Raw genomic sequence first — 56,065 nt, 5'->3', positions numbered from 1 at the left:
TGTCAACAGCTCGTTCATCCCCAAGCACCGCCCTCTCACCGTAAACGACAGCACCCCGCTCACCAGAGGCGAGCGGGGTGCCGTGCGAGCGACGTCAGATGCGTCGGTCTCGGGACATCACTTCACATCGAACCGATCGTTGTTCGCGACCTTGACCCACGCCGCGACGAAGTCGTCGACGAACTTCTTGTCCGCATCCGCCTGCGCGTAGACCTCGGACAGCGCGCGCAACTGCGAGTGCGAGCCGAACACCAGATCGGCTGCGGTGGCGGTCCACTTGGTGTCACCGGTCGTGCGATCGGTGCCGACGTAGACGTTCTCCTCGGACTCCGAGGTCTTCCACTCGGTGTCGAAGCTGAGGAGGTTGACGAAGAAATCGTTCGTCAGCGTCCCCGGCCGGTCGGTGAAGACACCATGCTTGGTGCCACCATAATTGGCGCCCAGTGCGCGCAGTCCGCCGATGAGGACGGTGGCCTCGGGAGCCGTCAGGTCGAGCAGGTACGAACGCTCGAGCAGGAGCTTCTCCAAAGGCAACTTCTCACCCGCACGGGCGTAGTTGCGGAACCCGTCGGCACGCGGCTCGAGCACCTCGAAGGACTCGACGTCGGTGCTCTCCTGAGAGGCATCGGTCCGGCCCGGGGTGACGGGCACGGTGACGTCGTGGCCGGCATCCTTGGCTGCCTTCTCGACCGCCGCGGCGCCGGCGATCACGATGAGGTCTGCCAACGAGACCTTCTTGCTGCCGCCGTTGAAGTCCTGCTGGATCCGCTCGAGGACGGGCAGCACTTTGGCCAGCTCAGCGGGCTCGTTGATGTCCCAATTCTTCTGGGGCTCAAGCCGAATGCGCGCGCCGTTCGCTCCGCCGCGCTTGTCGGTGCTGCGGAAGCTACCCGCAGACGACCACGCGACGCCCACGAGCTGGGCGACCGAGAGATCGGACTCGAGTACCTTGCTCTTGAGTGCGGCGATGTCGCCTTCGTCTATCGCCTCACCCTCGGCCGCCGGAACCGGGTCCTGCCACAGCTGCGGCTCGGGGATCCACGGTCCGAGGTAGCGGGTGATCGGACCGAGATCGCGATGCAGGAGCTTGTACCAGGCCTTGGCAAAAGCCTCCGCGAGCTCGTCCGGGTGGTCGAGCCAGCGACTGGTGATCTCGCGGTAGACCGGATCCTCGCGCAGCGCCACGTCGGTGACGAGCATCGTCGGCGCACGTCCGGGCCCACCGAACGGATCGGGGATGGTTCCTGCCCCGGCACCGTCTTTGGCGGTGAACTGCCATGCTCCGGCCGGACTCTTCTGCAGTTCCCACTCGTAGCCGTACAGGTTCTGGAGGAATCCGTTACCCCACTGCGTCGGGGTGGAGGTCCACACCACCTCGAGGCCGCTGGTGACGGTGTCCTCGGAATTGCCCTTGCCGTAACCGCTCTTCCAGCCCAGACCCTGCTGTTCGATCGGAGCGCCCTCGGGCTCGGGTCCGATGGTGTCGGCAGTGCCGGCCCCGTGGGTCTTGCCGAAGCTGTGGCCACCGATGATCAGGGCGGCGGTCTCCTCGTCGTTCATCGCCATGCGGCTGAACGTCTCGCGGATATCGTGCGCAGCGGCGACCGGATCCGGCTTGCCCTCAGGGCCTTCCGGGTTCACGTAGATCAGACCCATCGTGGTGGCACCGAGCGGCTTGGCCAGCTCACGCTCGCCCGAGTACCGCTTGTCGGTGCCCTTCCACGCATCTTCTTCACCGAAGAAGATCTCCTCGGGCTCCCAGATGTCCGCGCGACCGAAGCCGAAGCCGAAAGTCTTGAAGCCCATCGACTCCAGGGCGGTGTTGCCTGCGAACACCAGCAGGTCGGCCCAGGAGATCTTGTTGCCGTGCTTCTGCTTGACCGGCCAGAGCAACCGGCGGGCCTTGTCGAGGTTCGCGTTGTCGGGCCAGCTGTTGAGCGGCGCGAACCGCTGCGCGCCCTGACCGCCGCCACCGCGGCCGTCAAAGATCCGGTAGGTGCCTGCCGCGTGCCAGCTCAGTCGAATGAACAGACCGCCGTAGTGGCCGTAGTCGGCGGGCCACCAGTCCTGCGACGTGGTCAGCACATTGATGACGTCGGCCTTGAGCTCGTCGACATCCAGTTTGGCGAATTCGGTCGGGTAATCGAACTCCCCACCGAACGGGTCGGACTTCGATGTGTGCGCGTGCAGCACCGACAGGTCGATCTGCTCCGGCCACCAGTCTTTGTTGGTCCGCGGTGCGGTGCCCTTCGGCTCCGGCGACTTGATCGCGGGATTCTCGCTCTCGCTGCCACTGCGGGTCTCAGTGTCAGGGTTGGGCGGGCGGCTATCAGAAGTCACAGCGTTCCTTTCGGGTTGATTCAATTGGGCTGTGATCACGGGCTGTGATCAAACTTGTGGGCTACTCACGCAATCGGGACACAAACCCCAGTAGATGACCTCGGCCTCGTCGAGCAGGAAGCCGTGAGAGTCGGACGCAGTCAGACAGGGAGCATCTCCGACGGCACAGTCGGCATCGGCGACGACGCCACAGGTGCGGCAGACGACATGGTGATGGTTGTCGCCAACCCTCGACTCGTACAGGGCGACATGCCCGGCGGGCTGAATGCGGCGTACCAAGCGCGCCGACGTCAAGGCGTCGAGAACGTCGTAGACCGCTTGCCGCGAAACGTGCGGGAGCACTGCGCGCACAACACCGAAGATGGTGTCGGTGTCGGCGTGCGGGTGGTCATGGACAGCATCCATCACGGCGACGCGGGGGCGTGTCACGCGGAGCGAGGCAGAGCGAAGGCGTTCCGCGTTCTCCGGGGCTGTGGCCATGCCCAACGATAACCACAGCATGCTGCCCGTGTCTGCCGTTTTCTTGACTCAGTCAAAAAACGCAGGTGAGAGGGCCGCGAGCTCCAAGCGCGGCAAATGATTCACTCTGGGTTTTACCCTTGTTCACGAATCTTTCTGGTGCACAACATGTTCGGAACTGCCGGGACGGCCCCGGTCGAACTCACCACACCACAGGCCCGCGAGGGGAGGATCCTCAGTCCCTGGGTAAGGATTACAAACGGCGTTAGCGTTGAATGCATGGAACTCGGATTGCACATCGCAGACTTCACCTTCCCCGGCGGGCCGCCCGCACTGGCGGACGATCTGGTGACCATCGCCCAGACCGCCGAGGCGAAGGGTTTCGCGAAGATCAGCGTGATGGACCACCTCTGGCAGATCGGACCGGTGGGCCCCGTCGACACCGACATGCTCGAGGCCTACACCGCGCTCGGCTACCTCGCCGCGGTCACCGAAAAGGTCGACCTGCTGGCGTGGGTCACGGCCACCGTCTACCGCGAACCCGGTCTGTTGGCCAAGGCGGTCACCACCCTCGATGTGCTGTCGAAGGGCCGCGCCTACCTCGGGATCGGCGCCGCCTGGAACGAAGAGGAGTGTGTCGGCCTCGGCCTGCCCTTCCCCAGCACTGCCGAACGGTTCGAGCGACTCGAGGAGACCCTGCAGATCTGCCTGCAGATGTGGACTGACGATCGGGGGCCCTACGACGGCACCCACTACAAGCTCGGCAGCACCCTCAACGTGCCCCAGGCCCTGCGCCGTCCTCACCCACCGATCCTCATCGGCGGGAGTGGAGAGAAGAAGACCCTGCGCATGGTCGCGCAATACGCCCAGGCCTGCAACCTCTTCGGCGGACCGGACGTGGAGCAAAAATTGAATGTTCTTCGCGGACACTGCGAGACGCTGGGCACCGACTACGACGCCATCGAGAAAACCGTGATGTTCCCGCTCGATCCCGGTGCGGACGGCGCCGGCGTCGACGACATGCTCGGGCAGCTCAAATCCCTCGCCGACCTCGGGATCAGCCATGTCCACGGGTGGGTCCCCAACGTCGCGGCGATCACCCCTCTGGAGATCCTGGGAGACCGCGTCATCCCGGTCATCGCCGACTGGTGACTGAGTGATGGATCCATACCGGCTTTCCGTGCTCGGCGCTGACTGACCGCGCTTGATACCGTTGCCATCATGAACAGGGAAGGTCGCAGGAGGCCGCGCTTCCCGACACTCAAGGTGTCGCTGTGGCGACGTCATCCGCGGGTCCGGGAGGAGCCGCGGCCCGTCTCATCGGTCGAGGTGCTGGACAGCAAGCTCAGCGACCCGACGGCCCCGGTCGAAGACGTTCTCACCACGTTCGTCCTGGCTGCGATCGATGATTTCGCGGCGGCCGAGGCTCGTTTGATCGACTTCGAGATCGACTGACCGACTGACCGCTCACGCCCGAAACAAGTGGGCTGGTTTGGGTTTCTGGTCTACCCACCAGGGGTAACCACTGGCATGAGCGAAGTCCAGGCCAGAAAGACGGAAGCAAACACACCAGACCCCGACGACCCACGAAAGCCCGATTCACCGACGGATCTGACCAAGCCGTCTTTTTTCTACGTGGTGCGCAAGGTCGTTCGCGAATTCTCGCGCGATCAGTGCACCGACCTGGCCGCCGCGCTGACGTACTATGCCGTTCTCTCACTTTTTCCTGCGCTACTCGCCCTGGTCTCCTTGTTGGGCATCTTCGGTCAAGGCGAGAAGACGGTGGACTCGGTCCTGCAGATGGTCGATGACCTCGGCCCATCGTCGGCGGTGGACACTCTGCGAGGGCCGGTCGAGCAACTGGTGGACGCGCCGTCGGCCGGCCTGACGCTGATCATCGGTCTCGTCGGCGCGATCTGGTCGGCATCGGGTTACGTCGGCGCCTTCGGCCGCGCCATGAACCGGATGTACGAGGTCGACGAAGGTCGCCCGATCTGGAAGCTGCGACCGGTGGTGCTGCTGGTGACTGTCATCGCGCTCGTGATGGCGGCCGCGGTGGCACTGATGCTCGCCATCAGCGGACCCGTCGCACGGTCCATCGGCGACGTCATCGGCCTCGGAGACACCGCGCTGCTGGTCTGGAACATTGCCCGCTGGCCGATCGTGCTCATCTTCGTGGTCCTGACGGTGGCGATTCTGTATTACGCCACCCCCAACGTGCAGCAGCCGAAGTTCAGGTGGATCAGCGTCGGTGCGGCGGTGGCAATCGTCACCTGGATCGTCGCCTCGGTCCTGTTCGCCCTGTACGTCTCCAACTTCAGTAGCTACAACAAGACCTACGGCGCCCTGGCCGGCGTCATCGTCTTCCTACTGTGGCTGTGGATCACCAACTTGGCCCTACTGTTCGGCGCCGAAGTCGACGCCGAACTGGAGCGTGGCCGGCAATTGCAAGCGGGTATACCCGCCGAGAAATCGTTGCAGCTGCCTCCCCGCGACACCAAGGTGTCCGACAAGAACGCCGAGAAGGACGCCGACTTCGTCGAGCGCGGCAGGCAGTTGCGGCGGACCCACGGTGACGATGACAATGCTCTCGACGACAACGGAAGTCTCTCTTCCACTGCGGGTCCCGTCCCGGAGACCTCGAACGCAAATGATTCGGCGCCGACGCCGCCAGAGACATCGTCGGTAACACCACCGCAGCGGTACGAGTCAACGGCCACCGGAGACCATGCCGCGGCTGACGATCTCACGGTCGTTCAACTCGTCGATCGCCTCCAGGCGCAGCTACGCACCCTGGTTCGCACGGAGATCACGAACGCCCTCGCAGAAGTGAAGTCCAAAGGCTCGCGACTGGGCCTGGGTCTCGGTATCTCGGCGGCAGGCCTCGGTGTCCTGGTCTTCTGCGGTGGTGCCCTCGTCGCCTTCGGCGTGCTGGCTCTGGCCACCGTGGTCGAGGCCTGGCTCGCCGCGCTGATCATCGGAGTCGCGCTGCTGGCGGTGGGTGGGGTCGTTGCCTATCTCGGCGCGAGAAGAGCCGCTGCCGCCGTCCCGCCACTGCCCGAACGTACTGCACAGAGTGTTCAGCGCGACGTGGCCGCGATCCGCACGACCTGAAAGTCAGGCCTGCACTGACAGGGCGCCCGTTTCCGCGGGATCAGGTGCCGGCGGGGTGGTCCCGCCTCACGAGTCTGGCCGCGATGTCGACGAGACGTTCATTGGAGTCCTGAGAAAGCCTGCGCAACAGATCGAACGCCTGCACAGCGCCGATGTCGAAACGCTCCATCAACATGCCCTTCGCCTGGCCGATGACGTCCCGGCTGGCGAGCGCGCTACGGAATTGGTCGCCGCGCGCAGCGGTGCCCCAGACTACGGCGGCGTGGGACGCGTAGACGTACCCGAGGTCGCGCGCCTCTTCGTCGAACGCGTGGGGCTTGTCGGCGTACAGGTTCAGAGTGCCCAGACCGCCGCGTGCGATGTACAGCTGGAAGATCGCCATCGACCGCACCGGCGTTCGGTCGCACACGTCGGCGGTGAACTCGGGCCAACGCCCTTCTGACTCCAGATCAGCGATGTGGACGAACCCGGACTCGGATGCGGCCTCCAGGAACGGGCCCTGGCCGTGCTTGACCTGGAGGGAGTCGATGGTCCGGGCGTGCTCGTGCGTCGTCACCGGGGTTGCGGCTTCCTCACGGCCCACCATCGTGGTGATACTCGCGTGAGCACATCCTGGAATGTGTGCGACCGCGCTCTCGAGAAGTTCCTGCAGCACGTCGGTCGGATCGTCCGGCACCTTGGCGCTCATGTCCCGCACCAGTTCGGCCATCTTCACGTACACGTCGTCGTCGCCGCGGGTACCCACGTCGCTTCCCTTCGCTTTAGTACCAGGTCAGGCGACTATTCTACTAGATTTTTCGAGTTTCTCCAGCCGCTCGAGTCCCCATCCACCGAGCCCCGAGGTCACTGCTGGGACCGTGAGCGTCGGCGGGCATGAAACAATGGCATCCATCGGTGAAGACGACGCCGTCGCACTCGCAGAGGTGACTCTGACCGAGTGTCGATGAGACAGCTTGCCGAAAGGAAATCCCGCCGTGCACTCCGAAGATGCCGATGCGTTTGTTACCGATGGTCAGACCTCTGTCGCAGGAACCGCAGCGTTGACGATCTTGACGGTTCAGCACAACGAGCTGGCGATCCTCACCGTGCAGGGCAGCATCGACGTCCTGACGGCGCCACAGCTGTCCGACGCCGTCAGCAGTGCGCTGAGCGGCGAGCCCCGCGGACTGATCATCGACCTCACGAGCACCGAGTTCCTGGCCTCCGCCGGCATGAGCGCACTGGTCACGGCGTACGAGGCGATCGCACCCGGCGGCTTGTTCGGCGTCGTCGCCGACGGCCCGTCGACGTCCCGGCCGATTCAACTGGTCGGACTCGATCAGACGCTCACTCTCTACCCGACCCTGGACCAGGCCATCGCCGCGATGGCGTGAGTGCTCTCAGTCACGACGCATCCTCGTCCGGAAGCCGGCCCTGGAAGTGCACGATGTCGTGTGCCATCGATGAGATGGACCGAGACTCCGCGTACGCCCGGGCACGCAGCCGCAAGCCCGCGTCGGCAACGGACGTCCCCCAGCGAATGGACAGCATGCCGACTGCAGCGTGCACGTCAGCACGCGCGAATCGATGACTTCCCTCCCACCGCGGATAGTGCGCCTCGTCGAGCGACCATCGGTAATTCTCGAGTTCACCCAACACCACCGCACCAAGACGGACCGTGAGTACGTGCGCTGCAGTGTTCTGCGACGACGTGAGCGCGGAGTTCTGTCGCCGGTAGAGCTCCAGCACACCAAGCTGCGCGCCGCCGGCGAAAATCGGGTAGGCGAAGATCCCCCGGACACCGACCTCGTCGAGCACTTCTGAGCTGAACGCCGGCCACTTCGCCGCAGCGGTCTCCTCACCGAGGTCAGCCGTCATGATCGACTCACCGCCAACGAATGCATCCATACACGGACCTTCGCCGAGGGTGAACTGCAACTCATCGATGCGCGCTGCCACGGAGTCGGTCGCGCACAACAGGTCACGAGACCGAGCGGCATCGGTCATTATCGCCACGGCCGCTCCGTCGACACCGACGTCATCGACACTCATCGCCGCTAGTCTGTTTGTGTTGGGCATACACGCACTTCCCACCTGCGCGTCCTCCCGCCCCGAATCCTCCGACACGATCACTACCCTTCGCTTCTCGAACACGAGGGGTACTACCCGGATTCGGCGAATCTCATGCGTACGTTTTCCGCAGCGACCTGCGGGGTAGTTATGGGTGACCTGAGCCGTTCGCGCGTTGTGACGAGATGAGCGCCGGCCGCCAGCCATTCGAGGAGAAGTCGGACAATTGCGTCCGCGCGATCTTCCGCCCGTAACCGCCAGCAGGAAGATCACACCATGCGTGCTTTTGTCACCGGCTCGACCGGTTATATCGGATCTCGACTGATCCCGGCCCTGCTCGAGTCGGGCCACGAGGTTGTTGCGGGAATGCGCGATCCAGACCGCGCCTCCGAGTTCGGGTGGGCTGACGCGGTGCAGGTCCGCCATTTCGATCTACAAGAGCCCGACAGCATTTCCGCTGCGATCGCCGACACAGACGTGGCGTACTTCCTGGTCCATTCCATGGATGACAAAGGGTTCGAGGAGAGAGACGCCGCCGGTGCGCATGCCTTCGCCGACGCCTGCGGCCTGGCGGACGTACGTCAGATCGTCTACCTGTCCGGACTCATCCCAGAGGGTGTCGAACTCTCTGACCACCTCGCCTCGCGTCAAGAGGTCGAGCGAATCTTCCTCGACGCCGAGACCCCTGCGAACGTGCAACGGGCGGCGCTGATCATCGGTGCCGGATCGACCTCGTTCGAACTCGTCCGGCGGCTCATCGAGCGTCTCCCCGTCTTGCCGATTCCGAAGTGGATGAACACCCGGGTGCAGCCGATCGCGACCGAAGATGTCATCACGGCCCTCGTCGACGCCGGCACCGGGGAGCCGACCAACGGCCATCACGATCTGGGCGGCCCCGACCGACTCAGCTATCCCGAACTCATCGGGCTCATCGCGGATGAACTCGACGTCCGCCGGCCCCGCCCCTCGATTCCCGGGATCCCGACCGGCCTCGTAGGCCGGGTCGCAGCGGCAATCACCGGGATACCGAGGAACACGGTCGTCGAACTGGTCGACAGCCTGCGCCACGACATGATCTGCGGCCCCGACCCCCGCAGCGAGCAACGGCTCTCGACCCGAGAAGCGGTCAGGCGGTCGTTGAACCCCGCCCGATCCGGAACCGACATCGGCGGCGATCACCAGACCGCCGACCAGGCCGACCCCGCCTGAGGCGTGACGCCACACGCGGTGGCGCGGGGGCCCGCACAGGCCCCCGCGCCACCGACCAGGTGTCACTCAAGCACTGTTCAGCGAACCGGGCCGAGCACTGCCACCGAATTGTGCCCTCCCATACCGAGCGACGACTTGACGGTGATCCCCGGCTCCATGCGGACAAGGCCGTCGACCAGGCGAGCATCACCTTCGGCGACCGACGGCGCACCCGGGACCACACCATCGGTGTAACTCATTGCCGCAGCCGCGATCTCGACGGCCGCAGCCGCTGCCTGGCAATGCCCGGCCAGCGGTTTGACCGAGTAGATACCGATATCACTCGGCAACAGCGCGGTCGCCGCAGCCGCTTCTGCGGCATCACACTGCGCGGTTCCCGGACCGTGGGCGTTGAGGTACGACACCTGGTCGGCCTCGACATCTGCATCGGTCAGAGCGCCTGTGAAGCAACCCTTGACGTGCTCGAGCGACGGATCGACCGATGTGACATGGTAGCCGTCGTGATTCATGGCTCCACCCAGCAGGTCGAGATATCCGTCGGTGTCCTGCTTGGACAGCACGAAACCGACAGCAGCCTCTCCGAATACAAAACCTCGACTACCGGTTTGAAACGGTCGGCAGGCGTCAAGCGGCTCGGCATCGGTGATGGCCACCCCGAGTCGCACGAACTGCGAGACCACCTCGGGGGTCGCAGACAGGTCCGTCGACAACACGATCACGTCGTCGACGGTGTCGGTGTCGAGCCACATCTTCGCTGTCAGCAAGGCGACGGTGCCGGACGTGCACATCGCGGAGACATTGACCGCCGGCCCATGGAATCCGTAGTCGCGCATGAGGAGCGACGCCGGGGTCGAGGGCGCCATACCCAGGTACTGGCGAACCGACAACCCCTCACCCTGGCCGGGCTGGAACGCGCGGCTCAACTCGAGGTCGCCCAGGACCGTGGCATGGACGAGACCGACCCGCTGGCCGGGAGTCCATCCGTGCGCCAGGGCATCCTCGATGGCCTCCCGTGCGGCCCACCGCATGGCCCGGGCGAATCGCGTCGATCCGTCTTCGACGTTGCCGCCGGAGGGGATCCGCGACACCCAACCGGACTCGCTCGGACTGCCGCCGAAGCCCGCTGTGAGCTCGGCTGCGGGCTTTCCGGATGCCAGACCTGTCCACAACGCCTGCCTTCCCCAGCCGTACCCCGTGACAGCGCCCAGTCCCGCGATCCGGGCGTTAGCAATAGAATTCATTCTGGCCTCTTTCCGTGAAATGGTATGTGCACAAATGCGTGCCCCTATACCGTCCCTGACCTGCATGATTTGTGCGAACGACTATGGTTAATTTCATTCGCAAATCATCTCGAAGTGATGTTGCCGCCAGAACCGATCGGGGATCAGGACCGGCTGTGAACAGGGAGGGAAGTGCACGTGAGCGAAAGTGACAACGCGTCGCCGGCCCTCTCCGACGGTGAAGACAAACTCGTCGTACCCGTCGAGCCGGATTCCGCCGAGTCGCTCGCCAAGCGATACCGCCTGCTCGTCGAACTCAGCCCGGACGCGATCTGCGTCCACGAGGGCGGCGTCGTCGTCTACGTGAACCCTGCCGGGCTCCGGCTGGCGCGGGCGCAGTCCATCGACCAGATGGTCGGGCATTGGATCACCGAGTTCGTCCACCCCGATTCGATTCCGGGCATGCTCGAGAGGCTGGCGAGCCTCGGTGAGGAAGACACCGCAACCGAGCCCGCCGAAGCCCTCATGCTGTTGACCGACGGCACCACAAAACTCGCAGAGATCGTCTCGGTGCGAACCGAGTGGCAGGGCCGCCCCGCGTTCCAGGTCATCATGCGCGACATCTCGACCAAGAAGGCCGCGGAAGACGCCCTGAAATACCAGGCCGCTCTGGTCGATCACGTGAGCGATGCCGTGATCGCCATTTCCGCGGAGGGAGTAGTCCAGGCGTGGAATCCGGCCGCCGAGAAGGTATACGGCACGTCCGCGTCGAAGGCACTCGGCCGCGACCTGACCGACGTGATCGGCGCCGCCTTCGTCCCCCGCGAAGCCCTCGCGCTCGGTGGCACGATCGAGAGCGTCCATCGTCATCGAGACGGCGCCATCCGGAACGTCCGGGTATCGGTGACCGCGATGGGTGCAGGCTATGTGCTGCTGTGCGCTGACCTGACCGCCGCTCGCCGCGCGATCGAGTTGTTCGGCACCGTGGTCTCGGAACTGACCGAGGCCGTCCTCGTCCTGAACCCGGACGGCTTCATCGAGATGGCCAACCCCGCCTCGGCCACCCTCCTCGGGCTCGATCCATCGACGGTCCCCGGCGCCCACCTCGGAAGTCTGCCCGTCATGTTCCCCAATGACGACATCCGGGCACTCGTCGACCACATGCGCCAGACCGGCGACGGATTCACCGGCAAGCTGGCCACTCGAACCGACGGCGAACATCGGTGGTTCTCGGTGACCTGCAAGGCATTCGACGTCGATCTCGACGAGCCGAGGGCGATCGCCTCGTACACCGACATCACCCAGCAGGTTCTCGACGCCGAACAACAGCGCCATCGCGCGAGCCACGACAGCCTCACGGGGTTGCTCAACCACGACGGTCTACTGAAACAACTCGACACGCAGCTGGCACCGGACGCCGAACGGCCCAGTCCGATCAATGTGCACTTCCTCGACCTCGACCGCTTCAAGATCATCAACGATTCGCTGGGCCATGGCCACGGGGACCAGGTGCTCCGGGTGGTGGCGGGGCGCCTCGCTGCGGCCGCAGGGCCCGGCTCGTCCGTAGGCCGGATCGGGGGCGACGAGTTCAGCATCGTCAGCCCCGGTGACGCCACCGGTTCAGCCTCGGCTCGAAAGCAGGCCGAACACCTGCTGACGGCGATCACCGAGTCCCCGATCGATACCGGCATCTCCAGTGTCCGGATGACCGCGAGCATCGGTTCGGTGTCCACGACCGAGGGTGAGAACCGCTCAGGCGGTGACCTTTTGCGCGACGCCGACATCGCGCTCTACTACGCGAAGCAGTCCGGCCGCGCGCGCTCCGCAGTCTTCGATGTGCGGCTGCGGCGCGAGTTCCAGTTCCGGCAGCAGCTCGAACAGGATCTGCGCGCGGCAATCGCTTCTCCGGCCGGCGGCCAGCTCGGCAACCGTTACGAGCTGATCCACGACACCGCGACCGGCCGGGTGGTGGGCATGGAGGCCACGCTCTGCTGGCACCACCCGATTCACCACGAGATCGAACCGAACACATTCAATACTTTGGCCGATCACATCGGACTCGGCGACGCGCTCGGGCGGCTCAACCTCTCGAAGGCGCTGCACGACCTGAACAACGTCTTCGGCTACCGCGCGGGCGAACTCACGCTCGCCATCACGGTGTCGCCCCGTCAGTTCTGCGACGACCGGCTCCCGCAGAGTGTGGCCACGGCACTCGAGGAATGCGGTGTCCACCCCGGCGACCTACGACTCGACGTCACCGAAACCGCCTTCGCCGCAGACGAATTCTCCGAGGGCATCCGGCCGCTCGATCAGCTGCGGCGATTGCGCGAACTCGGGGTCGAGGTCGCCATCGACAACTTCGGCGCGGGCTATTCCTCACTGGTCCAACTGCAGCAGGTCGACGTCATCAAGATCGCCCCGACGTTCATCCGAGATCTGACGACCTCGCACTTCGCGGACACGGTCATCCAGAGCATCGTCGCGATTGCCAGGGCCGCGGACATGACCGTGATCGCCACCGGTGTCGAGACGGCAGCACAACTCGAGGCGGTCGCTGCGGCCGGTTGTCAGCAGGCGCAGGGGCCGTTCTTGCACTCCCCGGAATCAGCAGCCGCCGCGGCGGCACGACTTCACTAGCAAAGACGGATTGCCTTCTGTCCCGTAAAACCATGCGTTGCAGGCAAACCCAGGTGTTGCAACACCTGGGTTTGCCCGGAACGACTGGGTTTGTGGCGGGATGCTCAGTCGCGGGGCGGGGGCTCCACATTGACGCCACCGGACTCGTGCTCGGGACCGGCATCAGGATGGCTCGCCGGAACCCGCGACCGGAAGCGAGCGGCCTCGCTCACCCGTTCCGGGTCGGCCGCGCTGTGCGGAGGCCGATGGAAGGGGTCGGGCTTGGGGCGCGGCTTTCCACCCGGCAGTGCCAGCCGGAAGATGGCGCGGTGCACCTGACCCCACTGCTGACCGAAGGGGCCGGAGTTGTACGGCAACTCATAACGCTCGCAGATGTCCTTCACCTTCGGGGCGACCTGTGAGTAGCGAGTGCTGGGCATATCCGGGTAGAGGTGGTGCTCGACCTGGTAACCGAGGTTGCCGGAGATGACGTGGAACAGCGGGCTGCCCTCGATGTTCGCCGAGCCGAGCAGCTGCCGCAGGTACCAGCCACCGCGGGTCTCGTTCTCGGTTTCCGCTTTGCTGAAGGTGTAGGTCTGGTCGGGAAAGTGGCCGCAGAAGATGATCGCGTGCGCCCACACGTTCCGGATGATGTTGGCGGTGAAGTCCGCAGCGAAAGTTGCCAGGAACGTCTGCTCCACACCCGGTAGTGCACGGTCCATGACGGCGGCAACAGACTTCGATCGCTTGCCCGCCCCGGGAGCGCGGCGGAGCCGGCTCGCCAGCCTGGACGTCTTGGGCTGCTTGATGTTGCCGCCTGACGCGAGCTGGGTCAGCGCGAAAGCGCCGGCGCTGATCGCGGGCCAGCCGATGTAATCCTTGATCACCTGCCGCCGCATCTTGACTCCGATCCCCTTGAGGTCGTGCCACAGCTCGGACGTCGACTTCTCGCCCTTACGGATGGCGTCGAGGTCGAGATCGTGTAGGGCGACGCCCCATTCGAAGAACGCGGTGAGCAGGAAGTTGTAGAACGGCTGCGCGAGGTAGACGGGGTTCCACGGCTGATGCGGATCGATCCGCATGATCTCGTAGCCGAGGTCCTTGTCCTTGCCGCGGATGTTGGTGAACGTGTGGTGGATGTAGTTGTGCGAGTGCTTCCACGCCTCCGCGGTGGACGCGGTGTCCCAGTCCCACACCGACGAGTGGATATCTGGATCGTTCATCCAGTCCCACTGTCCGTGCATGACGTTGTGGCCGATCTCCATGTTCTCGAGAATCTTGGCCATACCCAGGCAGGACGTGCCGGCCACCCATGCCACCTTGGATCGTGATCCGAGCAGCAGGACCCGACCCGCGACGGCGAGGTTGCGCTGGGTGGCGATCACCGTCTTGATGTATCGACGGTCGGCGTCTCCGAGGTCGCCGTAGACCTCGTCGTGGATGGCGTCGAACTCCTTGCCCAACTGCTCGATCGTCTCGTCGGACAGATGGGCCAGCGGACTCCGCGGGTCCGGCTTGCTGGACGTTCTTGTTTCCCGCTTCGCTTCGTGGATCGTCATATTTCTCCTTCGATCTACAGGTCGATCTCGACATCGCCTTCGGCGCTGTTCACACAGATCCGCACCGAGGCTCCGGCCGGCTCGCTGACTTCACCGGTACGCAGGTCTCTGAGTTGCCCAGATTTCAGGGTTCCGACACACGTGTGGCAGATCCCGATCCGGCAGCCGTACTTGAGTTCGAGTCCGGCATCTTCGCCTGCGGCGAGGATGGTCTGTCCGGGTTCACATTTGGCATCGGTCTTGCTCTTCACGAATCGCACCCCACCGCCCTCGCCATCGCCCGCGTTCCCGCCGATGACCGGCTGAAATCGTTCGAAGTGGATGCGGTCGGAGAGGTCGTTGTTCTCCCAGTGCTCGACGAGGGAGTCCAACAGTTCTTCAGGGCCCGAGCACAGCGCTTCCCGCTCGCGCCAGTCCGGGCACAGGTCGTCGAGATCCTCGGGCTTGATACGCCCGTCGTCACCGGTCAGTCGAATGATCAGCTGCATCCCGTCCTGCCGACTGTCCATCTCCTGCAGGTCCCTGTGGAACATGACCTGGTCCTCGGTGCGTGCGGAGTGGATCACCACCACGTCGTTCATGGCGTCGTTGTGGTCCAGACTTCGCAGCATGCTCATGATCGGCGTGATACCGCTGCCGGCGCTGATGAACAGCAGCTTTTCCGGACGCGGATCGGGCAACGTGAAGACGCCCTCGATCTCGCCGAGCCGGATGATCTCGCCTGGCCGGATCTTCCGGACCAGGTAGGGCGACACCACACCGTTCTCGACGAGTTTCGGCGTGACGGCGATCAGGCCGTCGCGCGGCTCAGGGTCTGACGTCAATGAATATGCCCGCCAATGGAAGACACCGTCGATCACCAGGCCAAGCCGGACGTACTGTCCCGGCATGTGCCCCGGCCACTGGTATCCGGGTCTGATCCAGACCGTAGCGGCATCCGCGCCCTCGGGCCGAACCTCCTCGATTCGCCCGCGCAGTTCTTTAGTGGTCCACAGCGGGTTGATCATCTCGAGGTAATCGTCGGGCTCCAGCGGGCTGAACAGATGACTGATCGCCTTGAGAGCCTGACGTCGCAACGTCGGGACGTTGGGTTTCGCGCCGCGTTCAGCCATGACGGCACCAGACTGCGTTGTCACACCAGACGGGGCGGGACAGGGTCGTGCTCGGTGGAACGTTCACGTGGACAACTCCCGGGCCAAGTTCGCGCATCCTGGGGATACGCGCATGTCGGTCACCTGCATCGGGGCTTGACAGGTGTGGCTGCAACTAACAGTGTGCCCGCTTGTGGCAGGCTACGTGTGACCTTACGTCGCACTAACAGCAGCGTCAGTCGATTCGGGAAACGCAGGCGACATCGTCTGCACTGGGTTCGCGGGCCGTCAACTCTGACTGCCATGAGCCTCGGCGTCAGCGCACCGACGCACACGCCGGACACAGCGTGCGGTGGTCGTTGATGTCCCAACCATTTGCTGCGGCAACCACTTCCGCGTCGGCGCGGTGCCCGACAGCCACCACTCTGAATCGGTGTTCGCATCGATCACACCGCACCGTCCAGGCTTCGTTGCCGGTGTCGCTGTGCCTACTCGTCATTCCGGCGACAGTCATCGGCGACCGGCCCCGGGGCTCGCGGACGTGCGTGACAGCATAGGTGCCACTCGGCACATATCCGGAGCACCCCGAGCGGTACGGACCATTCGGTAAGCAGTCATCTTCACGCCTCTCCAGGGACTCCAATACAAAAGTGCCGGCCCGCTTGTCTGGGGGGGTCAACAGCAGTGCGTGGCCCCGAGCATTCACCCCCACCACGCGTCGAACCGCCAGGCGGTCGACTGCTGGTCCAGTGTTCCCAGCCGCGGGTGATGTCAAACACGCTCTGGCGTCCATCCGTCGGTGGGCGGTTTCAGATCGGCATCCCGGGGCATCCTGGCACGGTGATGGACAGGCCGGCTGCGGCATCGACGCCCACCGACACCCGCGTCCGGGTCACGGCCGAACTGGGCACCACCGTCCGTGATGCCTCGGGCCGACTCTCCCGGGGAGACCTTGCCGGCACGGCCGCCACCCTGACGTACTACTCCGCGATCGCCATCGTGCCGTGGTTGCTGTTCGCCGTCTGGAGCATCAGCTGGTTCGACGACACGGATGAGGTCCAACAGCGATTGCTTTCTTTGCGTGTGCTGATTCCGCCGGACATGGGTGCGCGATCGGCCTACGACGCTCTCGTCGATGCGGGTGTGCACGCCGGCCTGCTGAGCGCGTTGGTGCTGATGTTCCCCGCGTCGTTCTATGGCGAGGGGCTTCGCCGGTCGGCGCTGTTGTTGTCGCCCGAGTCGAAGCCGACCATTGCAGGAGACGAAGCGGAGCGGAGTTCAACCCTGGGTGCCTGGAGGGCGCGCGGCACAGTCCTTGCCCTGTTCGTCGTGGTGCCGCCGCTGGCGTGGATCTATTCGACGATCGGTAAGCAGCTGGTCGGCCTCACCCCAGAAGGTGGTGGCAGCGGTTTCGGCGACCTCGTCCTGCGTTACTACCTGGGTTTCCTGACGACCTGGCTCATGCTGGCGGTATTGCTGACCTGGGTTTTCCGCTTCGTCATGCCAGGGGCCCCGCGATGGCGCGTCGCGGTGGTCGGGGCACTCGTCACTGCGTCGATGCTGGCCGGCTTCCTCCAGGGTTTCGCGCTGTTCCTCTCCATCCCCATCGATGTCGGCCTCCCGTTCGCAGGGCTGACGGTGGTCGGCGGGGTCGTCGCGGTGGGCTTGTGGTTGTGGATACTGCATATGGTGCTGATCGCGGGATGGTCGCTCACGCGCTCGATCGACGCCACGGTGGACAGTCGGGTCGGTACGCCGACCAGGAAAGGGAGATCTTGAGCCAGATCGTCGTGATCGGCGCCGGCGTCGGAGGATTGGCGGCGGCAGCCCGGCTGGCAGCACAGGGTCACTCCGTCACACTGATCGAGCAGGCACCCGTGGTGGGCGGGAAGCTCGGCGTCGAGCAGGTCGACGGATTCGTCTTCGACACCGGCCCCTCACTGCTGACCCTCCCTCACGTGCTCGATGACCTCTTCGCAGCCATCGGCGGGCCCCCCACCGCCGACGAACTACCGCTTCGGCGGCTCGAGATCGCCTGCCGATACACCTTCCCCGACGGCGTCGTACTGGACCTGCCCGGTGAAGCGGCCGAGATCCCGCGCGCACTCGACGCCGCGCTAGGGCCCGGACGTGGCGCGCAGTGGAGCGCCTTCTCCGAACGGGCCGAACGTATCTGGGACGCCACCCTGACACCGTTCCTGGAATCGCCGATCGACGTCCGGACGATGCTCCGACTCTCCCGCCGACTTCGCGACCTGACGACCATCGCACCGTGGAAGTCTCTGCGCGGACTCGGCACGTCCTACCTGTCGGACCCTCGGCTACGCATGCTGCTCGACCGCTATGCCACCTACACGGGGTCCGATCCGAGGCAGGCACCCGCCGCTTTGGCCAGCGTTCCGTACGCGGAACAAGCCTACGGCTCCTGGTATGTCGACGGCGGGCTCGGCCGCATCGCCGCCGTGTTGCTGAACCGGGCGCAAGTACTGGGTGTGGAGGTTCGCCTCGGTACCCAGGTCACCGAGATCCTCACCGATGCAACCGGGGTCCGCGGAGTGCAGCTGTCCGACGGCTCCGTGACCGACGCCGAGTTCGTGGTGGCCAACGCAGACGCCCAGCAGGTCTTCAACGACTTGCTCTCCCCCGATCATCCGGGCGCGCGCCGCGCGGCTCGACGACTTCGCCGCACCACACGTTCACTGTCGGGGTTCGTGCTGTTGCTGGCACTCGATGATCCTCCGAGCGATCAACCGCACCATCACGTGCTGTTCGCCGAGGACTACGACGAGGAGTTCGACGCGGTGTTCGGGCGCAAGGGCAGACCGCGCCCGGTTCCCCGCCCCACCATTTACGTGAGCGCGCCGGCGGACCATACGTTGACGCCCGACGCCCGGTCCGGGGCCTGGTTCGTCCTGGTCAACGCGCCACCGCATGACCCTGCAGAGGGCACCGACTGGGACGCGCCCGGGCTACGGGAGGAATATGCCGACCAGATCCTCGACCTGATGGCCGCGCGCGGCCTGGATGTGTCCGACCGGATCCGGCACCGAGTGATCATCAGTCCCGCTGACCTCCAGCGGCGGACACTGACCCCCGGCGGGTCGATCTACGGCACCTCGTCGAACGGTGCGCTGGCTGCGTTCTTGCGGCCCTCGAATCGGAGTCCGGTGCCCGGGCTGTATCTCGTCGGCGGATCGTCGCATCCCGGTGGCGGTCTTCCCCTGGTGATGATGTCCGCCGCGATCGTTGCGAACATGATCGGCGTGGCCGACTGACGGCTGCTATCGGCGGAACTGCAGGTGAACGGCAACCAGCAGGTGCACGAGCCCGACCACCGCCAGCAGCCCAGCAGCGATCGAATACAGCGTCACCAGGCTCGCCCCGTCGATCCAGGGCAGCACGGTTACCCCCGAGTTGCCTTGCACACCACACGATTCCACTACTCGCCGCGGCAAGTGAAGTGACGATCACCCGCGACGGCCGTTCCCACCACGTCAGTGCACCGGGACCTTCCATCCCGGCTGCCTGAGCGCTGGCGCGTACCGACTCGAGCATCAGCGTCGTCACAGCAAGGCCGACGCCGAGCCACACCGGAGCGCCGAGGATCACGAGGGTGAGTATCAGCAGCAGATCCGAACAGCGGTCCGCGAACGGATCGAGCACCCGACCCCAACGGGATGCGGTGCCCGTCCGCAATGCGATTGCCCCGTCCACGCCGTCGAGCACGGCCCCCACCAGCACAAACACCAGTGCGAGCAGCGGCCACGCGGAGCCGGCGAGCGCAATCATGGGAACCGACGCCGTCACCAGGACCCCGAGAACCGTCGCGACACTCGGGCTCACACCCGCCCGGATGAGTGGGCTCGCACATGCATGCGCGATACGTACCCAGCCCCTGATCCAGACCGAGCTCACCGGATCGATACCGCCGTGTAGCCGCGACCAACCCGCAAAAGCATCCTCACGGGAAAACGTCGACGTCATGGACGGTGAGTACCTTGCCTGTCCGAATCCCAAACCAGACAACGTGATCCATTGCAGCAATATCGACCAGGTGAGAGTGTCGTCGAGCCCCGGCAGCAAGGGTTTGCGGCCGACGACGTCGGGGTACCAGGCGCTCAGTCCATCGCGGCTCCACCTGTTCCACGTTGTCGCAGCCTGCCTTTCGCGTCAGATCACACTCGAGGGAAGCCGATGCGCGTCACACTCCGCCGATTGCCGGATCAGGTGATGGTCATCACGGGCGCCTCGAGCGGCATCGGTCTGGTCACCGCCCGCCGCGCCGCGCTGGCCGGGGCGGCGGTGGTGCTCGCCGCCAGGAACGAGGCCGCACTCGCCGACATCGTCGACGACATCCGGCGCCGCGGCGGGAGCGCGGTCGCAGTGACCGCCGACGTCGGGATCGAGTCCGACGTCGCACGCATCGCCGACACCGCGATCTCCACCTACGGTCGATTCGACACCTGGGTGAACAATGCCGGGGTCGCCATGTTCGGGAGCGCCGACCAGGTGTCGGTCGACGACATGCACCGCCTGTTCGACACCAACTACTGGGGTGCTGTGTACGGCTCGCTGGCGCTCGCGCGGCACATCGCCGGACGCCAGGACGGCATACACGGCGGCGCGCTGATCATGGTCGGCAGCACGCTCGGTAACCGGGCAATCGCGGCGCAGTCGACCTACTCCGGCTCCAAGCACGCACTCCGCGGCTACACCGACGCGTTTCGCTCCGAGCAGGAGGCCAAAGGTTCACCCGTCTCGGTGACCCTGGTCCATCCCGGACGTATCGACACCCCCCACGTCGAACACGCACACCACTATCCCGGCGCTCGCCGGCCGCACGCTCGGCTGCGGCAACCGCCGGAAACGGTCGCAAACGCGATACTCCGCGCTGCCCAACTCCCCGTCCGAGATGTCTACGTAGGCGCGTGGTCCCGGAGCGCCGCGGTCGCGAGCGCAATCGCACCCGGCACCACCGATCGGCTGGTCACCCGATATCTGCGATGGTCACTGCGGTCCGGTCGACCGACGACCGCGGAGACGACCACCGAGACGAGAAGCGACGAGCCGGACCACTCGGGCACCAGCGCACTGCATTACTTCGGATCCGGAGGCCGTGAGCGCGGCCGGCATCGCTGACATCGGGCACCCGGGTCGTGGCAAGATGGGCGGTTGGTCGAAACGAAGCCCACCTCGACCTGCCATCGCTAGCACCGTTCTTTGGAGTCCCATGCCTGACGACGAGCAGACCATCACCGATATCCATATCGCGATCGCCGATCTGGCACGTGGCCTGCACGGGAGCGATCAGCAAGCGCTGGACGAAGTACTCGGAAGTGTCGTCACGGCTGCGGTCGAGAACGTGGCAGGTGCCGAACACGCCGGGATCACCGTCACGACCAACCGAGACTCGTTGAGCACTCAGGTCTCGACTGATCCGCTGGTCGACACCCACAACAAGATCCAGGTGACCCACCAGCAGGGACCCTGCCTGGAGGCCGCGTGGGAAGAACCCGTGGTGCGGGTAAACGATCTGACGACCGAGACCCGGTGGCCCAAGTACGCTGCCGATGCCGTCGCGATGACCCCGTTCCGCTCGATCCTCTCGTTTCGTCTCTACACCCACAGCGAGACGCTGGGGTCGATGACGTTGTACTCGCTCACACCCAACTCATTCCCTGATGACGCCGAAGAGATCGGGCTCCTCTACGCGGCACACGCTGCCGTCGCGTGGGCGGCCACCGAGCGTGGCGCTCAGTTCCGTAGCGCCCTGGCCAGTCGCGACATCATCGGCCAGGCCAAGGGCATGATCATGGAACGTTTCGACATCAATGCGGTGCAGGCGTTCAATCTGCTGCGAAAGCTGTCCCAGGACAGCAACATTCCGCTTGCGAAGCTCGCCCAGGACCTCGTGCACAAGGACCACCCGCCGGAGTGAGGCTCCTCGCTCGCTCACGGCGAGCTCTATGATGTTGTCGCGCAACGGCATGTACCCGTATGAAGAAAGTTGTTGCGAAACGATATGTGTTTTGCAAGGATGAATTCAGGTTGAAAACCAGCCGCGCCCAGCGCTGGCCACTCCTGCGTATCCAGCGCCTCCCCGTCCACAGTGAGGGGCGTTTGCAATGATGACGTCACAACTCGTTCTCGACCAGTCAACCTCCGGCCGTCCGCGCTCGGTGATCGCCTCGGACGACCACGTCGAGGTCACCGTTCTGAACGTGCACGGCGACCTCGACCAGACGACCGAACCCCGGTTCGTCGAATCAGTCGATTGCACCTTGTCCACGGCCCCATCCGTCCTGATCGTCGACCTGACGCAGACCCGGTTCCTGGGCTGCGCCGGCATGGCCGCCCTCATGGCAATGGAAAAGGCCCAGGCCAACGGGATAGGGTTTGCGGTCGCCGCCGTCGGGCCTGCGACCGCCCGGCCCATGCACCAGGTCGGCCTGTCCGCGGAGATCGCGATCTACCCGACCGTCGCGTGCGCGTCGCGGGCCACGCGGGAAGCGACGTCCGAGGACCCGCCCACACCGGTGCACACCGAGGTCGGGGGCGCACGATGAGCCTGCAGGCACCCCGGAAGTCCGCGGCCGAGGATCGAACGCACGAATCATCCGGCCACACCGCGCGCTCGCGCGACGACCGGGTCGCACCCGATGTGCGTTGGCCGAGCCCGAGCCCTCTCGATTCGTGGTGGACCCAGGTGATGACGGGCGGCGAGCAGAAGGGCGCATGACTGTCAGCCCTGCGCGGCCGCGACGATCACTCTGGTCACCGCCGCCGGCTGGGAGACGAGTGATGCGTGGGCTGCGTCGACCTCGAAGGTGTGACCGGGAGCAGCCCGCGAGGCCATGAAGCGTTGCAGCGCAGGCGGAATGACCCTGTCCTGCGCGGACACCAGGTACCAGCTCGGGACCTTCTGCCATGACGGCGCGCCCGACGGCTCGAGGTTGGCGACCAGGGCCGCCGATTTCTGGTGCGCGAACATGTCTGCGGCGACCGCAGGCGTGACGTCCTGGGCGAAGATCTCCCGGAAGTACTCGCGTGCGATGTAGCCGTCCACGTTCTTGCCTGCGATACCGGTCTGGTCGTCGACGACCTTCAGTTGCAACGCAGGTGGCAGTAGCCGACTGCCGGGAAAAGTGATCGGATTGAGCAGGCCCTGCACGAACTCACCCTGCTGCGGCGCGAATGCGGCGATGTACACGTTCGCCACCACGTCCGGGTCGTGTGTGTTGGTGATGACTGCGCCGCCGTAAGAATGTCCGACGAGCACGATCGGGCCCGAGATCGTCGACAGCTGCTTTTCGAGGAGAGCTGAGTCGTGGGAGGGGCCACGGAGAGGATTGTCGAACAACTGCACCGGATATCCCTGAGCGGCCAGCTCTGTCGCGACGTCCTTCCAGCCCGACGAATCGGCGAACGCTCCATGCACCAGCACGACAGTCGGTTTCGCCGTCTCCGCAGAAGCCGGAGCCGCCGACAGCCCGAGTACCGAGAGGAACAGAGCGACGAGAGTCGCGGCGAGCAGCGACCGGCGGACCGGTGGTCTCGGAGCGGTGTTTGACATGGCAAGCCTTTCGATGTGAACCAAGGTGGGCTCACCTTATGCGCGCCTGCCCGGGGCCATCTGACCCTGCGCGCACATCCCTGTTCCCACAGCGCACCGGAATACCGACCCTGCCGTGGATCCGCCGTCGGCTAGCATCGGCGACCAGCTACCACTGAGCGCACGAGGACCGGCAGAACGCCAGTTCTCGGCGTCACCGAGGAGGAGAGTCTTGAAGCTCGCAGGCGTAGGTATCTGGAGTTCGCAGTTGCGTTACGGCGATCTCGCCCAGTCCGCGGAGGCAGCCGCAGAGCTCGACGAGTTGGGGTACTCGGCGTTGTGGATCCCGGACGTGGGCGGCCCGGTGTTCGATGCAGTCGCCAATCTCCTGCGAGCGACGACCGAGTCGGTCATCGCGACGGGCATCCTCAACCTCTGGATGCACGAACCGGCCGATGTCGCGGCGCAGTACACCACCCTGACCGGCAGGCACGGGGACCGGCTGCTGCTCGGCATCGGGGTCTCGCACGCGCCGTTGATCGACGCGGGCAATCCGGGCCGGTACAAGAAGCCTCTCGCGGCCACCGAAGCGTTCCTCGAGGGGCTCGATGCCGCCGAGGAGACGGTCCCCGTCGAGGCACGTGTGTTGGCCGCTTTGGGCCCGAAGATGCTGCGGCTGTCCGCAACTCGTGCCAACGGGTCGCATCCGTACCTGGTCACCCCGGATTTCACCGCCACGGCCCGAGAAACCCTGGGCGAAGGCCCACTGCTGCTGCCCGAGCAGACCGCGATCCTGACCACCGATGCCGACCACGCCCGCTCGATCGGCACCGAATGGCTCCGCAGCTATCTGCAACTGCCGAACTACGCGAACAATCTGCTGCGGTCGGGGTTCACCCAGGAGGACATCGACACGGTGTCGGACCGGTTGTTCGACGCGATCATCGCGTGGGGCGACGAGGCCGCCATCGCACGCCGGGTGGACGAACACCGGTCGGCGGGTGCCGATCACGTCTGCGTCCAAGTGCTCGACACCGATCCGCAGGCGTATCCGCGCGAGCAGTGGCGGCGGCTTGCGGCCGCCCTGAACTGATACCGATCCGGGGGCGCTGAAAAACACACCGAGCTTGCCAGACCATACAGCTGCCCGCGCATGTATGGTCAGATCATGGTTGCCTCCTTCACCGAGTTGGCCCGGGCAGACGGCGGCGGACTGGTCGCCGCCACTCCGGGTCCCGATCTCGCCGCGGCCGGATACGACGAGACCGAGTTCGCGGTGCGCGGCGAGGCGCGGTCCTTCGAGGTCGCACCACCTGAAAGCGGCGACCCCGTGACGGTGACCGGCGTCGCCGATTTCTGCACTCGCGCGCTGGTGCGACAACCGGCCGAGAGCGCACGCTGCAGCGGCAACGTCGTCGTGGAATGGCTCAATGTCAGCAGTGGCTCCGATGCCGGTGCCGGATATACCTATCTCGCAGAGGAACTGGTTCGGAACGGAGATATATGGGTGGGCATCTCCGCCCAATACATCGGTGTCGCCGGCGGCCAGGGAACCGTCGGCGCCGCGGGGTCGACACCGGCCCCCGGCCTGATCGGCCAGCAGCGGTACCAGGAGCTGTCCCACCCGGGAGATATGTTTTGCTACGACATCTTCACCCAGGTCGCCGGGGCACTGGGAGGTTCGCAAGGACCCCTCGAACATGTCGACATCACCTGTTTGCTCGCAATCGGAGAATCGCAATCCGCTCTCGCGCTCACGACTTACGTCAACTGTGTGTCCCAGCTGGACAACATCTTCGACGGATTCCTGATTCACAGCCGGGCCGCCGCAGGCCTGCCGCTACACACACCTGAGCGCGCGATCGACCTGCTACCCGTCTTCCGGCAACCGGCGACGCCGATACGTGACGACCTCACCGTCCCTGTCTTCGTCGTTCAGACCGAGACCGACATCCTGGGCGACTTCCGCTATCACGATGCGCGACAGAAGGATGGGCCGCTGTTCCGACTGTGGGAGATAGCCGGCAACGCTCATGCCGACCGCTACCTGGTCGGTCCGTTCGAGGAGTTCCTCGGATGCTCGGGTCCGGTGAACAGGGGCCAACAGCGGTTCGTATTGCGTGCCGCGCTACGCGCACTGACCCGTTGGGTCAGGACGGGTGAGGGTCCGGCGCCTGCAGAGCGCCTGCTCACCACGAACCCCACGGAGGGTGAGATTCGTTTCGAGACAGACGATGTGGGCAATGTCTGCGGTGGTGTGCGCACACCCTGCGTCGACGTCCCCGTGGCTGTCCTCAGCGGCCTCGGGCGACAAGACGAGTCCCGGATCTGCCGCCTGTTCGGCAGAACCGATCGAATCGAGCCGGCAGTACTTGCCCAGAGATACCGCGATGTCGACGACTACCTGCGGCGGTACACCGCCGCCACCGACGCCGCGATCGCCGCCGGTGTCGTCCTCGAATCCGACCGCGACGAGCTCCTGGCCGATGCCGAACCCGACGCTCTGACCTGAGATCTGCTCAGTGGATCGACCCGGCCCGGTCTCCCCCGCGGACGAGATGGTGGGCCATCGTCTCGTGCAGGTCCAGCATCGGCACCACCGCCAACACGGATTCCACGCTGGGTTCGAGGCCTGCGATCAGACCCGCGATGGGTCCGCCCAGCGAGATCCCGCCGACCGACACCGGGGTGTCGTCCACGGTCGCCATCCACTGGATCAGCGCCCGCACCTCTGCGACAGCCCGCACCGTGAGTTCCACGTTGGTCAAGACATCGAAGCTGGGATAGACCCCGCCGCGACGGCGGCGCAGACCATGGCCTGGCAGCACCGGGAAGACGACGTTGTATCCGAGTTCGTGCAACTGCGCGGCACGCAATGACAGGAGATCGTCGATACGTCCTTGACCGGCGCCGTGCACCCACAGCAGCCACGGGTGACCCTTGTCCTGGTGCACGAGCATGCGGGCCGTCGCGACCGTATCCGCTTCGGATTCTTCCGCACCCGCGCGCATCGAATACACAGGGGCGCAGGTGAAGTCGATGCGGTCATAGGACATCCCCCCGAGATTCCTCCGGAGCTTGCGGGTGATCGACAACTCGGTCGGCGCGAGGTTGACCCCCACGCCCAGAGCTTTCACCGCGACGGCCTCGCGGGCACATTCGTTCACGTAGGCCCGCACCACATGCTCGTCGGGAACCGCCCGCACCATGGAGAATGCCGCGATGAAGAACTCATCGAGGGCCGACTCTCCTACCGTCCGGACTCCGAAGGACGACGGGGGAATCGAGCGGTGCGGCGGTCGCCGACTCGCCGTCCGAGCACTGACGACAGCACGCGGCATCACCTCGGCGATCAGGCTCAACCTCGTGAGGGAAGACTCGAAGCGATTGGTCCAACGGCCTCGATCGTCGCTGTCGTCAGATGTGGTCACGGCGAGACGTTCTCGTATCCAGGAGGCCCCGTGCGGCCAGGGCTTCGGTCAGTTCTTGAAGTGCCTCGCTCATCCGGCGGAGGAATCGGGCCGGGTCGGGCATCGACTCCGGCGTGGTGATCAACCGAGAGAAAGGACTCCCGCGTAGCTGTACGCGGTCAGGTTGACGTCGGCAGGTGCGATGGCCAGCGCGAACGATGTCCATGACTCGACTTTGATGTCGCCGACCCAACGGGGCCGCCTCGGCCCCGGCATGTTGGCCGTGGTCACGTTGTTCATGACCCGAGGGGCGATCGGGGCCGCGATAGGTCGAGCACGCGGACCCAAACGTCCTGTGTAGGTTGCCAACTGATCGGTGAGTTCGAAGCCCGTCGCCCGGCGCAGGGCCACGGATGCGGAGCAACTCTCCGCCGTCCTGCGCACCCGTTCTATCGGGTCGGCAACCTCCGTGTGGAGATACGCTGCAGCCGTCGCCAGATCGTTGCCCTCGGTCCTGGTCGACGTCAGGTCCCGGCACACCCCGAACATCGCCACCGACGGATTGGAGCTCACCTCGTCGCGAGCGATCATCTCCTGACGGACCGCCGCCGCGACGATGCCATGGAAGACACCGTTGACCGTGGTGCCGGTCGCGACTGCCGCGCGCTGAACATCGGCCAGTTCCAGCACACTTCGAGCACATCGGCGGCGATGCGCACTGGGGGTGCTGAAACTGGTCCGCTGCGCACCCATGAAACGTGGCACCAGAGCGCGGCGATCGAACCGATATGCCGCGCGCGCCGTGCGGGCGACGCCGGCGACGACCGACGGCAGATCGGCGACCAGCCGCAGGGTGTCGCGGCGCGCCAGTGCTCGCATCTGCCGACGATCGAGATCCCGTCCGTCCGCGACGGGAGAGCCGGGCTCTGGAAGTGGGTGGCGCTGCGGCAGCGGACCACCGGCAGACTCGCTCGTGGCGTGGAGAAAACAATTCAGCGCCGCCAACCCGTCGGCCACCGCGTGATGAACCCGCACCACCACAGCCTGTCTGCCGTCGGCGAGACCGTGGACCAAGGTGAGAGCCCACAGTGGCCGCTCACGTGGCAGCCGCCTGATTGCGAGTTCGGCGAGCAGTTCATCGAAGGACTCGTCGCCGGGACCCTCCAGAGTCACCTCCTCCAGGTGCTGGTCCAATCGGAAGTCGGTATCGGTCACCCAAAAGGGCCGCGCCCGGTGCCCACGGATCGAGGTCACGCGCTGCGTCGCCCTTGGGAACGCGCCGAGATGCAGAGCCAGGGCGGTGCGGATCTCCTCGAGACTCAACGGACTTCCGCGACGCCCGGTGTCGAGGATTCCGAGCTTGAGCGTGTGCATCGGCGTCGTCGCGGTTTCCATGTTCAGCATCAGGGCGTCCGGCCCGGACATTCGTTCCACGATCCCTCGCCTCCTCTGCGGGACACGCCAGCTGCTTGGCTTCGTATTTATACGAAAGGTATTCGTATTGAAGCGACCATAACAAACCGCGCCTCGGCGATCGGCATTCGTGGCCCACATCACCGCAGGCGTCGGGCGTCAGCCCGCGCGGCGAGGGTCAGCCGACAACCGCCGCGGTGACCGCACCACGCAAGATCTGCTCGAATACGTCGTCGGCGTTGCCGAACGCTGCGAAGAAGCCGGACAGCTGCAATGTGACGAAACCGCTGATCGCGGCGAACAGCGCGAGTTGCGTCTGCAAAACCCGCTCATCGGCGACCCCCGCCGTGCGGATCATGACAGCGAGCGCTTCACCCGCTTCCGCGCTCGCCGCCGAGAACGCCGCGGTGTCGGCAGGGACTCGGGTCAGTGACCTGCATCGATGAGGCCACTTCGCGGCGTAGTCCACGAACACACGGGCGAGTATCCGTAGACCGTCCACCCCTGTCCGGCCCATCGCGGCCCGCTTGGCGAGGTCGCCCAGCTCACGCATGGCACGCAACTGCAGTTCGTTCTTGATCTCGTCCAGGCTCTTCACGTGGTTGTACAGCGACGAAACCCGCACGCCGAGACTCGAGGCGAGCGCTGTCATCGTCAGTGCGTCGGGACCGAATTCGTCGACCATCTGTTGAGCGGCCGCGATGACAGCCTCGTGGTTCACGCGTCGCCGACGCACTGCCGGTGCAGCCGATTCTTGTTCTGACACCGTCATAGGCCGACCTCCCGTACGAATAGGTTTCGTATGGCTACTTTACCTCTTCACTCCGGTGACGCTGCCGGACCCCACTTCGCTGCCACGACTCCCCACGGATCGGCGTACGAACCGGGATAGCCGCGATACGGAGATCTGCGGGTGAGAACTGCGCGCGCCAACCGCGACGTGGGCCGGACCACGTGGCGTCTCCACCCGGCCGCACGCCTGGTGTCGGCCATGAGATTGGCGAACGAGTGCTCCTGAAACGCGAGAACTCGCTGTGACGACTCCGTGTCCATCCAGTCGGTGGCGAACCAACTCGGGTCGTTGCCCGGATCACCTGGCCTACCCGCCGGAAAACCACCGGACAAACCGATGGCCGCCGAGGTCGCAGAGGCGATGTCGGACTGGCGCAGCCGATGGCTGTCATCGCCACCGATCAGATACACAGCCGGTTCCTTTTCGATGGTGCACGCGTTGACGAATGCGGTGGCCACATCGCGTACATCCACCGTCTGGATCCGTCCGTCAGCCGGCAGAGACGCCTCGAAGAACACGGCGTCCGGGTTGATGGTCGCACCTAGTTCCGCGGTCAGAACCCCGCCGAGTCGCAGTATCGCCCACTGCAATCCAGAAGACTGGACGATGTCTTCCGCGGCCGCTTTCTGGGTGCCGTAGACATCCGCCGGGCGACGAGGCGTCTGCGCGGTCAGCAGTTCTGTCTCGCGGTAGGGGTTGCGTGGTCCGTACACAGCAACGCTCGACGCCTGGACGAATCGGGCCGGTACGGGCATCGCCGACGCGGCGCGCACCAAATTCTCTGTCGCGCCGACATTGACCTTGCGGGCGATGTCGGGACGCGCGTAGCAGAGCGGAGGGATCACCGCCGCCAGGTGGATGATCGAATCTGGCGCGACCGAGGTGAGCAGCTTCTCGACGTCGGCGGGGTCGGTGAGATCGGCCCACCACACCTGCGCCCCAGGCCTTTTCAATGCGACCTTTCGGTTCGCAGGTGATTCCAGGTCTGTCGCCACGACGTTGTGACCCCGGCTCACCAGTTCGGTCACCACCGACGAGCCCACCAAACCAAAGGCACCCGTCACCAGGACGGTCTGAGCGGTGGTCATGGCGGGCTCGCTTTCCGTTGATCCGTCGACTGCGACCACACCATACATTGGCGCGAAAGTGTATGGTCTATTTGTGTATGTCAGGGCGATCGAAGAGCAACGCCGGTCGCCGAACGGTCGGCGACGCCGGTTCGGGATCGGACCATGAGAACCCACGGCTGGTCCGGCGCCACCCCGAAATCCGACGACGAGGCCGTCGACCGAATACTCACCGCCGCACGTACCGTCGTCGACGAACGCGGCGACGACTTCAACATCGCGGAGGTCGCTCGCCTGCTCGGCGTCACCCGCCAAACGGTGTACCGGTATTTCTCGCGCGCAGATGAACTCCTCGCCGCGACGGCCATTCGAGCGGCCGACGACTACCTCGCAGAACTGGCAGAACACCTCGTGGGTGAAGTCCGTCCCGCCCAGGCCGTCATCGAAGCAGTTGCGTACACGCTGGAGACCCTGCCCCGGCAGCCCCACCTGAGTGTGCTGCTCGCCCCGTCCCAGCAGGGCAAGTATTCGGCGGGCATAACGTCGGACACCGCTCGCGGCTTCGGACAGATGATGCTGAGTCGTCTCGACATCGATTGGCAGGCCGCAGGATTCGACGAACGAGCGCTGGACGAACTGGTCGAGTTCGTTCTCCGGCTCATCCAGTCGTTCGTGATCGATCCCGGTAGCCCACCCCGCAACGCAGAAGATCTGCGAAGCTACCTCGAACGATGGCTCGGCCCTGCGCTCATGTATCCGCGGCCGTGACCGATGAAGTGCGCCGACCGCGAACTCGTGGTGGAGGACATACGGATCGAACGTATCGAAGGCGTCCCAACCGACGCATCCCCCTCGGGTCCGCCAGGCGGACCAACTCCGTAACAATATGGGGAACGGAGGATGTCGCGCAAGCGAAACCGCCGAATTATTCTCGCTGCCGGCAGATCACGATGGCAGGATCTGCCGCACCCGCGCAGCCTCTCGCGTGAGGTGGTCGCCTTCTCCGACACTGGTCGCCAGCCGGGACGCTTCCGAATACAGCGCAGCAGCCCGTTTGAGATCACCTGCTCGTTCATGCAGGTAGGCCCGCACTGCGGTATGGCGCGGTAGATCCGGGCTGACGTCCGACAGGGCGGCCAACCCCGCCTGCGGACCGTCCGCCTCCCCGACCGCGACCGCACGGTTCAGCCGGACCACCGGACTGTCGGTGAGGGCCACCAATTCGTCGTACCACTCCACGATCTGGACCCAATCGGTCTCGGGCGTGCTCGTGGCGTCGGCGTGCAGCGCCGCGATCGCCGCCTGTGCCTGGTATTCACCGAGGCGATCGCGGGCCAACGCGGTATGCAGGATCGTCACGCCCTCGGCGATCAGGCGCGAGTCCCACCGCGACCTGTCCTGCTCCGCCAGCGGAATGAGACGTCCTCCCGCGCCCGTGCGGGTCTCGCGGCGGGCGTGATGAAGGAGCATCAACGCCAACAGACCGGCGACCTCCGGCTCGTCGGTCAGCGCGACGAGCTGGCGGGTGATCCGGATTGCCTCGGCCGCCAGATCGACATCCCCGCCGTAGCCCTCGTTGAACACGAGGTAGAGGACCCGCAACACGGTGTGGAGGTCACCGGGCTCATCGAGCCGAATACCGGCGATCCGCCGCTTGGCCCGGCTGATTCGTTGCGCCATCGTCGCTTCCGGGATCAGATACGCCAGCGCGATCTGCCTCGTGGTCAGACCACCGACCGCTCGCAGCGTCAACGCCACGGCGGATGCCGGTGGCAGCGTCGGGTGCGCGCAGAGGAAGTAGAGCGCAAGCGTGTCGTCCACAGCCGACGCCTGCCCGGGCGGGGGCTCGAGGTCCACCGCGACTTCCCGACCGCGACGCGAGGAGTCGGAGCGGGTGGCGTCGATGAACCTGCGCCACGCCACCGAGACCAGCCACGCCTTGGGATCCCGTGGCGGATCGGCCGGCCAGACGTCCAGCGCCTGGATCAAGGCCTCCTGCACGGCGTCCTCGGCCGACGCGAAATCCGCTCCACGCCGGACGAGGACGCCGATCACTGCGGGAACCAGTTCCCGCAGCAGCGCAGAGTTCACTCGGTGACAGTCGTCGGGGCCGTGAGGAAGGGCCGAACCTCCAGCCACTCGTGGATCGGCTCGCCGCCGGCGCCCGGTGCGGCAGAAAGCTCGCCCGACAGCTGATAGGCGCGTTCTTGCGACTCCACATCGATGACCATCCAGCCGGCGATGAGGTCCTTCGTCTCGGCGAACGGGCCATCGGTGACCGGTGGACGACCTTCGCCGTCGTATCGCACGAACGTGCCCTCCTGCGAGAGCGCCTGCGAGTCGACGAACTCGCCGGAGTCCCGCAGTCGATCCGCGAAGTCGTTCATGTACTGCATGTGAGCATCGACCTCCTCCGGTGTCCACTCGTCCATCGGGGTGGAGTTGATTCCCGGGCCACCGCGGTAGTGCTTGAGCATCAGATATTTCATGTTTATTCTCCTTCGTCGTCGCGGCCCCTTGTGGCCGCTCGTACCACTAGGACGGAGCCGACGTCCCATTCTCGACATGGTCGCGGAAAAAGTTTCGAGGATCTTGTCGACTCACGGTTGCTGAACGTTCTGGGCCCGGTCGCCTACGGCCTCGTCTGCGCAGGTCTCATCCACTACGGGTGACGACAGCGCTCGAACCAGGCTGACAAGCTGATCGCGCCGCCACGGTCGCAACACCTCCGGTCAGGCCGCCCGGCCTGCGGGAATCAGCTTCTGGAGGTCCGATGACCACGCCCACCCCGGACGTCGATCTGGTCACGGTCGTGCGCTCGAAAGCTTATGCGGTGGCGCTCCTGCTGGCAGCGGCCCTGGGCATCCCGATCTCTCTGGTCGCCTACGGTTTCCTGGCCGCCGTCACGAAGATCCAGAAGTACGTGTTCCGAGACCTACCCGGTGACATCTTCTCCGGCGGTACACCTTCGTGGTGGCCCATCCCGTGGCTCATGCTCTGCGGCGTGTTGACCGCCCTGACCATCCGATACCTGCCCGGCAACGCAGGACACTCCCCCGCCTTCGGCTTCCACGCCGGAGGCACGCCGGTGGACAAAGAGCTTCCCGGCATCATCCTGGCCTCACTGGCCACGCTCAGTCTGGGCGCAGTCCTCGGCCCGGAAGCTCCGCTGATCGCGATCGGAGGCGGTCTCGCCGTCCTGACTGTGCACCTGCTGAAGAAGGACGCACCACCGATGGCGCTGGTCATCATGGCCTCGGCGGGAAGTTTCACCGCCATCAGCACCCTGTTCGGTTCACCGATCCTCGCAGCGTTCTTGATCATGGAGGCAGCCGGAATCGGAGGCGCAACACTGAGTCTGGTAGCTGTACCGGGGCTTCTCGCATCCGGCATCGGCGCCGTGGTCTTCATCGGACTCGACAACCTGACCGGGCTCGGCACCTTCTCGCTGGCGCTGACATCGGTCCCGACAGCGGTGAATCCGACCGTCGCGACCCTGTGCTGGGCAGTCGTCGTGGGAGCCTTCGCCGCTGCGCTGGGCTGGGTGATCCGCTGGATCGGACTGGCATTGCGGCCCGTCGTGCATTCGAGCCGTGTCCTTGTCACGGCGGGAATCGGATTGCTCATCGGCCTGACCGCGACCGCCTATCAACTGATCTCCGGACACACGTTCACGCAGGTGTTGTTCTCCGGGCAAGACGCCCTGCCCGACCTCGTCGCGCATGCCGCCGACTATTCGGTGGGCGTGCTGCTGCTCCTGGGCCTCTGCAAGACGTTCGTCTACTCGATCTCGTTGAGCGCCTTCCGCGGTGGACCCGTCTTCCCGGCGATCTTCATCGGCGCCGTCCTCGGCATCGCCATCAGCGGACTGCCGGGCATGAGCTCGGCGCCCGCGATCGCGATGGGTATCGGTGCCATGTGTGCCGTGATGTTGCGACTCCCGCTGACGTCTGCGCTGCTCGGCATTCTGCTGCTCGGCGCAGACGGGGTGTCGGTCACGCCGCAGGTGGTGGTCGCAGTCGCGGTTGCCTTCGTCCTCATCAACGTGCTGCCGACCACCGGTACGAAGGAGTAGCCGATCGACCTGGGGCGGTGACCGCGGGCGCGCGATGTGGGCACGTGCCGGACACTCATCGCCAGATGACCCCTATCCCGGCAGCCAGCAAGGACAGTCCGCCGACTGCGTAGAAGAGTGCGCGGGGCACGGCTTCCCCGGTGCGTCGCTGCCGGGCATTACCCATGCCGAGCAGGCCGCCGAGCACCACGAGGATGACCAGCTTGATACTCACCTTGACGTAGTTGATGTCGGTGCCGGCGGGCCACGGCGCGGCGAGGATCGCGCCGCTGATGAGCGACACCAGCAGGCCGTAGTCCATGACCCGAGTCGTGCGCAGTCGTCGCGTTGCCGCTTCGGTGGCCCAGGCGCCGAAGGTCGCGGCGAAGCCGATCAGATGGATCCAGATGACGACGTCCCGCAATGTTTCCATGCACTGTCTTTCTTCGACTTGCCGGCGGCGACCTGACCGCCGCGCCGTAGTTTCAGTTAGACTGCAACTTGTGTGGAAGTGTTGTCAACATGGCCGATGAACAGCCCGGCCCCGACTCGGCCCTCTCGACCCCTACGCCGAGCGCGGCATTTCTCCTGTCGGTCCTCGGTCGCCAGATCCGCGACCGGGTCGACGCCGCGCTGCACAGCGAGGGCATCGCCGTCCGCCACGTCTCTGCTCTCGGCCACCTGTCGCGAAATCCAGGACTGTCGTACAGCGAACTCGGCCGCAGGGCGGCCGTGACGCCGCAGAGCATGCAGGCGACGCTGAACAAACTCGAGGAGATCGGCGCGGTCGAGAGAATCGGCGGCGGCGGCCGAGGGCGCAGCGCGCGGCTTTTCGTCACCGACGAAGGACAACGCCTGATCGACGTCGGGATGGCGTCATACGCCGAGGTCGATCAAGCCCTCACCGAGCACCTCGGGCAAGACACGCTGCGAGAGCTGATCCCCTCGCTCATGCGAGCGTTCCGGGCATTCGCCGCCGCTCCCGAAGACCGTTGAGGGTTTCCCCAGCACGCCTGTGGGTATCGTCGTATAAGAATCACCTTCTCCTTGGAGAAGAGGATCAGTTTCATCTCATGGTCGACACCACGAAAGGCAGCCGGAATGACCTCAGAGAACTCCCAACCCGACGTCGAGGCGACGGACGACGTGCTGGCACCCGCCACCCCCGGATCGGAAAAGCTGGGATCGCCCGCGTCCCCACCCGCCGACCCGGACGACGACGCCGTCCTGGCACCGGCAACCCCCGGGGCAGAACATCTGGGTGACGCCACCGACGATGCCTAGGTGACAGACAGTTGAACTTCTCGCCACCCGACCGCCGCCGGCCGTATCGATGCGTAGCAGCGACACGGTTACGCACCGGCGGTGCGTTGGGTGGCAGGCCCCCGACCGACCCGTTCGTACGCACGATCTCGAGTCCGACGTGATACTGGTAGATGAAGACAGGAAGATCCCTGCCGCACGTGACGAACATGGAGACGAACGCGATTATGAACGCAAAGCAGCCGACGATCATCTACACACTGACAGACGAGGCGCCGATGCTTGCGACCCACGCATTCCTGCCTGTCATCCGTGCGTTTGCCGATGCTGCCGACATCAACGTCGAGTCCACCGACATCTCAGTGGCCGCCCGCATCCTCGCCGAGTTCAGCGATCTCCTGCCTGAAGACCAGCGGGTGCCGGACAACCTCGGCGAGCTGGGGCGACTGACGCAGCTGCCCGAGACCAACATCATCAAATTGCCGAACATCAGTGCCTCGGTGCCACAGCTACTGGCTGCGATCAAGGAACTCCAGGCGAAGGGTTACAAACTTCCCGACTTCCCGGGCAACCCGAAGACGGACGAGGAAACCGAGATCCGGGACCGGTACACCAAGTGCCTCGGCAGTGCGGTCAATCCCGTATTGCGAGAAGGCAACTCAGACCGTCGCGCGCCCAAGGCCGTCAAAGAATATGCACGTAAGCATCCGCACAGCATGACCGAGTGGTCGCCCGCATCGCGGACCCATGTAGCGCACATGCGTGAGGGCGATTTCTACCACGGCGAGAAGTCGACCACCGTCGACGGTGACCGTGAAGTGAAGATGGAACTACTCACCGACAGCGGCGAGACCATCGTCCTCAAGCCCAAGGTCTCGCTGACCGACGGTGACGTGATCGACAGCATGTTCATGAGCAAGAAAGCGCTCATCGAGTTCTACGAAGAGCAGATGGAGGACGCCTACAAGACCGGCGTCATGTTCTCGCTCCACGTGAAGGCGACGATGATGCGGGTCTCGCATCCCATCGTTTTCGGCCACGCCGTGCGGGTCTTCTACAAAGACGCGTTCGCGAAGCACGGCGACCTGTTCGAGGAACTCGGCGTCAACGTCAACAATGGCCTGTCGGATCTCTACGACAAGATCGAGTCGCTCCCCGCGTCCCAGCGCGAAGAGATCATCGACGACCTGCACAAGTGCCATGAGCATCGCCCAGAACTCGCCATGGTCGATTCGGCCCGGGGCATCTCGAACTTCCACTCCCCCAGCGACGTGATCGTCGACGCGTCGATGCCCGCGATGATTCGCGCGGGCGGCAAGATGTGGGGCGCCGACGGCCGGCCCAAGGACACCAAGGCGGTCAACCCCGAGTCGACGTTCTCCCGCATCTATCAAGAGATGGTCAACTTCTGTAAGACCAACGGCGCGTTCGACCCGACCACCATGGGCACCGTTCCCAACGTCGGCTTGATGGCGCAGAAGGCCGAGGAGTACGGCTCACACGACAAGACCTTCGAGGTCCCCCAGGGCGGCACCGCCAACATCACCGACCTCGCCACCGGAGAGGTTCTGCTCACGCAGACCGTGGAGGCCGGTGACATCTGGCGACTGTGCATCGTCAAGGACGCGCCCATCCAGGATTGGGTCAAGCTCGCCGTCACGCGCACCCGCGACTCCGGGATCCCGGTGATCTTCTGGCTCGACCCGTACCGTCCGCACGAGAACGAGTTGATCAAGAAGGTCAACAAGTACCTCAAAGACCACGACACCGACGGCCTCGACATCCAGATCATGTCGCAGGTCCGTGCCATGCGATACACCCTCGAGCGGGTTGTCCGCGGCCTGGACACCATCTCCGCAACGGGCAACATCCTCCGCGATTACCTCACGGACCTGTTCCCGATCCTCGAACTCGGCACCAGCGCCAAGATGCTCTCGATCGTCCCGCTCATGGCAGGCGGCGGACTGTACGAGACGGGCGCAGGCGGTTCCGCACCCAAGCACGTCAAGCAGTTGCTGGAAGAGAACCATCTGCGCTGGGACTCGCTCGGGGAGTTCCTCGCCCTCGCCGTCAGCCTCGAAGACCTGGGAAAGAAGACCGGTGACGCGCGGGCGAAGATCCTGTCCAAGACCCTCGATGCGGCAACCGGCAAATTGCTGGAGAACAACAAGGGACCGTCGCGCAAGGTCGGCGAGATCGACAACCGTGGCAGCCAGTTCTACCTCGCCCTGTACTGGGCGAAGGAGCTGGCCGACCAGACCGACGACAAGGATTTGCAAAAGCACTTCGCCGCACTGGCAGAGACGCTGAGCAAGAACGAGGACACCATCATCAAGGAACTGAGCGACGCGCAGGGCGAGCCCGTGGACATCGGTGGCTACTACTTCCCCGATCCCGAGGTCACCGCTGCTGTGATGCGTCCGAGCAAGACCTTCAACGAAGCGCTGGGGTCGGCCCTCAAGTAGGCACTCGCCCACAGCTGCTCTACTCATCGCAATCTGCTCCACTTCCAGCACGCTGGAAGTGGAGCAGATTCGTTCGAGTGGAGCACATCTCGCTCGTTCGGTCATCGCAGGCACTGAAGTTTGTGCTTAGCCACGCTAATGTAAGCCGTGATTCCTACCCGCCGGCCGACGATTCGCCGGCTCCAATTGTTGGCGACCGCAGCAGCACTCATCGTCACCGGCGTCATGTTCCCGGCGACCGCCTACGCCGATCCGGCGCCGGACTCCGGCCCCCACGTGACGTCGCTCAGCCACGTACAAGACAGCCGCTGGGAGATCACCGTGCACTCCCCGGCCATGGGTGCCGACATCCCGTTCCAGCTGATTCGGCCTTCCGGCGACCTTCGCGGCGCCCCAACGGTCTACTTGCTCAACGGCGCCGGCGGCGGCGAGGACGGGTCGGGGTGGTTGGAGGAGACCGCAGGCCGTAGAGCTGACCGGCAGCGAAGGGACATGGGAAGCGAACGCGCCGTTGAGAGTCCATGCATCTGTTGTTGCCTCGTGGCCGTATTTGCGGACGTTGACGCACTTCTGGGGCACTCCGCGGCTGCACCGTCGGCACATGCCGCACGCCGTGCCCACGGTCCACACGACCCGATCTCCGGGGGTCGCCGCCGCACCTGGTCCGGCGGAGACCACACGTCCGACGGCTTCATGTCCCAGGATCGTCGGGACGGGTGTGGTCCGGCGTCCACCGACGGTGTGCACATCACTTCCGCAGATCGTCGCCAGTTCGTTCTCGATCAACATCTCACCGTCGCCGAGAACGGGTGGCGCAACTTCGGTGAGCGTGAAGCCGCTCCCCGACCAGACTGCGGCAGTGGCGATCACGCCGCCCCCAGCCGGCGCCGGACCGCACCGCTGAGCAGGTCGACCGCGACTACCATGACGAGCACCATGAGGATGTAGGTCAACATCTGATCGAATCGGAACAGTGCGATCGACTGGTTGATGAGGAAGCCGATACCTCCCGCGCCGACCAGGCCGAGCACCAGGGATGACCGCACGTTGACGTCGAAGCGGTACAGCAGCAGCCCGACGCATTGAGGGACCACCGATGGGAGTACGGCGTGGACGGCCACTTGCGCGCTCGACGCTCCGCCGACGCGTAGCGCCTCGGTCGGACCGTCATCAATCTCTTCCATCGTTTCTGACCACAGCTTCGCCATCACGCCCGAGTTGTGGAAGATCAAGGCCAGCACGCCGGCAAACGGTCCCAACCCCACGGCCGTGACGAAGATGAGCGCGAAGACGATGTCCGGAACCGCACGCAGAAATGACATCACGCCTCGAGCGGCTTGATACACAAACGAATTGCGCGATGTGGTGCGTGCCCCGAGGACCGCGAGCGCCACGGAGAACGGGATCGACAGGGTGGTGCCCACCAGCGCGATGGCGAGTGTCACCAGACACGCCTCGATACCCGGCTGGACGACCGTCGACCACGACAGGTCGGGCGGGATGGCAGAGGAGAGGAAGTCGACCATGCCCGACCAGCCACCGATCAGCGCCGACACCGAGAAGTCGGTGAGCGTGAACGCCCAGATGTGGACCACTATCAGGCCGACGGCTATGAGTGCGCCGGCGATCAGGCCCAGGCGCCGGCGCGGTCGCGTCGGCACCGGCAGTCGAGGAAGAGTCAAGGTCGTCATCGGTCCGTCTCCTCGGAAAGGTAGAGCCGTGCGACGACGTCGTCGTCGATCTGATCAGGTCTGGCCGAGAACGTGATTCGACCGTCCGAGAGTCCGACGAGGCGATCACAGTGCCTGCGTGCGAGATCTGGTTGATGCAGGACCGCGGCGACCGCGATGCCATCGCCTGCGAGAGAACACAGCAGTCGCATGACCTGTTCGGCCGCAGCAGGGTCGAGCGCCGAGACGGGTTCGTCAGCGAGCAGAACAGGCGCGCGTTGGCACAGCGCACGGGCGATTGCCACCCGCTGCTGCTGACCGCCGGACAGACGACCGGCACGATCATGAGCACGATCGGCGAGGCCGACTCTGTCGAGGCAGCCCATGGCCTCCTCCTTGAGCTCTCGACCGAACGCCCACGTCGACCACGAGTGACGGATGTCGAGTCGACCGAGTGCGCCGGCGCACACGTTGTCGAGTACCGACCTCCGCGGGATCAGGTGGATCTTCTGGAACACCATCGCCGCCGACCGGGGGTCCCTCGAATGCATGTCGACGGGCCGTCCCGCGACCGTGATGCGTCCGTCCGTGGTTGTCGCCAGTCCGACCACACATCGCAGCAGGGTCGACTTCCCGGAACCGTTGGCACCCAGGACGCCGACCACCTCGCCGGCAGCGACGTCGAGATCAACCCCGTCCAAGACCACCTTGTTGCCGTACCGCACCCTGATACCCCGAATTGCGAGTGCCGACGACGACTGGGACGCAGCGATGTTGAGGTCCACAGTCGACGCGACGCGGGTCATTCGACATCCTTGGACGTGAGTCCCAGTGCCGAAGCCAGGTCGAACAGGGGCTGGTAGGTGCTCTGGTCGACCGGGAGCAGCTGGCCGGCGGGCTCGACGTCGAGGAGTGCGCCTGCCTTCTCCACCGCCTCCGGTGGCAGGTTCAGCAATGCCTCGGCGACAGCCTTCTGGAACTCGGGACTGGTGCTGCCGGACACCGTGATCGGATCGTTGGGGATGGGTTCGGAGGTCCAGACCTGCCGGAACTTCGTCGGATCGAACGCGCCTTCCTTGACCGAGGTGTTGAGTTGCTGCGAATTGATCTCAGCGGCATTGACTTTGCCGTTGGCCAGTGCCAACAGGGCCTCGGGGTGACCACCGGCGTAGGTGATGTTCACATCACCCTCCTTGATGCCGGCGTTCTTCAACGCCATCCGTGGCAGACCGTCCCCCGAGGTCGATCCGGGCTCCGACAGCGCCAGATCCTTGCCGCGGAGATCGTCTATGGATCGGATGTCCGAGTCTGCGGGCACCCAGATACCCGCGGTGTAGGTAGAGAGCACACCGTCTGCGGTACCGAAGGACGCGAGCGGCTTGGCATCGGCTTCCTGTCCGGCAAACACATACCCGAGCGGACCGAACACGCCGAGCTCCATCTGCCCGTTGCGCATCGCGAGTACCTCGGCCGAGTAGCTGTCGACGACGGTGACCTCGACCGGGCAATTCAGCTTTTCGGACAGTCCGTCGGCCACCACCTGGAACGCCGGGGTGAGCTTTGCGGGATCCTCGAACGGCTCCACGCCGAACCGGATCTTGCCGTTCGGGCAGGTAGGTGAGGCGGCGGCGCTGTCACTGCCGTCTCCGCAGGCGGCGACGACCGACATTGCGACCGTGACGGCGGCCATCACTGCACACGAGCGACGACGAATGGTGCGGGACATGATTTCTCCTGATGGTGATGAGTCGAGCGGGGGGTGAAGTAGGGCAGTTCAGGGCGATTCAGAGCAGGTCGTTCAACACGGTGGGGGCCAATCCGAGCGCTGTGGTCATACCGATTCCCGACGTCACCGACACGACCCGAACAGAGGGGGCAGGCCGGGCGACGAGAAAGTCGGTCAGCGGTGAGGTCGCATAGACGCCACGCCATCGGCGGGCCACGCGTAGCGGCGCACCGAAGAGCCGGGCGCCCTCGCGCAGCAGGAGTTCGGCGTTTCGCTCGTCGTCGAACGGGGTGTGGGTGCGGGCGTTGTGATGGGTGTCGCCGAGGACGAGCGCGCCACTGGGCCGTTGCGTGAGCATGAGATTCATCTCGACGTCGAGGAGTTCTGGCGATTCGATTTCGAAGCGGGAACGGACAGCGGCAGCCGAGGGCATGGCCGCGAACCCGGCGTACCGCAGCATCGACAGGCCGGTCAGCAACGCCGGTTCGATGCGAAGTCCATGCGGCGCCTCGACTTCCAGCATCTGGAGGCGACACCGTTGCACCTGCCAGTCCGCGGCGATCTGCGGATACAACCTGTCGACGTCGTGGCCGACAGCGTGGACAGCAGTGCGTGCGTGAACGGAACCATTCGGGGTTCGCACCGCGACCCCGTTCTCATCGGTATCGATGGAAGTGACCTGTGAGCCCCAATGGAACTCGACACCTTCTGCAGCGAGCCACGTGGCGAGGGACCCTACCGCACGTTCGGGGTCGACCCTCAGATCAAGCGGCAGATACGCGGCTTCCAGCACTTCGGCGCCACCGATCACGGCGCTGCGATCGGCTCGATCGAGCCATCGGGCCTGCTCTGCGCCCCGGGTGTCGATGAACTCGGCCAGGACGGCGACTTCATCTTCTGTGCGGGCGAGAACGACTGTGCCGCACTCCTCTACCCCGAACTCCGCTTTGCGGCCGAGTTCGAGCCAGCGCTCGCGAGCCACCAACGCCAACTCGAGGCCCCGGCCATCCTGCGCGGTGGTGCACACGTGACCGAAGTTGCGAATCGAAGCACCCACCGCGTATTCGTCACGTTCGACGACCGCAACCGACGCGCCCCGTGAGAGCGCCTCGGCCGCATGCGCGAGGCCGACGATTCCAGCACCGACGATCACCAGGTCGTGACGGTTGTGTGTTGAGGTCATGCGACAACCGTGACCGCCGAGACCAACTGCGGTCAAGACCTCAGCGCAACTTGTTTGTACAAGTTTGCCGAACGTTTACCTTGCAGTTCGGGACAGCAACCCCGAATTGAGGCATGCTAAGTCTGTTCGTGGTGGAGTTGTTCAAACAGGTTCGATCGACAGAAAGAAGGTGTCGGATGGCCGTTCCCTTACATACGAGGGTCGCCGATGTGCTGCGCAACGAAATCCTGGACGGCACACTACCCGTCGGGTCCGCGCTACCGTCAGAGTCCAGTCTGTGTGCGCGTTTCGAGGCGTCACGGGGCACAGTGCGCGCCGCGCTCGCCACGGTGCGGCACGAGGGACTCATCAGCGTGAGCCGCGGTCGCCCGCCGATCGTCCGCGAGGCGGCGGTGGCACAACCGTTCGAGACGTTCATGTCGTTCACCACCTGGGCGAACAACATCGGGCGCGTCCCCGGCCAGCGCACGATCGAAGTTGCCCGACGAGGTGCTAGCGCGGTCGCCGCGGCCTCCCTCGGCGTAGAGGAGGGCGAACCCGTCGTCGACGTGCTGCGCCTCCGAACACTTGACGGCACACCCGCCATGCTCGAACGCTCCAGTTTCATCGAGCCCGTCGGGCGCATGCTTTTCGACTTCGATCCGGACTCGGGTTCGATCTACGCCTACCTCCTCGGGCGTGGAGCCGACCTGTTCGAGGGCAGGCACACGATCGACGCTGTCGCCGCCTCCGACGTAGACGCAGCGCAACTCGACATCGATCCCGGCGCTCCCCTGCTGCGGGAGAGGCGTCGTGCGGTCGATCATGCCGGCAAACCCATCGAGTACGCCGACGACCGGTACCGCCCGGACAAGGTCACGTTCACCATCGACAACACCCAACCCGCATCCACTCGCGCCATCGGCGACATGCGCATCGTGAAAGAGAGCTCATGACCACTCGCACCTTCGACCTCGCCGCGCTCGACATGGCCGGCACCACCGTCGACGAGGGAGGACTTGTCTACGACGTACTCGATCGCGTCGTGTCAGACGCCGTCGGTCACCCGGTACCGCACGATCTTCTCGCCCGATGGAAAGGGACCAGCAAGCGAGAAGCCATCGCCGGCCTTCTCGCCGAACTCGGTGAACCGGCCGAGACCACGCGGGTCGACGTGGTGTTCGCCGACTTCGTCGAACGCCTCACGACCGCCTATCGCGACGCCCCGCCCAAGCCGGTGGCAGGAATCGGTGAGACCTTCTCCGCGCTGCACGAAGCCGGCGTCAAGATCGCGCTACAGACCGGGTATTCGTCCGACATCGCACAAGCCATACTCGACGGCCTGGGCTGGACGGTCGGCGGCTATCCCAGCGACACCGTGGACGCGTTGATCACCAGTGACCTCGTCCCGGCCAGCCGTCCGGCTCCGTATCTGATCTATCGCTGCATGGAGGCAACCGGCGTGACCGATGTGCGGCGAGTACTTGTCGCAGGTGACACCCCCAGCGACGTTCTGGCCGGACACAATGCCGCAGCCGGTTTCGTCGTCGGCGTGCTATCCGGCTCCTTCGGCGCGGAAACCCTTGAGCAACAACCTCTCACCCACATACTGCCGAGCGCGGCAGACGTTACTCAACTGCTCCACGGCGCTTCCGTCGCTACCCGGTAAAGCCTTGGGGAACGCACAGGCGACATCTACCTGACCATTCCCCGATGCATCACGCGGTCGCCGACCACACCACTGTGGTCGGCGCGGTGCATGACAACCCGGTTGTCCCACATCACGACGTCACCGGCGGACCAAGCGTGCCGAAGGACGTTGTCCTCTCGGGTCGAGTGGGTGATGAGGTAGGCGATGACCTCCGCTGTCTCTTCCGACGTCTTGCCGCTGATCGCCGCACACCTCGCCGCTGCCGACAAATAGAGCGCGGTCCTCCCCGACAACGGGTGGGCCAGGAAGATCGGATGGACAGCGGACGTTTCCGCGTCATCGCCCGGATCCACCCCGGTGACAACATGGGTCACGAGGCGGCCGGCCAGGTCCTCCCGAATCTCATCAGGGAGCGTGTCGTACGCCGCGTACTGATTGCTGAACTGGGTGTGACCACCCTCTTGGGGCACGTGCACCGCACGCAACGCGGTGTACCGGGGCGGCTGCGACACATACGTCGTGTCGACGTGAAAGGTGGACCTCGGCGGTGTCGTCCGGCCGACATTACTGATGACGTTGAGGTCAGGGTAGCCCGCGAGCGGCATCTCGCCCTTGGTGAACATCAGCTCACCGAACCGCTCCAGGAACGCGAGAAATGCCCTGTCGTCTACGTTCTGGTCTGGAATGACCACGACACCGGCCTCCGCCAGCAGCTTCTCGAGCCGGGCCATGTCGCCGCCGTCCACCTCGTCCAAGGACAGATCGGTGACGCGAGCACCGATCGGATCGACGACCTGATACTGCATCAGCGAGCCTTCTCTCGCGCGATCTCTCGCAGGCCGATGGCGAACAACTCATCGACGGTGATACCGGCGGCGGAAGCCATCACTGCGATCACGCTGCTCGGTGAGTACGAGCAGTACAGTCCGGCCTCGAGAAACCAGGGCACGCCGTCCGGATCGATCCGGAAGTCGAACAGACTGTAGTGCCGGCAACCGAGAGCGACGTGAGCGCGTCGGGCAGCGGCCCACACCGCCTCGGTCACCGGGTCGTCCACGTCGACCATCCACGCCTTGGTGGACTCTTTCGCCACCAGGTACAGCTGACCGTCGGAGGTCCGGTCCAGCTTGTCGGCGCGAGCGCGGATGGGGTGATCCTGCTCGTCGACTGCGTACTCTTCGAGGGGCAGGCACACCAACTCGCCATCGCGAACGATTATGCCGCACCGCACCTCTCGGCCCAGTGGTACGTAGGTCTCGACGAGTAGCGAATCCGAGTACAGCAGCGCATCGTCAACTGCGAGGTTCATGTCCGAGTTCTCTCGTACCAAGGTCACACCCATGGAGTTGTCGGAGTCCGCAGGTTTGACGACAACGGGCAATTCTCCGGTGTACTTCTCACCCGCCCTGAGCACCTCACCTGCGGGCACCGCGACTCCCGCCCCGGCGACGACAACGCGCGTCAAATGCTTGTCGGCCGTCAGTGCCATCACATCGGCACGGTTACCCAGGTACGGGACGCCGATCACGTCGAACAGAGACCGGTACGCCGTCATACCCGGGAGACAGAACATCTCAGGAACGATCACGTCGTAGCGTCGCGCCTGGATGTAGCCGACGGCGTCCGCGAGGGAGACCGCCCGCGCTGCAGCGATCTCGTCCGCGTTCAGCTCGCTCATGAACCGCCAGCGGCCATCAGGCGAGACGTAGGCCACCTCGATGCGGTAGCCGTCCAGACCCCTGAACGCATCTACGAAGCCCGTCGAGTACACCCGGGACAGGTCGGCGCGGAAGTAGTCGACGGGCGAGCCCGCCAGGGCGAGAACTTTCACCGGTCGCATCAGTCGCCCCCCAGCTCGACAAGCTTGCCAATGTTGAAATCGATACGCGTCCAGACTTTTCCGGTGATCAGACTCTTCACGAGCAGAGACGGGATCTGAAGATGATGAACGAGTAGATATGGGAGCGGATCCCATGCTGCGAAGATGGCGTCGCGTCCTCGTCCGATGACCCGCAGGCGATGGCGGCGACCCGGTTCGGTCAGCAACCGCCACAGCTCATGGTAGATCCAGTACGTCGGCAGTGAATCCGCGTCCGGAACGATCATCGGGTGACGGTCGTCGAGATAGGCGGAGGCCAGCTGGGGGTGGCCTTCGAACATGGTGATGGCCGAATGAGTCCGGGGATTGCACTCGATTGCGTAGGCATGCCCGTCCGCACCCTCGATGAAGTCGAACGAATACTGGCCGCTCACACCGAGCCTACCCACGAACGTCTGCACCCACGAGAGGATTTCCGGCTTGTCCACCATCTCGTAGTTGACCTGAAAGGCCGACGACTCACAGCACGCGTACACCTGTAGATTCCCTGCACGCGCGGTACCGTGCGTGCAATACTCCTGGCCTGCAATGTATTCCTGCAAGATCCACGGATCATCCTCGGAGATCGACAAGCTCGCAGCGAACTGCAGATTTCGCTCGGGCGTCTCGCGTGAGAGCTTCGTGAGGTCCATGCGCCCGACGGGGTTGTAGGCGATACGCTTCAGGATGTACTCGCGGCCGGGCGGGAAATCGAACTCCGAGATCTGGACCGGGTCGGTGATGCGCCGCGAATCCGGAACCCGGACGCCGACCGACCGCGCGAACTCCGAGAATTGGTCTTTGTCATCGACCATCCGCACCGTACGCAGATTCCCGTGGACGACGTCGCAGAAGTCTCCGAGGATCTCGCCCGCATCCGCCTCGTAGACACTGGACGCCGGGCTCGAGACCGGCACGAAGACATCGACCTCTTCCCGCTTGACCACGTCGAGCAATGCATCGGCGTAGTGCGGTGACGTCGGTTCCGGGAGGCAGTGGAACGTGTCGACGGCCTTGGAGAAACGATGGCCGGTGAACCGGTACTTCGCTGATTCGGCCAGGATGACCCGGTGCCCGGCCAGGTGGAAGGCGCGGGCGAGCGACAACGACTTCGTCATCTTGCCACCCGTGATGAGAACCGTGCGGCGCCTGCTCGTTTCGTCCACCACCGGCGGTGGCACGCGCCGGAGCACGGCGATCACAGTGACCGCGAGATCGACCGGAAACGTCGCGAGGAGTCCCGCCAGTGCACCGATTGTCCTGACCGACGACGCTGCCGTCATGGCCCGTCCGCACCCGTTCGCCGGATGAGGGTTACCCCGTCGCGCAACGGCAGCAGCACCTGCTCCACCCTGGCATCGTTGGCGACGACCCGGTTGAAGTCGGCAATCGCCTGACCGTTGGTGGAACGGGAACCATTGTTCGCGTAGGGCTCCCCTTGCAAGAGTGTGTTGTCGACGGCGATCACTCCGTGCGGCGCGAGGAGCTCACTGCCGATGAGGTAGTGGAAGTAGTCGAGGTACCCGGTCTTGTCTGCGTCGATGAACACCAGGTCGAACGGCCCGTCGAGCCGGAGAACGGTGTTCAGCGCTGGACCGACTTCCACCCGAATCCGGCTCCCTGCAGGTGATTCGGCGAAACACTGGCGGGCGACGTCGGCGACGTATGGATCGACCTCACAGGCCACCACCTCGCCGCCCTCGGGGAGCGCCTCGGCCATGGCGAGCGCCGAGTATCCGGTGAACATCCCGATGTCGAGGACCCGGCGGGCGCGGGTCATGTGGACCAGGAACTTCAGTGTCTGGCCCTCCACATGTCCCGACAGCATCTCCTGTTCCAACGGCCCCGATCCGGAGACCAGCGACCGCTCTCCCCAGCGCTCCGCCCGAGTACGCGCCGCCAGAGCGGCCAGCGCGGGTGACTCCGGGGTCGTGCACTCCTCCAGGTAGGGGTCGAGACCGCGCGCCAAGTCGCGCGCCCGTCGCAACCGGTCCTTGAGCCCCGGCGCCGGCTCGGGCGCCGCATCGACCAACTCCACGAGTTCGGCGAGCTCCACCGCAAGGATTGTCGACGGCGTGACCGGGTGCGACGGGATCGACACCATCTCAGCCATCGACGGAGGCCATCGGCGCAGATGTGAACATGTCGATCCCTGCACCCTCGCGCTCGAAGTCGAGACAGATCTTCTTGTGCACGGTGAGCGTGTCGGCGAGTTCGTCGACGGTGACGTCGTTGAGGAACTGGCATTGCCCGATCGGATTCGGTACCGCCGCCCGCAGTAGTCCATCTCGCGTCCTGAGGATGGACTGCGTTGCCTCAGCCAGCAATTCGGGGGTGAGATGGTCGCTGTCGAGGGCGAGGCCCAGGCGGTTCATCACCCCGAGGATCCGGTCGCGGTCATCGACCGAGATGAGTCCCCGCTTCTCGGCGAGCGTGGTCGACAGTGCCATGTCGATATTGATCGCATGACCGTGGAAGAACGGTTCCGGAGGCGACAGTTCGAGTGTGGGACTCCACGTGTGCCCGAACGCGATGACCCGGTCGAGCATCAGCTCATGAAGATTCGGCGCCTCGAGTTCGAGCATGGTCTCGATGGCCTGATAGGTCAGGCTGTCCGCCACTGCGCGTAGCTCTGCAGTTCCGTCCAGATGCCCGAATCGGGTGCGCAGGAGCTCGGGGCCGTACTCGTCGAGCATGTCGAAAATGGCCGAGTTACCGACCGTCGCGATCTTGATGAGCTCGGCCATACCGTTACGCACCTGGTCGGCAGGCAGGGTTCGGAGAAAAGCGAAGTCCAGCAACACTTTCTGGGAGGCATGGTAAGCGCCCAGCCGGTTCTTGTGCTTGCCGTGATTGACCGCCACCTTGATCGACACGCTGGCATCGATCAGTCCGATCAAGGTGGTCGGTATGCGGATGTACGGTGTATTGCGTCGATAACTGGCACACGCGAAACCGGCCACGTCGGTTGTGAGGCCGCCGCCCACCACCAGGACCGGTTCGGTCCGGACAAGACCGAACTCGTCGAACTTGCCGACGATGTCTTCGTAGGTGCGGAGCGATTTCGCGGTCTCGGCAATACCGACGGGAACAACCGTGAGCTGCAGATCGTGGTGGTCGAAGTACCGATGGATCTGCGTTCCGTAAAGCGCGTACACACTTTCGTCGATCACCATCAGGCAGCGGCCATAGCCGCGATAGGTATCGGCCAGGTGTGGCTGGTCGATGGAAAAGACGCCGTCGACGTACAACAGGTCGTACTCGATCTTCTCGTAGCCTTCGACGTGGAATGCGCGTTCGGTGGCGGTGACGCTGGCTTGGATGTCGCTCATCTGAATCCTCTCTGACTGCCGGTGAGCGCTAGCGATCGGTGTCGGTCAAGGCGCGCAGACGATCTGCATCGAGCTGACCGACAACCTCGACGGCTTCAGAGAAGTCGCCACTCACGGTGTTCTGATTCGGGAATGCCACGCAGATCACGGAGGCGGCTGTGGCCGCGTGCACTCCGCCGACGTTGTCCTCGATCGCGACGCACGAGCCGGCGTCTTCCCCGAGTTGATCCAGTGCGTAGTTGTACGACGCCGGGTCGGGCTTCCCCGTGTCCACCGTCGCCGAATCCACCACCACATCGAAGGTTTCGCGAGATACGTCCGGGAGTCCGGCGAGCAGCGCGGTGACGTTCTCGGGTGACGTCGTCGTGACCAGGCCGAGTTTGACGTTGTGGGTCTTCGCAGCCGCAACCGCGTCCAAGACGCCGGCACGGGGCTCGATGCCCAGCATCGCCACCAGTTCCTGAAAGATCGACGATTTGGTTGCATGAACCGCAGCCGCATCAACGGTCTCGCCACGAGACTCGGCATAGTCGGCAATACGTTGCGCACCACCGTTACTCGCCAACATGGAGATGTAGTCGTCTCGACCCCACTTCCAGTCCAATCCGTGGGCTTCGAACGCTTCGTTGAACGCACGGCGCTGAATTTCGGAGGTATCCGCAAGGGTACTGATTGATCCAAACAAGATGGCAGCCATCGTGTTCCTTCCTGGAATCCGTTGATGTCCAATGCCATTGCTCGACCTCTTCGAGTGTGAACAGACCAGGTGTCGGCAAGGACGCACCGAACATCACGAAAAGGTCACGAAAAGTCACGAAAAGATAACGGCCGCCGCGCGCGAATTGCCCACTCCCTCGCGCCAGAGCGGTAATCTTGCCTCGCACCTGATGACGGGAGACCCGATGGCGATCACACCGGACACCAAGAACTGGACATGGGTCCTCGACCGGCCGTGCCCGGACTGCGGATGCGATCCCGCGATCGTCGACTACCGGGACATACCCCGGCTGGTCATGGAGAACGCATCGGCATGGCCGACTGCGCTCGCCGGCGGTGACGCTCGCCTGCGGCCCGACGATGACACCTGGTCACCGCTGGAGTACGCGGCCCACGTTCGCGACGTGTTCACCAAGTTCACCGAACGCGTCGAGCAGATGCTGTCCCAGGATGTCCCCGAGTTCGACAATTGGGATCAGGACGCCACCGCGATCGCCGAGCGCTATCGAGATCAGGATCCCGGTGACGTGGCGACAGAACTGACGGCTGCCGCCACCCGAGTCGCCGACGCGTTCGCCGAGGTTCCGGACGACGCACTCGGTCGGCGTGGCCTGCGGAGCGACGGCAGCGAGTTCACCGTCGAAACTCTGGGGATCTACTTCATCCACGACCCCGTGCACCATCTCTACGACGTGACCGGGGACCGCTTCAGCAAGAATTGAACGGGCCGCGGACTCGGGGCCGCGATGAGTTCTCCGTCCGGCACCGGTCTAACGGAGCATGGGAATCGCATTGTCCGACGTATGGCCGGTAGTTCACGCAGAGCGAGCGCAACTCGTTGGAGACCTGAGTCGGATCCCCGACGGCTCGTGGGCGACGCCGTCACTGTGTCCGGGATGGGATGTCCACGACGTCTTGGCACACCTGGTCGACTCCGCAGGGACCTCCAGGCTTGGCTTCGTTCGGCGAATGATCGTGGCGCGTTTCGATTTCGACGAAGACAATGCCTCCGGGATCGCCAGGGCCAGAGGCGACAACCCGCGCGACACCCTGGAAGCGATGCGTGCAGTCGTCGGGTCGACGCGCACGCCGCCCGCGAACCCTGCCACTCGACTGGTCGAGGCGTTCGTCCACGGGGAGGACATTCGTCGGCCGTTGCAGATCAACGCGAGTTATCCCACCGCTTCCGTCGTCGAAGCGCTGGACTATCAGTGCAGAACCACCGTTCGCTTCGGCGACGGGCGAGAGCGCATCGAAAGGTTACGACTGGTCGCGACCGACGCCGATCTGGCAACAGGGTCCGAGAAGGGTCAGGCGGCGCATGGCCGGGCCATCGATCTGCTGCTCGCGGTGTCAGGCCGGGTGGTGCCAGAAGATGCGTTGACCGGGTCGGGCGCCGAGCAGCTCATGTCTCGTTGACACCACTTATGGGCTAGGTGTCAGGGGGCTCAATTATGAGTAGCATCCGACCTGTTGGGGCTGAACCCGAATACCTGGCCAATACCATTGCCGCGGCAATGGCATCGACTTACTTTATAACTGTACGGGAAATCATTCCTGAATTGAACAGGTTCGAGCGCTCTCGAAAATCTGCAGACACGAGAGCCGAAGCCGCGTGGACAACAGGTGGGCCGCATCCAAAAGTGTTGCACCCAACGTCGGAAGCCTTTCCGGCCGGAACCGCGTCTGCACCCCGGTCAGGCTCAGCGCCCAGGCCGGACGGCCCGATCGGTCGAATACGGCCGCCCCGATACCGTGACTCCCTTCGACGAGCAGCCCCGGGTTGACGGCGTAACCACTCTGCAGCGTCGCCGCGATCCGCCGCCGAATCGATGACTCCAAATGCATCTCACCCCAATTGCGTTCGAGGTCGGTCCGCGAGAAGAAGTCGTCGACCTCCCGCGCGGGGAGATGGGTGAGGATCACCAAGCCTGCAGAAGCGACCCCCAGCGGGAAACGGATGCCTTCGTGCAGGACGTGCGATCGCAGCGGAAAGCTGCCCTCTTGACTGAGCACGCACACCGTTTCGTCGCCGCGGCGTGCGGAGAGGAACGCGCTTTCCCCGGTGTCACGGGCGAGGCCGTCGAGGATGTCGCGGGCCTGGCCGGTGATGTCGTAGCGATTCGCGGCGCTCGCACCGAGTAGATACAACTCCGGTCCGAGCGCCCAGCGTCCGGTCTTCGTGTCCCTGTCGATCAGGCCTTCATCCGACAGTGAGGTCAGCAACCGGTGGGCGGTCGGACGGGCGATCCCGGCTGCCTTGGCCAGGTCGGTGGTCGACGCCCCGGCGGGTTCGGCGGCACCGACGGCTCGCAACAGCGAACCGACACGCGCCACCACGCTTGGGTTGTCCAGATCAGCCATGCGCCAAGTCTCGCGCGTTCACTCAGTGAACGCAATGCCCTTGAGTGTTCGCACGGCGATCAATCGGGATTCCATCAGCCCCGACCTCTTGACCTGCGAACTGGGAAAACGTTCACTGGGGCCATCGTGCAGAGCGTTTATCCAGTGAACAAGTAGGAGCATTGATGGCATCGAAGGTTGTGGGTTCCGCCGCCGACGCGGTCGCGGACATCCGAGACGCCGCGACCTTGGCGGTCGGTGGGTTCGGATTGTGCGGCATTCCTGACGCCCTGATCGGCGCCATCGCGGATGCCGGGGCAGGCGACCTCGAAGTGTTCTCCAACAATTGCGGCGTCGACGACCACGGTCTCGGCATCTTGCTGTCGCTGGGCCGCATCCGGCGCGTCACCGCCTCGTACGTCGGTGAGAACAAGGAGTTCGCGCGTCAGTACCTCGCCGGCGAACTCGAAGTCGAACTCACCCCGCAAGGCACCCTCGCCGAGCGCCTTCGTGCCGGTGGCACCGGGATACCGGCGTTCTTCACCCCAGCCGGTGTCGGAAGCCCGATCTCCGAAGGCGGAATGCCATGGCGCTATGCCGCCGACGGTTCGATCGCCATCGCCTCGCCTCCCAAGGAAACCCGGACGTTCGGCGAGAAACGCTACGTCCTGGAGGAGTCGATCAACGCCGACTTCGCGTTGGTTCATGCCGCAGTCGGCGACACCGAGGGCAACCTCGTCTTCGAGAAGACAGCGATGAACTTCAACCCCCTGGCCGCCATGGCGGGCCGCATCACCATCGCGCAGGTCGAGAAGCTCGTGCAACCAGGCGAGATCGACCCCGCATCGGTGCATCTACCCGGCGTCTTCGTCCAGCGAATCGTGCACACCGGACCACAGGACAAGCGCATCGAAAAGCGCACCGTCACAGCGACCGCAGGAGCAACCCGATGAGCGCACCGACCACTGTCACGGGATGGACCAGAGACCAGATGGCCGCGCGCGCCGCCGCCGACATGATCGACGGCGAATACGTCAACCTCGGAATCGGCCTGCCCACATTGATTCCGGGCTTTCTGACCTCCGACGTACAGGTCACCCTGCACTCCGAGAACGGCATCCTCGGCACCGGCCCGTATCCGACAGACGACGCGGTCGACGCCGACCTGATCAATGCGGGGAAAGAAACCGTCACCGTCAATCCGGGTGCAGCATTCTTCGATTCCTCGTTGTCCTTCGGCATGATTCGCGGTGGCCACATCGACACCGCAGTCCTCGGTGGCATGCAGGTCTCACGCCACGGTGACCTCGCCAACTGGATGGTCCCCGGCAAGATGGTCAAAGGCATGGGCGGGGCGATGGACCTCGTCCACGGCGCCGCCCGGGTCATCGTCCTCATGGAACACACCGACCGCAGCGGCAGCCCGAAAATCCTCGACGCCTGCACGCTGCCGCTGACCGGTGAGCGCGTGGTCAACCGCATCATCACCAACCTCGCGGTCATCGACGTCGTCGGCGACGGCACCCTCGTCCTGCGGGAGCTCGCACCCGGCGTGAGCGCCGACGACGTCATCGCAGCCACCGGTGCCGGCCTCGAGGTCGAAATCTCGTGAGCGACAACACGACTTCGGTCATCGTCGCCGGAGCACGCACACCCGTCGGCCGTCTCATGGGTTCACTGTCAGGGTTCTCGGGTTCCGATCTCGGCGGCATCGCAATCAAGGCGGCGCTCGACAAAGCCGGGATCACGGGCGATCAGGTGCAGTACGTCATCATGGGCCAGGTCCTCACCGCAGGGGCAGGGCAGATCCCCGCCCGGCAAGCCGCGGTGGCCGGAGGCATCCCGATGTCGGTGCCCGCCTTGACCGTCAACAAGGTGTGTCTGTCCGGAGTCGATGCGATCGCGCTCGCCGATCAGATCATCCGGGCGGGTGTCGTCGACATCGTGGTCGCCGGTGGGCAGGAATCCATGACCCAGGCCCCGCACATGCTCGAGAAGTCTCGTACGGGCTTCAAATACGGCGACGTGACGATGCGTGACCACCTCGCCTATGACGGGCTCCACGACATCTTCACCGATCAGGCCATGGGCGCACTCACCGACAGCGTCAACCCGCTGGCCCGCACAGACCAGGATGAGTTCGCCGCCGCGTCGCACCAGCGGGCGGCCACCGCCTGGAAGAACGGACTGTTCGCGGACGAAGTTGTGCCCGTGCCCATTCCGCAGCGTAAAGGCGAGCCGGTCATCTTCGCCCACGATGAAGGCATCCGCCCCGACACGACACCGACCACCCTCGCGCGTCTGCGACCCGCGTTCTCCCCGGAAGGCACCATCACCGCAGGCAACGCGTCGACGATCAACGACGGTGCTGCCGCGGTCGTCGTGATGAGCAAGGCCAAGGCGCACGCTCTCGGCCTCACCCCGCTCGCCGAGATCGGAGCCCACGGGATGGTCGCAGGCCCCGATTCGACGCTCCAACTGCAACCCGCGCGCGCCATTGCCGCTGCCTGTGCCACCGAAGGCATCGACCCCACAGGACTCGATCTCATCGAGATCAACGAGGCCTTTGCGGCTGTCGGTATCGCGTCGACGCGTGAGCTCGGACTCGACCCCACGAGGGTCAACGTCAACGGCGGTGCCATTGCCATTGGGCATCCCCTCGGGATGTCCGGTGCCAGAATCGCTTTGCACCTGGCGCTGGAGCTGGGGCGTCGAGGCGGTGGTGTCGGGGTCGCAGCGCTGTGCGGCGGTGGCGGACAAGGATCGGCGCTGATACTGCGCGTGCCCAAGTAACCGGTCGGCCGTTCGGCAGCGGGTGATCTACCGGCGACAGCCGGCGGCGCTGCCGTATTCTCGTCGGCATGCCATCGCCCGCTCGTGAACGGACGGGCGTCGGATCGTGGCCGCGTGAGCGGGGCACCGTGGTTCGCCGGGCCAGCACGGTGACCGACAGCACGCCATTGTCGTTCGTCATCTTCGCCGAGTCGGAGACCGCCGGGGTTCCCCTGGAGTACGAGCCGCATGCGCATCCGACTCACGAACTGGTGTGGGTTCGCGATGGAACGCTGACCGCGCTGATCGACAAACGGGTGTTCACCGTGTCCGCCGGCAGTGCGCTCTGGCTGCCGGCGGGAACGGTGCACGCGGGCCGGCTGACGGCGAACGCGCAGTTCCACGGCGCGTACTTCGCGCCCCACCACACCCCGGATACCTTCGACGGCCCCACGACGATCTCGATGACTCCCGTCCTCGAGTCCCTGCTGACCCACCTCGCACGCACCGACCTCGACGACGATGCCCGAGCGCGGGCGGAACTCGTGGTCTTCGACGTCCTCGAGCCGACCGAGCGGCAACTGACCCTGCAGCTGCCCGGCGATCAGCGGATCGATGCGATCGCTACAGCGCTACTCGCCGATCCGGCCGACAACCGCGCGCTCGACGACTGGGCGGAGACCCTGGGAATCAGCGAACGGACGACCACCCGTCTGTTCCGCCGCACCACCGGCCTGTCTTTCGCGCAGTGGCGGCAGGTGCTGCGTGTCCACCAGGCGCTGATCCTGCTGTCCGAGGGATACGAGGTGCAGACCGCCTCCGAGCTGCTGGGATACGCGCAACCCAGCACCTTCATCGAAGCCTTCCGCCGGGTCATGGGAACGACACCCGGTGCCTTCTGCGCAGCGCCGCGCGCCACACGACAGATGTCCTGAATCCCGTATCGGCCGTCCCGATATCCGGATTGCAGACACGAGGGTCCTAGCCCTATAGTCCACTTGCAAGGGTTGCCTAACCTTCTGCTGATCTCGCGCGGTGTCGCCGAGGGTGGTCGACACCCGCGGTCAACGGCGCGGGTGGCCACTTCGACTCAGAACTGATCCCATGACCTCCTCGCCCGCTCCGCGCCCTGACGCGCGAGCCCACCCGCCGGCACTGGT

Annotated in this window: 56 protein-coding genes and 1 pseudogene (1 of these 57 cut by a window edge); 29 read left to right on the top strand and 28 right to left on the bottom strand. The window is 65.0% G+C overall.

What is annotated here, in order from left to right; translation table 11 throughout:
• Positions 1-117: 117 nt before the first annotated feature.
• Positions 118-2,340, bottom strand: a complete 2,223-nt coding sequence (gene katG, locus BFL43_RS18680; RefSeq protein ID WP_084893971.1) for a catalase/peroxidase HPI — start codon at positions 2,338-2,340, stop codon at positions 118-120.
• A 48-nt stretch (positions 2,341-2,388) separates the two neighbouring features.
• Positions 2,389-2,820, bottom strand: coding sequence for a Fur family transcriptional regulator (locus BFL43_RS18675; protein ID WP_143695401.1), 432 nt, complete (start codon positions 2,818-2,820; stop codon positions 2,389-2,391).
• Between the two features lie 258 nt (positions 2,821-3,078).
• Between BFL43_RS18675 and BFL43_RS18670 the strand changes: the two genes are divergently transcribed.
• From BFL43_RS18670 to BFL43_RS18660, 3 genes are all read left to right on the top strand, one after another.
• On the top strand, positions 3,079-3,951 hold the full coding sequence (locus tag BFL43_RS18670; RefSeq protein WP_084893969.1) for an LLM class F420-dependent oxidoreductase: 873 nt from the start codon (positions 3,079-3,081) through the stop codon (positions 3,949-3,951).
• A 69-nt stretch (positions 3,952-4,020) separates the two neighbouring features.
• Positions 4,021-4,254 carry a hypothetical protein gene (locus BFL43_RS18665; protein WP_143695400.1) on the top strand — a complete coding sequence of 78 codons (234 nt, stop codon included), beginning with the start codon at positions 4,021-4,023 and terminating at the stop codon, positions 4,252-4,254.
• 75 nt (positions 4,255-4,329) lie between these two features.
• Positions 4,330-5,913 carry a YhjD/YihY/BrkB family envelope integrity protein gene (locus BFL43_RS18660; RefSeq protein ID WP_084893967.1) on the top strand — a complete coding sequence of 528 codons (1,584 nt, stop codon included), beginning with the start codon at positions 4,330-4,332 and terminating at the stop codon, positions 5,911-5,913.
• A 40-nt stretch (positions 5,914-5,953) separates the two neighbouring features.
• On the opposite strand, the gene BFL43_RS18655 is transcribed toward BFL43_RS18660, so the two are convergent.
• A complete protein-coding gene (locus tag BFL43_RS18655) occupies positions 5,954-6,658 on the bottom strand; it encodes a GAF and ANTAR domain-containing protein (protein WP_084893966.1) in 705 nt (234 codons plus the stop codon).
• 229 nt (positions 6,659-6,887) lie between these two features.
• Here BFL43_RS18655 and BFL43_RS18650 point away from each other — a divergent pair, with 229 nt between their 5' ends.
• Positions 6,888-7,286, top strand: coding sequence for an STAS domain-containing protein (locus BFL43_RS18650; RefSeq protein WP_084893965.1), 399 nt, complete (start codon positions 6,888-6,890; stop codon positions 7,284-7,286).
• Positions 7,287-7,296: 10 nt separating this feature from the next.
• Here the strand turns inward: BFL43_RS18650 and BFL43_RS18645 are convergent, their stop codons facing one another.
• Positions 7,297-7,944 carry a GAF domain-containing protein gene (locus tag BFL43_RS18645; RefSeq protein WP_143695399.1) on the bottom strand — a complete coding sequence of 216 codons (648 nt, stop codon included), beginning with the start codon at positions 7,942-7,944 and terminating at the stop codon, positions 7,297-7,299.
• 294 nt (positions 7,945-8,238) lie between these two features.
• On the opposite strand from BFL43_RS18645, the gene BFL43_RS18640 reads away from it, so the two are divergent.
• On the top strand, positions 8,239-9,171 hold the full coding sequence (locus BFL43_RS18640) for an NAD(P)H-binding protein (RefSeq protein WP_084893963.1): 933 nt from the start codon (positions 8,239-8,241) through the stop codon (positions 9,169-9,171).
• 77 nt (positions 9,172-9,248) lie between these two features.
• Here the strand turns inward: BFL43_RS18640 and BFL43_RS18635 are convergent, their stop codons facing one another.
• Positions 9,249-10,412: a beta-ketoacyl synthase N-terminal-like domain-containing protein gene (locus BFL43_RS18635; protein WP_084893962.1), complete on the bottom strand. Its 1,164-nt coding sequence runs from the start codon at positions 10,410-10,412 to the stop codon at positions 9,249-9,251.
• A 177-nt stretch (positions 10,413-10,589) separates the two neighbouring features.
• On the opposite strand from BFL43_RS18635, the gene BFL43_RS18630 reads away from it, so the two are divergent.
• On the top strand, positions 10,590-13,028 hold the full coding sequence (locus BFL43_RS18630; RefSeq protein WP_168176673.1) for an EAL domain-containing protein: 2,439 nt from the start codon (positions 10,590-10,592) through the stop codon (positions 13,026-13,028).
• A 104-nt stretch (positions 13,029-13,132) separates the two neighbouring features.
• Here BFL43_RS18630 and BFL43_RS18625 read toward each other — a convergent pair whose 3' ends face one another.
• Both BFL43_RS18625 and BFL43_RS18620 read right to left on the bottom strand, forming a co-directional pair.
• Positions 13,133-14,566, bottom strand: a complete 1,434-nt coding sequence (locus tag BFL43_RS18625; RefSeq protein ID WP_084893960.1) for an acyl-CoA desaturase — start codon at positions 14,564-14,566, stop codon at positions 13,133-13,135.
• A 14-nt stretch (positions 14,567-14,580) separates the two neighbouring features.
• Positions 14,581-15,678, bottom strand: a complete 1,098-nt coding sequence (locus BFL43_RS18620; RefSeq protein WP_084893959.1) for a ferredoxin reductase — start codon at positions 15,676-15,678, stop codon at positions 14,581-14,583.
• A gap of 747 nt (positions 15,679-16,425) precedes the next feature.
• Here BFL43_RS18620 and BFL43_RS18610 point away from each other — a divergent pair.
• Positions 16,426-17,436 carry a YihY/virulence factor BrkB family protein gene (locus BFL43_RS18610; protein ID WP_143695398.1) on the top strand — a complete coding sequence of 337 codons (1,011 nt, stop codon included), beginning with the start codon at positions 16,426-16,428 and terminating at the stop codon, positions 17,434-17,436.
• Complete coding sequence (crtI, locus tag BFL43_RS18605) at positions 17,433-18,932, top strand: phytoene desaturase family protein (RefSeq protein ID WP_084893957.1); 1,500 nt, start codon at positions 17,433-17,435, stop codon at positions 18,930-18,932. The genes BFL43_RS18610 and crtI overlap by 4 nt, the downstream gene beginning before the upstream one ends.
• Positions 18,933-18,938: 6 nt before the next feature.
• On the opposite strand, the gene BFL43_RS29555 is transcribed toward crtI, so the two are convergent.
• Both BFL43_RS29555 and BFL43_RS29905 read right to left on the bottom strand, forming a co-directional pair.
• Positions 18,939-19,082, bottom strand: a complete 144-nt coding sequence (locus BFL43_RS29555) for a hypothetical protein (RefSeq protein ID WP_240498350.1) — start codon at positions 19,080-19,082, stop codon at positions 18,939-18,941.
• A 103-nt stretch (positions 19,083-19,185) separates the two neighbouring features.
• Positions 19,186-19,446, bottom strand: a pseudogene (locus BFL43_RS29905) (CDP-alcohol phosphatidyltransferase family protein); the annotation flags it as partial.
• 405 nt (positions 19,447-19,851) lie between these two features.
• On the opposite strand from BFL43_RS29905, the gene BFL43_RS18595 reads away from it, so the two are divergent.
• From BFL43_RS18595 to BFL43_RS29045, 4 genes are all read left to right on the top strand, one after another.
• The gene (locus tag BFL43_RS18595; RefSeq protein WP_084893956.1) at positions 19,852-20,796 is read left to right on the top strand and encodes an SDR family oxidoreductase; all 945 of its coding nucleotides are present in this window, start codon (positions 19,852-19,854) and stop codon (positions 20,794-20,796) included.
• A gap of 91 nt (positions 20,797-20,887) precedes the next feature.
• Positions 20,888-21,595, top strand: a complete 708-nt coding sequence (locus tag BFL43_RS18590) for a GAF and ANTAR domain-containing protein (protein WP_084893955.1) — start codon at positions 20,888-20,890, stop codon at positions 21,593-21,595.
• A 187-nt stretch (positions 21,596-21,782) separates the two neighbouring features.
• Complete coding sequence (locus BFL43_RS18585) at positions 21,783-22,223, top strand: STAS domain-containing protein (RefSeq protein ID WP_084893954.1); 441 nt, start codon at positions 21,783-21,785, stop codon at positions 22,221-22,223.
• Positions 22,220-22,396: a hypothetical protein gene (locus BFL43_RS29045; RefSeq protein WP_168176671.1), complete on the top strand. Its 177-nt coding sequence runs from the start codon at positions 22,220-22,222 to the stop codon at positions 22,394-22,396. The genes BFL43_RS18585 and BFL43_RS29045 overlap by 4 nt, the downstream gene beginning before the upstream one ends.
• A gap of 3 nt (positions 22,397-22,399) precedes the next feature.
• Here BFL43_RS29045 and BFL43_RS18580 read toward each other — a convergent pair whose 3' ends face one another.
• Positions 22,400-23,230, bottom strand: a complete 831-nt coding sequence (locus BFL43_RS18580; RefSeq protein ID WP_084893953.1) for an alpha/beta hydrolase — start codon at positions 23,228-23,230, stop codon at positions 22,400-22,402.
• A gap of 211 nt (positions 23,231-23,441) precedes the next feature.
• Between BFL43_RS18580 and BFL43_RS18575 the strand changes: the two genes are divergently transcribed.
• Both BFL43_RS18575 and BFL43_RS18570 read left to right on the top strand, forming a co-directional pair.
• Complete coding sequence (locus BFL43_RS18575; RefSeq protein ID WP_084893952.1) at positions 23,442-24,302, top strand: LLM class F420-dependent oxidoreductase; 861 nt, start codon at positions 23,442-23,444, stop codon at positions 24,300-24,302.
• A gap of 75 nt (positions 24,303-24,377) precedes the next feature.
• Complete coding sequence (locus BFL43_RS18570) at positions 24,378-25,721, top strand: alpha/beta hydrolase domain-containing protein (RefSeq protein WP_143695397.1); 1,344 nt, start codon at positions 24,378-24,380, stop codon at positions 25,719-25,721.
• Between the two features lie 7 nt (positions 25,722-25,728).
• Here the strand turns inward: BFL43_RS18570 and BFL43_RS18565 are convergent, their stop codons facing one another.
• From BFL43_RS18565 to BFL43_RS18550, 4 genes are all read right to left on the bottom strand, one after another.
• On the bottom strand, positions 25,729-26,640 hold the full coding sequence (locus BFL43_RS18565) for a hypothetical protein (RefSeq protein WP_084893950.1): 912 nt from the start codon (positions 26,638-26,640) through the stop codon (positions 25,729-25,731).
• A 120-nt stretch (positions 26,641-26,760) separates the two neighbouring features.
• Positions 26,761-28,044 (bottom strand): wax ester/triacylglycerol synthase domain-containing protein, encoded by a 1,284-nt coding sequence (locus BFL43_RS18560; RefSeq protein ID WP_240498349.1) that lies wholly within the window; start codon positions 28,042-28,044, stop codon positions 26,761-26,763.
• Positions 28,045-28,210: 166 nt separating this feature from the next.
• On the bottom strand, positions 28,211-28,804 hold the full coding sequence (locus BFL43_RS18555; RefSeq protein WP_084893949.1) for a TetR-like C-terminal domain-containing protein: 594 nt from the start codon (positions 28,802-28,804) through the stop codon (positions 28,211-28,213).
• 47 nt (positions 28,805-28,851) lie between these two features.
• The gene (locus BFL43_RS18550) at positions 28,852-29,913 is read right to left on the bottom strand and encodes an NAD(P)-dependent oxidoreductase (RefSeq protein WP_084894000.1); all 1,062 of its coding nucleotides are present in this window, start codon (positions 29,911-29,913) and stop codon (positions 28,852-28,854) included.
• 144 nt (positions 29,914-30,057) lie between these two features.
• On the opposite strand from BFL43_RS18550, the gene BFL43_RS18545 reads away from it, so the two are divergent.
• On the top strand, positions 30,058-30,660 hold the full coding sequence (locus BFL43_RS18545; RefSeq protein WP_084893948.1) for a TetR/AcrR family transcriptional regulator: 603 nt from the start codon (positions 30,058-30,060) through the stop codon (positions 30,658-30,660).
• A 177-nt stretch (positions 30,661-30,837) separates the two neighbouring features.
• Here BFL43_RS18545 and BFL43_RS18540 read toward each other — a convergent pair whose 3' ends face one another.
• Positions 30,838-31,983, bottom strand: coding sequence for a DUF6596 domain-containing protein (locus tag BFL43_RS18540; protein ID WP_084893947.1), 1,146 nt, complete (start codon positions 31,981-31,983; stop codon positions 30,838-30,840).
• Positions 31,980-32,381: a YciI family protein gene (locus tag BFL43_RS18535; RefSeq protein WP_084893946.1), complete on the bottom strand. Its 402-nt coding sequence runs from the start codon at positions 32,379-32,381 to the stop codon at positions 31,980-31,982. Before BFL43_RS18535 ends, BFL43_RS18540 begins: the two co-directional genes overlap by 4 nt.
• Before the next feature lie 284 nt (positions 32,382-32,665).
• Between BFL43_RS18535 and BFL43_RS18530 the strand changes: the two genes are divergently transcribed.
• Positions 32,666-33,967: a chloride channel protein gene (locus BFL43_RS18530; RefSeq protein ID WP_084893945.1), complete on the top strand. Its 1,302-nt coding sequence runs from the start codon at positions 32,666-32,668 to the stop codon at positions 33,965-33,967.
• 55 nt (positions 33,968-34,022) lie between these two features.
• On the opposite strand, the gene BFL43_RS18525 is transcribed toward BFL43_RS18530, so the two are convergent.
• Entirely contained in the window at positions 34,023-34,379 is a 357-nt protein-coding gene (locus tag BFL43_RS18525) for a Fe-S protein (RefSeq protein ID WP_084893944.1), read from the bottom strand.
• An 89-nt stretch (positions 34,380-34,468) separates the two neighbouring features.
• On the opposite strand from BFL43_RS18525, the gene BFL43_RS18520 reads away from it, so the two are divergent.
• The 4 genes from BFL43_RS18520 (at position 34,469) to BFL43_RS29545 (ending at position 38,622) form a co-directional block, all read left to right on the top strand.
• The gene (locus BFL43_RS18520; protein ID WP_084893943.1) at positions 34,469-34,942 is read left to right on the top strand and encodes a MarR family winged helix-turn-helix transcriptional regulator; all 474 of its coding nucleotides are present in this window, start codon (positions 34,469-34,471) and stop codon (positions 34,940-34,942) included.
• Positions 34,943-35,047: 105 nt separating this feature from the next.
• A complete protein-coding gene (locus BFL43_RS18515) occupies positions 35,048-35,230 on the top strand; it encodes a hypothetical protein (protein WP_084893942.1) in 183 nt (60 codons plus the stop codon).
• A 206-nt stretch (positions 35,231-35,436) separates the two neighbouring features.
• On the top strand, positions 35,437-37,674 hold the full coding sequence (locus BFL43_RS18510) for an NADP-dependent isocitrate dehydrogenase (RefSeq protein WP_084893999.1): 2,238 nt from the start codon (positions 35,437-35,439) through the stop codon (positions 37,672-37,674).
• Between the two features lie 147 nt (positions 37,675-37,821).
• Positions 37,822-38,622 carry a hypothetical protein gene (locus BFL43_RS29545; protein ID WP_240498346.1) on the top strand — a complete coding sequence of 267 codons (801 nt, stop codon included), beginning with the start codon at positions 37,822-37,824 and terminating at the stop codon, positions 38,620-38,622.
• On the opposite strand, the gene phnE is transcribed toward BFL43_RS29545, so the two are convergent.
• From phnE to BFL43_RS18485, 4 genes are read right to left on the bottom strand one after another with little or no spacing between them, the layout of a single operon-like run.
• Entirely contained in the window at positions 38,541-39,365 is an 825-nt protein-coding gene (gene phnE, locus BFL43_RS18500) for a phosphonate ABC transporter, permease protein PhnE (protein ID WP_084893941.1), read from the bottom strand. The genes BFL43_RS29545 and phnE overlap by 82 nt on opposite strands.
• Positions 39,362-40,150: an ATP-binding cassette domain-containing protein gene (locus tag BFL43_RS18495; protein WP_084893940.1), complete on the bottom strand. Its 789-nt coding sequence runs from the start codon at positions 40,148-40,150 to the stop codon at positions 39,362-39,364. The genes phnE and BFL43_RS18495 overlap by 4 nt, the downstream gene beginning before the upstream one ends.
• On the bottom strand, positions 40,147-41,070 hold the full coding sequence (locus BFL43_RS18490; RefSeq protein ID WP_084893939.1) for a phosphate/phosphite/phosphonate ABC transporter substrate-binding protein: 924 nt from the start codon (positions 41,068-41,070) through the stop codon (positions 40,147-40,149). Before BFL43_RS18490 ends, BFL43_RS18495 begins: the two co-directional genes overlap by 4 nt.
• A gap of 58 nt (positions 41,071-41,128) precedes the next feature.
• Positions 41,129-42,253: a TIGR03364 family FAD-dependent oxidoreductase gene (locus tag BFL43_RS18485; RefSeq protein ID WP_084893938.1), complete on the bottom strand. Its 1,125-nt coding sequence runs from the start codon at positions 42,251-42,253 to the stop codon at positions 41,129-41,131.
• 176 nt (positions 42,254-42,429) lie between these two features.
• On the opposite strand from BFL43_RS18485, the gene BFL43_RS18480 reads away from it, so the two are divergent.
• Positions 42,430-43,188, top strand: a complete 759-nt coding sequence (locus BFL43_RS18480; RefSeq protein ID WP_084893937.1) for a GntR family transcriptional regulator — start codon at positions 42,430-42,432, stop codon at positions 43,186-43,188.
• Entirely contained in the window at positions 43,185-43,901 is a 717-nt protein-coding gene (locus tag BFL43_RS18475; RefSeq protein ID WP_084893936.1) for a phosphonatase-like hydrolase, read from the top strand. The genes BFL43_RS18480 and BFL43_RS18475 overlap by 4 nt, the downstream gene beginning before the upstream one ends.
• A 26-nt stretch (positions 43,902-43,927) precedes the next feature.
• Here BFL43_RS18475 and BFL43_RS18470 read toward each other — a convergent pair whose 3' ends face one another.
• From BFL43_RS18470 to BFL43_RS18445, 6 genes are read right to left on the bottom strand one after another with little or no spacing between them, the layout of a single operon-like run.
• Entirely contained in the window at positions 43,928-44,689 is a 762-nt protein-coding gene (locus BFL43_RS18470; RefSeq protein WP_084893935.1) for a TauD/TfdA family dioxygenase, read from the bottom strand.
• Positions 44,689-45,723, bottom strand: a complete 1,035-nt coding sequence (locus BFL43_RS18465; protein ID WP_084893934.1) for a hypothetical protein — start codon at positions 45,721-45,723, stop codon at positions 44,689-44,691. Before BFL43_RS18465 ends, BFL43_RS18470 begins: the two co-directional genes overlap by 1 nt.
• Positions 45,723-47,024 (bottom strand): ATP-grasp enzyme, encoded by a 1,302-nt coding sequence (locus BFL43_RS18460; RefSeq protein ID WP_084893933.1) that lies wholly within the window; start codon positions 47,022-47,024, stop codon positions 45,723-45,725. The genes BFL43_RS18465 and BFL43_RS18460 overlap by 1 nt, the downstream gene beginning before the upstream one ends.
• Positions 47,021-47,854, bottom strand: a complete 834-nt coding sequence (locus BFL43_RS18455) for a class I SAM-dependent methyltransferase (protein WP_084893932.1) — start codon at positions 47,852-47,854, stop codon at positions 47,021-47,023. Before BFL43_RS18455 ends, BFL43_RS18460 begins: the two co-directional genes overlap by 4 nt.
• Entirely contained in the window at positions 47,847-49,073 is a 1,227-nt protein-coding gene (locus BFL43_RS18450) for a sedoheptulose 7-phosphate cyclase (RefSeq protein ID WP_084893931.1), read from the bottom strand. Before BFL43_RS18450 ends, BFL43_RS18455 begins: the two co-directional genes overlap by 8 nt.
• A 28-nt stretch (positions 49,074-49,101) precedes the next feature.
• On the bottom strand, positions 49,102-49,770 hold the full coding sequence (locus BFL43_RS18445) for an HAD-IA family hydrolase (protein ID WP_084893930.1): 669 nt from the start codon (positions 49,768-49,770) through the stop codon (positions 49,102-49,104).
• 205 nt (positions 49,771-49,975) lie between these two features.
• Between BFL43_RS18445 and BFL43_RS18440 the strand changes: the two genes are divergently transcribed.
• Positions 49,976-50,512 carry a DinB family protein gene (locus tag BFL43_RS18440; protein ID WP_084893997.1) on the top strand — a complete coding sequence of 179 codons (537 nt, stop codon included), beginning with the start codon at positions 49,976-49,978 and terminating at the stop codon, positions 50,510-50,512.
• 58 nt (positions 50,513-50,570) lie between these two features.
• Positions 50,571-51,209 carry a maleylpyruvate isomerase family mycothiol-dependent enzyme gene (locus BFL43_RS18435; protein WP_084893929.1) on the top strand — a complete coding sequence of 213 codons (639 nt, stop codon included), beginning with the start codon at positions 50,571-50,573 and terminating at the stop codon, positions 51,207-51,209.
• A gap of 132 nt (positions 51,210-51,341) precedes the next feature.
• Here BFL43_RS18435 and BFL43_RS18430 read toward each other — a convergent pair whose 3' ends face one another.
• Positions 51,342-52,154 (bottom strand): IclR family transcriptional regulator, encoded by an 813-nt coding sequence (locus BFL43_RS18430; RefSeq protein ID WP_084893928.1) that lies wholly within the window; start codon positions 52,152-52,154, stop codon positions 51,342-51,344.
• A 164-nt stretch (positions 52,155-52,318) separates the two neighbouring features.
• Here BFL43_RS18430 and BFL43_RS18425 point away from each other — a divergent pair, with 164 nt between their 5' ends.
• The 5 genes from BFL43_RS18425 to BFL43_RS18405 form a co-directional block, all read left to right on the top strand.
• Complete coding sequence (locus BFL43_RS18425; protein ID WP_084893927.1) at positions 52,319-53,086, top strand: CoA transferase subunit A; 768 nt, start codon at positions 52,319-52,321, stop codon at positions 53,084-53,086.
• Positions 53,083-53,745, top strand: coding sequence for a 3-oxoacid CoA-transferase subunit B (locus tag BFL43_RS18420; RefSeq protein ID WP_084893926.1), 663 nt, complete (start codon positions 53,083-53,085; stop codon positions 53,743-53,745). Before BFL43_RS18425 ends, BFL43_RS18420 begins: the two co-directional genes overlap by 4 nt.
• On the top strand, positions 53,742-54,926 hold the full coding sequence (locus tag BFL43_RS18415) for an acetyl-CoA C-acetyltransferase (protein ID WP_084893925.1): 1,185 nt from the start codon (positions 53,742-53,744) through the stop codon (positions 54,924-54,926). Before BFL43_RS18420 ends, BFL43_RS18415 begins: the two co-directional genes overlap by 4 nt.
• Positions 54,927-54,994: 68 nt before the next feature.
• Positions 54,995-55,840 carry an AraC family transcriptional regulator gene (locus BFL43_RS18410; RefSeq protein ID WP_084893924.1) on the top strand — a complete coding sequence of 282 codons (846 nt, stop codon included), beginning with the start codon at positions 54,995-54,997 and terminating at the stop codon, positions 55,838-55,840.
• A gap of 169 nt (positions 55,841-56,009) precedes the next feature.
• Positions 56,010-56,065, top strand: partial view of an ABC transporter ATP-binding protein gene (locus BFL43_RS18405; protein ID WP_084893923.1) — the 5' portion only. The gene runs 838 nt beyond the window's last position; only the first 56 of its 894 coding nucleotides appear in the window; its start codon is at positions 56,010-56,012; its stop codon lies beyond the right edge, outside the window.

The sequence above is a fragment of the Williamsia sp. 1135 genome, assembly GCF_002095395.1.
Classification (GTDB): Bacteria; Actinomycetota; Actinomycetes; order Mycobacteriales; family Mycobacteriaceae; genus Williamsia.
The sequence above is the reverse complement of the archived record's forward strand: the minus strand, read 5'-3'. Positions and strand labels throughout refer to the sequence as shown.

Excerpts from the sequence above, each read along its gene's own strand:
- BFL43_RS18550 (WP_084894000.1), bottom strand. The coding sequence starts at position 29,913 with ATGACCACCGCTCAGACCGTCCTGGTGACGGGTGCCTTTGGTTTGGTG.
- BFL43_RS18520 (WP_084893943.1), top strand. The coding sequence starts at position 34,469 with ATGGCCGATGAACAGCCCGGCCCCGACTCGGCCCTCTCGACCCCTACG.
- BFL43_RS18525 (WP_084893944.1), bottom strand. The coding sequence starts at position 34,379 with ATGGAAACATTGCGGGACGTCGTCATCTGGATCCATCTGATCGGCTTC.
- BFL43_RS18595 (WP_084893956.1), top strand. The coding sequence starts at position 19,852 with ATGCGCGTCACACTCCGCCGATTGCCGGATCAGGTGATGGTCATCACG.
- BFL43_RS18635 (WP_084893962.1), bottom strand. The coding sequence starts at position 10,412 with ATGAATTCTATTGCTAACGCCCGGATCGCGGGACTGGGCGCTGTCACG.
- BFL43_RS18640 (WP_084893963.1), top strand. The coding sequence starts at position 8,239 with ATGCGTGCTTTTGTCACCGGCTCGACCGGTTATATCGGATCTCGACTG.
- BFL43_RS18620 (WP_084893959.1), bottom strand. The coding sequence starts at position 15,678 with ATGGCTGAACGCGGCGCGAAACCCAACGTCCCGACGTTGCGACGTCAG.
- BFL43_RS18535 (WP_084893946.1), bottom strand. The coding sequence starts at position 32,381 with ATGAAATATCTGATGCTCAAGCACTACCGCGGTGGCCCGGGAATCAAC.
- BFL43_RS18580 (WP_084893953.1), bottom strand. The coding sequence starts at position 23,230 with ATGTCAAACACCGCTCCGAGACCACCGGTCCGCCGGTCGCTGCTCGCC.
- BFL43_RS18475 (WP_084893936.1), top strand. The coding sequence starts at position 43,185 with ATGACCACTCGCACCTTCGACCTCGCCGCGCTCGACATGGCCGGCACC.
- BFL43_RS18570 (WP_143695397.1), top strand. The coding sequence starts at position 24,378 with ATGGTTGCCTCCTTCACCGAGTTGGCCCGGGCAGACGGCGGCGGACTG.
- BFL43_RS18625 (WP_084893960.1), bottom strand. The coding sequence starts at position 14,566 with ATGACGATCCACGAAGCGAAGCGGGAAACAAGAACGTCCAGCAAGCCG.
- BFL43_RS18660 (WP_084893967.1), top strand. The coding sequence starts at position 4,330 with ATGAGCGAAGTCCAGGCCAGAAAGACGGAAGCAAACACACCAGACCCC.
- BFL43_RS18515 (WP_084893942.1), top strand. The coding sequence starts at position 35,048 with ATGACCTCAGAGAACTCCCAACCCGACGTCGAGGCGACGGACGACGTG.
- BFL43_RS18480 (WP_084893937.1), top strand. The coding sequence starts at position 42,430 with ATGGCCGTTCCCTTACATACGAGGGTCGCCGATGTGCTGCGCAACGAA.
- BFL43_RS18590 (WP_084893955.1), top strand. The coding sequence starts at position 20,888 with ATGCCTGACGACGAGCAGACCATCACCGATATCCATATCGCGATCGCC.
- BFL43_RS18410 (WP_084893924.1), top strand. The coding sequence starts at position 54,995 with ATGCCATCGCCCGCTCGTGAACGGACGGGCGTCGGATCGTGGCCGCGT.
- BFL43_RS18445 (WP_084893930.1), bottom strand. The coding sequence starts at position 49,770 with ATGGCTGCCATCTTGTTTGGATCAATCAGTACCCTTGCGGATACCTCC.
- BFL43_RS18420 (WP_084893926.1), top strand. The coding sequence starts at position 53,083 with ATGAGCGCACCGACCACTGTCACGGGATGGACCAGAGACCAGATGGCC.
- BFL43_RS18495 (WP_084893940.1), bottom strand. The coding sequence starts at position 40,150 with ATGACCCGCGTCGCGTCGACTGTGGACCTCAACATCGCTGCGTCCCAG.
- BFL43_RS18530 (WP_084893945.1), top strand. The coding sequence starts at position 32,666 with ATGACCACGCCCACCCCGGACGTCGATCTGGTCACGGTCGTGCGCTCG.
- BFL43_RS18560 (WP_240498349.1), bottom strand. The coding sequence starts at position 28,044 with ATGTCCGGGCCGGACGCCCTGATGCTGAACATGGAAACCGCGACGACG.
- BFL43_RS18435 (WP_084893929.1), top strand. The coding sequence starts at position 50,571 with ATGGGAATCGCATTGTCCGACGTATGGCCGGTAGTTCACGCAGAGCGA.
- BFL43_RS29045 (WP_168176671.1), top strand. The coding sequence starts at position 22,220 with ATGAGCCTGCAGGCACCCCGGAAGTCCGCGGCCGAGGATCGAACGCAC.
- BFL43_RS18510 (WP_084893999.1), top strand. The coding sequence starts at position 35,437 with ATGAACGCAAAGCAGCCGACGATCATCTACACACTGACAGACGAGGCG.
- BFL43_RS18490 (WP_084893939.1), bottom strand. The coding sequence starts at position 41,070 with ATGTCCCGCACCATTCGTCGTCGCTCGTGTGCAGTGATGGCCGCCGTC.
- BFL43_RS18440 (WP_084893997.1), top strand. The coding sequence starts at position 49,976 with ATGGCGATCACACCGGACACCAAGAACTGGACATGGGTCCTCGACCGG.
- BFL43_RS18455 (WP_084893932.1), bottom strand. The coding sequence starts at position 47,854 with ATGGCTGAGATGGTGTCGATCCCGTCGCACCCGGTCACGCCGTCGACA.
- BFL43_RS18460 (WP_084893933.1), bottom strand. The coding sequence starts at position 47,024 with ATGACGGCAGCGTCGTCGGTCAGGACAATCGGTGCACTGGCGGGACTC.
- BFL43_RS18670 (WP_084893969.1), top strand. The coding sequence starts at position 3,079 with ATGGAACTCGGATTGCACATCGCAGACTTCACCTTCCCCGGCGGGCCG.
- BFL43_RS18450 (WP_084893931.1), bottom strand. The coding sequence starts at position 49,073 with ATGAGCGACATCCAAGCCAGCGTCACCGCCACCGAACGCGCATTCCAC.
- BFL43_RS18645 (WP_143695399.1), bottom strand. The coding sequence starts at position 7,944 with ATGAGTGTCGATGACGTCGGTGTCGACGGAGCGGCCGTGGCGATAATG.
- BFL43_RS18585 (WP_084893954.1), top strand. The coding sequence starts at position 21,783 with ATGATGACGTCACAACTCGTTCTCGACCAGTCAACCTCCGGCCGTCCG.
- BFL43_RS18610 (WP_143695398.1), top strand. The coding sequence starts at position 16,426 with ATGTCAAACACGCTCTGGCGTCCATCCGTCGGTGGGCGGTTTCAGATC.
- BFL43_RS18465 (WP_084893934.1), bottom strand. The coding sequence starts at position 45,723 with ATGCGACCGGTGAAAGTTCTCGCCCTGGCGGGCTCGCCCGTCGACTAC.
- BFL43_RS18430 (WP_084893928.1), bottom strand. The coding sequence starts at position 52,154 with ATGGCTGATCTGGACAACCCAAGCGTGGTGGCGCGTGTCGGTTCGCTG.
- BFL43_RS18555 (WP_084893949.1), bottom strand. The coding sequence starts at position 28,804 with ATGACGGTGTCAGAACAAGAATCGGCTGCACCGGCAGTGCGTCGGCGA.
- BFL43_RS18485 (WP_084893938.1), bottom strand. The coding sequence starts at position 42,253 with ATGACCTCAACACACAACCGTCACGACCTGGTGATCGTCGGTGCTGGA.
- BFL43_RS18545 (WP_084893948.1), top strand. The coding sequence starts at position 30,058 with ATGAGAACCCACGGCTGGTCCGGCGCCACCCCGAAATCCGACGACGAG.
- BFL43_RS18675 (WP_143695401.1), bottom strand. The coding sequence starts at position 2,820 with ATGGCCACAGCCCCGGAGAACGCGGAACGCCTTCGCTCTGCCTCGCTC.
- BFL43_RS18470 (WP_084893935.1), bottom strand. The coding sequence starts at position 44,689 with ATGCAGTATCAGGTCGTCGATCCGATCGGTGCTCGCGTCACCGATCTG.
- BFL43_RS18665 (WP_143695400.1), top strand. The coding sequence starts at position 4,021 with ATGAACAGGGAAGGTCGCAGGAGGCCGCGCTTCCCGACACTCAAGGTG.
- BFL43_RS18425 (WP_084893927.1), top strand. The coding sequence starts at position 52,319 with ATGGCATCGAAGGTTGTGGGTTCCGCCGCCGACGCGGTCGCGGACATC.
- phnE (WP_084893941.1), bottom strand. The coding sequence starts at position 39,365 with ATGACGACCTTGACTCTTCCTCGACTGCCGGTGCCGACGCGACCGCGC.